54 protein-coding genes, 5 tRNA genes and 3 pseudogenes (1 of these 62 only partly in view) are annotated in these 54,789 nt (G+C 58.1%); 27 read left to right on the forward strand and 35 right to left on the reverse strand.

All coding sequences use genetic code 11. The features are described from left to right. Positions 1 to 92: 92 nt before the first annotated feature. The 4 genes and pseudogenes from leuB to leuC form a co-directional block, all read right to left on the reverse strand. A pseudogene (leuB, locus tag ACIOYV_RS27795) lies at positions 93 to 1,172 on the reverse strand (3-isopropylmalate dehydrogenase); the annotation flags it as partial. 58 nt (positions 1,173 to 1,230) lie between these two features. After that, positions 1,231 to 1,998, reverse strand: a complete 768-nt coding sequence (locus ACIOYV_RS27800; RefSeq protein WP_290028289.1) for a class I SAM-dependent methyltransferase — start codon at positions 1,996 to 1,998, stop codon at positions 1,231 to 1,233. A gap of 140 nt (positions 1,999 to 2,138) precedes the next feature. Continuing rightward, entirely contained in the window at positions 2,139 to 2,783 is a 645-nt protein-coding gene (gene leuD / locus ACIOYV_RS27805) for a 3-isopropylmalate dehydratase small subunit (RefSeq protein WP_054052919.1), read from the reverse strand. 10 nt (positions 2,784 to 2,793) lie between these two features. Beyond that, positions 2,794 to 4,212 carry a 3-isopropylmalate dehydratase large subunit gene (leuC, locus tag ACIOYV_RS27810; protein ID WP_054052917.1) on the reverse strand — a complete coding sequence of 473 codons (1,419 nt, stop codon included), beginning with the start codon at positions 4,210 to 4,212 and terminating at the stop codon, positions 2,794 to 2,796. A gap of 154 nt (positions 4,213 to 4,366) precedes the next feature. On the opposite strand from leuC, the gene ACIOYV_RS27815 reads away from it, so the two are divergent. From ACIOYV_RS27815 to ACIOYV_RS27825, 3 genes are all read left to right on the forward strand, one after another. Next, positions 4,367 to 5,257: a LysR family transcriptional regulator gene (locus tag ACIOYV_RS27815; protein ID WP_054052915.1), complete on the forward strand. Its 891-nt coding sequence runs from the start codon at positions 4,367 to 4,369 to the stop codon at positions 5,255 to 5,257. Positions 5,258 to 5,326: 69 nt separating this feature from the next. Then, a complete protein-coding gene (locus tag ACIOYV_RS27820) occupies positions 5,327 to 8,605 on the forward strand; it encodes a PAS domain S-box protein (RefSeq protein ID WP_054052913.1) in 3,279 nt (1,092 codons plus the stop codon). A gap of 229 nt (positions 8,606 to 8,834) precedes the next feature. Then, positions 8,835 to 10,526 (forward strand): Hsp70 family protein, encoded by a 1,692-nt coding sequence (locus tag ACIOYV_RS27825; RefSeq protein WP_401328896.1) that lies wholly within the window; start codon positions 8,835 to 8,837, stop codon positions 10,524 to 10,526. On the opposite strand, the gene ACIOYV_RS27830 is transcribed toward ACIOYV_RS27825, so the two are convergent. The 12 genes from ACIOYV_RS27830 to gltX form a co-directional block, all read right to left on the reverse strand. Continuing rightward, on the reverse strand, positions 10,523 to 13,207 hold the full coding sequence (locus ACIOYV_RS27830) for a DUF805 domain-containing protein (RefSeq protein WP_401328899.1): 2,685 nt from the start codon (positions 13,205 to 13,207) through the stop codon (positions 10,523 to 10,525). The two genes, ACIOYV_RS27825 and ACIOYV_RS27830, sit on opposite strands and share 4 nt — an antisense overlap. After that, complete coding sequence (locus tag ACIOYV_RS27835) at positions 13,204 to 13,902, reverse strand: DUF1266 domain-containing protein (RefSeq protein ID WP_401328902.1); 699 nt, start codon at positions 13,900 to 13,902, stop codon at positions 13,204 to 13,206. The genes ACIOYV_RS27830 and ACIOYV_RS27835 overlap by 4 nt, the downstream gene beginning before the upstream one ends. Positions 13,903 to 14,091: 189 nt before the next feature. Next, positions 14,092 to 14,538 carry an Hsp20 family protein gene (locus ACIOYV_RS27840; RefSeq protein WP_054054113.1) on the reverse strand — a complete coding sequence of 149 codons (447 nt, stop codon included), beginning with the start codon at positions 14,536 to 14,538 and terminating at the stop codon, positions 14,092 to 14,094. A 120-nt stretch (positions 14,539 to 14,658) separates the two neighbouring features. Next, positions 14,659 to 15,618, reverse strand: a complete 960-nt coding sequence (locus ACIOYV_RS27845; protein WP_054054115.1) for a tRNA-dihydrouridine synthase — start codon at positions 15,616 to 15,618, stop codon at positions 14,659 to 14,661. A 204-nt stretch (positions 15,619 to 15,822) separates the two neighbouring features. Continuing rightward, positions 15,823 to 16,260 (reverse strand): thioesterase family protein, encoded by a 438-nt coding sequence (locus ACIOYV_RS27850; RefSeq protein ID WP_054615520.1) that lies wholly within the window; start codon positions 16,258 to 16,260, stop codon positions 15,823 to 15,825. A 48-nt stretch (positions 16,261 to 16,308) separates the two neighbouring features. Further along, positions 16,309 to 17,142 carry an alpha/beta fold hydrolase gene (locus ACIOYV_RS27855; protein ID WP_054615521.1) on the reverse strand — a complete coding sequence of 278 codons (834 nt, stop codon included), beginning with the start codon at positions 17,140 to 17,142 and terminating at the stop codon, positions 16,309 to 16,311. 32 nt (positions 17,143 to 17,174) lie between these two features. Then, positions 17,175 to 17,714 carry a TetR/AcrR family transcriptional regulator gene (locus ACIOYV_RS27860; protein ID WP_401328907.1) on the reverse strand — a complete coding sequence of 180 codons (540 nt, stop codon included), beginning with the start codon at positions 17,712 to 17,714 and terminating at the stop codon, positions 17,175 to 17,177. A 182-nt stretch (positions 17,715 to 17,896) separates the two neighbouring features. Beyond that, positions 17,897 to 17,972 (reverse strand) — tRNA-Glu (locus tag ACIOYV_RS27865). Between the two features lie 80 nt (positions 17,973 to 18,052). Then, positions 18,053 to 18,128, reverse strand: a tRNA-Ala gene (locus ACIOYV_RS27870). 52 nt (positions 18,129 to 18,180) lie between these two features. Continuing rightward, positions 18,181 to 18,256 (reverse strand) — tRNA-Glu (locus ACIOYV_RS27875). 79 nt (positions 18,257 to 18,335) lie between these two features. After that, positions 18,336 to 18,411 (reverse strand) — tRNA-Ala (locus ACIOYV_RS27880). Between the two features lie 237 nt (positions 18,412 to 18,648). Then, positions 18,649 to 20,130, reverse strand: coding sequence for a glutamate--tRNA ligase (gene gltX, locus ACIOYV_RS27885; RefSeq protein ID WP_054054123.1), 1,482 nt, complete (start codon positions 20,128 to 20,130; stop codon positions 18,649 to 18,651). 220 nt (positions 20,131 to 20,350) lie between these two features. Here gltX and ACIOYV_RS27890 point away from each other — a divergent pair, with 220 nt between their 5' ends. Together ACIOYV_RS27890 and ACIOYV_RS27895 are read left to right on the forward strand one after the other, a co-directional pair. Then, positions 20,351 to 21,400, forward strand: coding sequence for an HlyD family secretion protein (locus ACIOYV_RS27890; protein WP_054054125.1), 1,050 nt, complete (start codon positions 20,351 to 20,353; stop codon positions 21,398 to 21,400). A gap of 49 nt (positions 21,401 to 21,449) precedes the next feature. Beyond that, on the forward strand, positions 21,450 to 22,940 hold the full coding sequence (locus tag ACIOYV_RS27895; RefSeq protein WP_401329064.1) for an MDR family MFS transporter: 1,491 nt from the start codon (positions 21,450 to 21,452) through the stop codon (positions 22,938 to 22,940). A 144-nt stretch (positions 22,941 to 23,084) separates the two neighbouring features. Here the strand turns inward: ACIOYV_RS27895 and uvrB are convergent, their stop codons facing one another. Then, positions 23,085 to 25,100, reverse strand: a complete 2,016-nt coding sequence (gene uvrB, locus ACIOYV_RS27900; RefSeq protein ID WP_054054130.1) for an excinuclease ABC subunit UvrB — start codon at positions 25,098 to 25,100, stop codon at positions 23,085 to 23,087. Here uvrB and ACIOYV_RS27905 point away from each other — a divergent pair. The 3 genes from ACIOYV_RS27905 (at position 25,099) to ACIOYV_RS27915 (ending at position 27,135) form a co-directional block, all read left to right on the forward strand. Beyond that, positions 25,099 to 25,278 carry a hypothetical protein gene (locus ACIOYV_RS27905; RefSeq protein ID WP_054054132.1) on the forward strand — a complete coding sequence of 60 codons (180 nt, stop codon included), beginning with the start codon at positions 25,099 to 25,101 and terminating at the stop codon, positions 25,276 to 25,278. The two genes, uvrB and ACIOYV_RS27905, sit on opposite strands and share 2 nt — an antisense overlap. Before the next feature lie 161 nt (positions 25,279 to 25,439). Beyond that, positions 25,440 to 26,636, forward strand: a complete 1,197-nt coding sequence (locus ACIOYV_RS27910; RefSeq protein ID WP_401328912.1) for an amino acid aminotransferase — start codon at positions 25,440 to 25,442, stop codon at positions 26,634 to 26,636. Between the two features lie 298 nt (positions 26,637 to 26,934). Beyond that, a complete protein-coding gene (locus ACIOYV_RS27915) occupies positions 26,935 to 27,135 on the forward strand; it encodes a hypothetical protein (protein WP_054054136.1) in 201 nt (66 codons plus the stop codon). Here the strand turns inward: ACIOYV_RS27915 and ACIOYV_RS27920 are convergent. Further along, complete coding sequence (locus ACIOYV_RS27920) at positions 27,132 to 27,362, reverse strand: hypothetical protein (RefSeq protein ID WP_054054139.1); 231 nt, start codon at positions 27,360 to 27,362, stop codon at positions 27,132 to 27,134. The genes ACIOYV_RS27915 and ACIOYV_RS27920 overlap by 4 nt on opposite strands. Positions 27,363 to 27,589: 227 nt before the next feature. Between ACIOYV_RS27920 and ACIOYV_RS27925 the strand changes: the two genes are divergently transcribed. After that, positions 27,590 to 27,665 (forward strand) — tRNA-Asn (locus tag ACIOYV_RS27925). Positions 27,666 to 27,831: 166 nt separating this feature from the next. Here the strand turns inward: ACIOYV_RS27925 and ACIOYV_RS27930 are convergent. Further along, a complete protein-coding gene (locus tag ACIOYV_RS27930; protein ID WP_401328916.1) occupies positions 27,832 to 29,349 on the reverse strand; it encodes a nucleobase:cation symporter-2 family protein in 1,518 nt (505 codons plus the stop codon). 249 nt (positions 29,350 to 29,598) lie between these two features. Between ACIOYV_RS27930 and ACIOYV_RS27935 the strand changes: the two genes are divergently transcribed. From ACIOYV_RS27935 to ACIOYV_RS27945, 3 genes are all read left to right on the forward strand, one after another. Next, a complete protein-coding gene (locus ACIOYV_RS27935; RefSeq protein ID WP_054054142.1) occupies positions 29,599 to 29,880 on the forward strand; it encodes a BrnT family toxin in 282 nt (93 codons plus the stop codon). Positions 29,881 to 29,882: 2 nt separating this feature from the next. Next, positions 29,883 to 30,224, forward strand: a complete 342-nt coding sequence (locus tag ACIOYV_RS27940; RefSeq protein ID WP_401328919.1) for a BrnA antitoxin family protein — start codon at positions 29,883 to 29,885, stop codon at positions 30,222 to 30,224. An 80-nt stretch (positions 30,225 to 30,304) separates the two neighbouring features. Beyond that, complete coding sequence (locus ACIOYV_RS27945; RefSeq protein ID WP_401328922.1) at positions 30,305 to 30,730, forward strand: DUF4952 domain-containing protein; 426 nt, start codon at positions 30,305 to 30,307, stop codon at positions 30,728 to 30,730. 39 nt (positions 30,731 to 30,769) lie between these two features. Here the strand turns inward: ACIOYV_RS27945 and ACIOYV_RS27950 are convergent, their stop codons facing one another. Together ACIOYV_RS27950 and ACIOYV_RS27955 are read right to left on the reverse strand one after the other, a co-directional pair. Next, positions 30,770 to 31,606: an arylamine N-acetyltransferase gene (locus ACIOYV_RS27950; RefSeq protein WP_401328925.1), complete on the reverse strand. Its 837-nt coding sequence runs from the start codon at positions 31,604 to 31,606 to the stop codon at positions 30,770 to 30,772. Positions 31,607 to 31,717: 111 nt separating this feature from the next. Next, positions 31,718 to 32,512 carry an exodeoxyribonuclease III gene (locus tag ACIOYV_RS27955; protein WP_401328928.1) on the reverse strand — a complete coding sequence of 265 codons (795 nt, stop codon included), beginning with the start codon at positions 32,510 to 32,512 and terminating at the stop codon, positions 31,718 to 31,720. A gap of 129 nt (positions 32,513 to 32,641) precedes the next feature. Between ACIOYV_RS27955 and ACIOYV_RS27960 the strand changes: the two genes are divergently transcribed. After that, a complete protein-coding gene (locus ACIOYV_RS27960; protein ID WP_401328931.1) occupies positions 32,642 to 33,229 on the forward strand; it encodes a GNAT family N-acetyltransferase in 588 nt (195 codons plus the stop codon). Positions 33,230 to 33,422: 193 nt separating this feature from the next. Next, positions 33,423 to 33,737 carry a hypothetical protein gene (locus ACIOYV_RS27965; protein WP_054615529.1) on the forward strand — a complete coding sequence of 105 codons (315 nt, stop codon included), beginning with the start codon at positions 33,423 to 33,425 and terminating at the stop codon, positions 33,735 to 33,737. 59 nt (positions 33,738 to 33,796) lie between these two features. On the opposite strand, the gene ACIOYV_RS27970 is transcribed toward ACIOYV_RS27965, so the two are convergent. After that, positions 33,797 to 35,365 carry a diguanylate cyclase gene (locus ACIOYV_RS27970; protein WP_401328936.1) on the reverse strand — a complete coding sequence of 523 codons (1,569 nt, stop codon included), beginning with the start codon at positions 35,363 to 35,365 and terminating at the stop codon, positions 33,797 to 33,799. Positions 35,366 to 35,520: 155 nt separating this feature from the next. Between ACIOYV_RS27970 and ACIOYV_RS27975 the strand changes: the two genes are divergently transcribed. Then, positions 35,521 to 36,162, forward strand: coding sequence for an HAD family hydrolase (locus tag ACIOYV_RS27975; protein ID WP_401328939.1), 642 nt, complete (start codon positions 35,521 to 35,523; stop codon positions 36,160 to 36,162). A gap of 117 nt (positions 36,163 to 36,279) precedes the next feature. On the opposite strand, the gene ACIOYV_RS27980 is transcribed toward ACIOYV_RS27975, so the two are convergent. Together ACIOYV_RS27980 and ACIOYV_RS27985 are read right to left on the reverse strand one after the other, a co-directional pair. Then, entirely contained in the window at positions 36,280 to 37,047 is a 768-nt protein-coding gene (locus ACIOYV_RS27980; protein ID WP_401328942.1) for an aldolase, read from the reverse strand. Between the two features lie 14 nt (positions 37,048 to 37,061). Next, the gene (locus tag ACIOYV_RS27985; protein WP_401328945.1) at positions 37,062 to 37,766 is read right to left on the reverse strand and encodes a haloacid dehalogenase type II; all 705 of its coding nucleotides are present in this window, start codon (positions 37,764 to 37,766) and stop codon (positions 37,062 to 37,064) included. 109 nt (positions 37,767 to 37,875) lie between these two features. On the opposite strand from ACIOYV_RS27985, the gene ACIOYV_RS27990 reads away from it, so the two are divergent. Continuing rightward, entirely contained in the window at positions 37,876 to 38,727 is an 852-nt protein-coding gene (locus tag ACIOYV_RS27990; protein WP_401328948.1) for a LysR substrate-binding domain-containing protein, read from the forward strand. Positions 38,728 to 38,749: 22 nt separating this feature from the next. Here ACIOYV_RS27990 and ACIOYV_RS27995 read toward each other — a convergent pair whose 3' ends face one another. The 5 genes from ACIOYV_RS27995 to ACIOYV_RS28015 form a co-directional block, all read right to left on the reverse strand. Continuing rightward, positions 38,750 to 39,280 carry a hypothetical protein gene (locus ACIOYV_RS27995; RefSeq protein ID WP_401328951.1) on the reverse strand — a complete coding sequence of 177 codons (531 nt, stop codon included), beginning with the start codon at positions 39,278 to 39,280 and terminating at the stop codon, positions 38,750 to 38,752. Between the two features lie 39 nt (positions 39,281 to 39,319). Next, entirely contained in the window at positions 39,320 to 39,841 is a 522-nt protein-coding gene (locus ACIOYV_RS28000) for a hypothetical protein (protein WP_401328954.1), read from the reverse strand. 1 nt (position 39,842) lies between these two features. Then, a complete protein-coding gene (locus ACIOYV_RS28005) occupies positions 39,843 to 40,571 on the reverse strand; it encodes an alpha/beta hydrolase (protein WP_401328957.1) in 729 nt (242 codons plus the stop codon). Positions 40,572 to 40,574: 3 nt separating this feature from the next. Further along, on the reverse strand, positions 40,575 to 41,072 hold the full coding sequence (locus ACIOYV_RS28010; protein WP_054054171.1) for a PAAR domain-containing protein: 498 nt from the start codon (positions 41,070 to 41,072) through the stop codon (positions 40,575 to 40,577). Between the two features lie 246 nt (positions 41,073 to 41,318). Further along, positions 41,319 to 41,984: a ribonuclease T2 gene (locus ACIOYV_RS28015; RefSeq protein WP_401328961.1), complete on the reverse strand. Its 666-nt coding sequence runs from the start codon at positions 41,982 to 41,984 to the stop codon at positions 41,319 to 41,321. 158 nt (positions 41,985 to 42,142) lie between these two features. Between ACIOYV_RS28015 and ACIOYV_RS28020 the strand changes: the two genes are divergently transcribed. Next, entirely contained in the window at positions 42,143 to 42,628 is a 486-nt protein-coding gene (locus tag ACIOYV_RS28020) for a hypothetical protein (RefSeq protein ID WP_401328964.1), read from the forward strand. Positions 42,629 to 42,753: 125 nt separating this feature from the next. On the opposite strand, the gene ACIOYV_RS28025 is transcribed toward ACIOYV_RS28020, so the two are convergent. Next, positions 42,754 to 43,062, reverse strand: coding sequence for a cupredoxin family copper-binding protein (locus tag ACIOYV_RS28025; RefSeq protein WP_265044397.1), 309 nt, complete (start codon positions 43,060 to 43,062; stop codon positions 42,754 to 42,756). 15 nt (positions 43,063 to 43,077) lie between these two features. After that, a complete protein-coding gene (locus ACIOYV_RS28030) occupies positions 43,078 to 44,046 on the reverse strand; it encodes a metallophosphoesterase family protein (protein ID WP_401328967.1) in 969 nt (322 codons plus the stop codon). Between the two features lie 154 nt (positions 44,047 to 44,200). Between ACIOYV_RS28030 and ACIOYV_RS28035 the strand changes: the two genes are divergently transcribed. Then, the gene (locus ACIOYV_RS28035) at positions 44,201 to 44,713 is read left to right on the forward strand and encodes a sigma-70 family RNA polymerase sigma factor (RefSeq protein ID WP_401328970.1); all 513 of its coding nucleotides are present in this window, start codon (positions 44,201 to 44,203) and stop codon (positions 44,711 to 44,713) included. Next, a complete protein-coding gene (locus ACIOYV_RS28040; protein WP_401328972.1) occupies positions 44,706 to 45,449 on the forward strand; it encodes an anti-sigma factor family protein in 744 nt (247 codons plus the stop codon). The genes ACIOYV_RS28035 and ACIOYV_RS28040 overlap by 8 nt, the downstream gene beginning before the upstream one ends. 27 nt (positions 45,450 to 45,476) lie before the next feature. On the opposite strand, the gene ACIOYV_RS28045 is transcribed toward ACIOYV_RS28040, so the two are convergent. Beyond that, positions 45,477 to 47,210, reverse strand: a complete 1,734-nt coding sequence (locus ACIOYV_RS28045) for a murein L,D-transpeptidase (protein WP_401328975.1) — start codon at positions 47,208 to 47,210, stop codon at positions 45,477 to 45,479. A 77-nt stretch (positions 47,211 to 47,287) separates the two neighbouring features. Between ACIOYV_RS28045 and ACIOYV_RS28050 the strand changes: the two genes are divergently transcribed. After that, the gene (locus ACIOYV_RS28050; protein ID WP_054054186.1) at positions 47,288 to 47,992 is read left to right on the forward strand and encodes a murein L,D-transpeptidase catalytic domain family protein; all 705 of its coding nucleotides are present in this window, start codon (positions 47,288 to 47,290) and stop codon (positions 47,990 to 47,992) included. 95 nt (positions 47,993 to 48,087) lie between these two features. Here ACIOYV_RS28050 and ACIOYV_RS28055 read toward each other — a convergent pair. Next, positions 48,088 to 48,279, reverse strand: a pseudogene (locus ACIOYV_RS28055) (toxin-antitoxin system HicB family antitoxin); the annotation flags it as partial. 647 nt (positions 48,280 to 48,926) lie between these two features. On the opposite strand from ACIOYV_RS28055, the gene ACIOYV_RS28060 reads away from it, so the two are divergent. The 4 genes from ACIOYV_RS28060 to ACIOYV_RS28075 all read left to right on the forward strand — a co-directional run bounded on the left by ACIOYV_RS28060 (position 48,927) and on the right by ACIOYV_RS28075 (position 51,069). Next, positions 48,927 to 49,226: a DUF3077 domain-containing protein gene (locus ACIOYV_RS28060; protein ID WP_054054191.1), complete on the forward strand. Its 300-nt coding sequence runs from the start codon at positions 48,927 to 48,929 to the stop codon at positions 49,224 to 49,226. 190 nt (positions 49,227 to 49,416) lie between these two features. Continuing rightward, complete coding sequence (locus ACIOYV_RS28065; RefSeq protein WP_401328980.1) at positions 49,417 to 49,635, forward strand: hypothetical protein; 219 nt, start codon at positions 49,417 to 49,419, stop codon at positions 49,633 to 49,635. Between the two features lie 197 nt (positions 49,636 to 49,832). Further along, positions 49,833 to 50,189 carry a hypothetical protein gene (locus ACIOYV_RS28070; protein ID WP_401328983.1) on the forward strand — a complete coding sequence of 119 codons (357 nt, stop codon included), beginning with the start codon at positions 49,833 to 49,835 and terminating at the stop codon, positions 50,187 to 50,189. 619 nt (positions 50,190 to 50,808) lie between these two features. Continuing rightward, entirely contained in the window at positions 50,809 to 51,069 is a 261-nt protein-coding gene (locus ACIOYV_RS28075; protein WP_401328986.1) for a DUF6429 family protein, read from the forward strand. Positions 51,070 to 51,115: 46 nt separating this feature from the next. Here the strand turns inward: ACIOYV_RS28075 and ACIOYV_RS28080 are convergent. Next, positions 51,116 to 51,350 (reverse strand): annotated as a pseudogene (locus ACIOYV_RS28080) (site-specific integrase); the annotation flags it as partial. Between the two features lie 111 nt (positions 51,351 to 51,461). On the opposite strand from ACIOYV_RS28080, the gene dusA reads away from it, so the two are divergent. Continuing rightward, a complete protein-coding gene (gene dusA / locus ACIOYV_RS28085) occupies positions 51,462 to 52,481 on the forward strand; it encodes a tRNA dihydrouridine(20/20a) synthase DusA (RefSeq protein WP_401328988.1) in 1,020 nt (339 codons plus the stop codon). A gap of 23 nt (positions 52,482 to 52,504) precedes the next feature. Here the strand turns inward: dusA and ACIOYV_RS28090 are convergent, their stop codons facing one another. Then, positions 52,505 to 53,338 (reverse strand): undecaprenyl-diphosphate phosphatase, encoded by an 834-nt coding sequence (locus ACIOYV_RS28090; protein ID WP_401328991.1) that lies wholly within the window; start codon positions 53,336 to 53,338, stop codon positions 52,505 to 52,507. A gap of 532 nt (positions 53,339 to 53,870) precedes the next feature. Between ACIOYV_RS28090 and ACIOYV_RS28095 the strand changes: the two genes are divergently transcribed. Next, positions 53,871 to 54,611 carry a winged helix-turn-helix domain-containing protein gene (locus tag ACIOYV_RS28095; RefSeq protein WP_163909278.1) on the forward strand — a complete coding sequence of 247 codons (741 nt, stop codon included), beginning with the start codon at positions 53,871 to 53,873 and terminating at the stop codon, positions 54,609 to 54,611. A 25-nt stretch (positions 54,612 to 54,636) separates the two neighbouring features. Beyond that, positions 54,637 to 54,789: the beginning of an EAL domain-containing protein gene (locus ACIOYV_RS28100; protein ID WP_401328994.1), read on the forward strand. It continues 588 nt past the right edge of the window; only the first 153 of its 741 coding nucleotides appear in the window; its start codon is at positions 54,637 to 54,639; its stop codon lies off the right edge, out of view.

Below are 54,789 nucleotides of genomic sequence, written 5' to 3' on the forward strand. Positions count from 1 at the left end.
GCCTGGGTTCACCCAGCGGCGAGTGTTGTTGTGCAGATCAAAGATACGGTGCGTACCGCAACGTTCAAATCGAGGGATGGGAAAAACCTCGACAGATTCCGCAGCGCGGCGACTACTGCGTCACCCATTTCCTGCGTACCGACTTTAGTGCAACCGGTCGACCAGATGTCGCCGGTGCGCAGGCCCTGGTCCAAAACCAGACTGACGGCCTTCTCGATCGCATCCGCCGCATCCTGCAAGTTGAAGCTGTAACGCAGCATCATCGACACCGACAAAATGGTTGCCAACGGGTTGGCAATGCCTTTGCCCGCGATGTCCGGCGCCGAACCGTGACACGGCTCGTACATGCCCTTGTTGTTGGTGTCCAGGGACGCCGAGGGCAGCATGCCGATGGAACCGGTGAGCATCGATGCCTGGTCCGACAGGATGTCGCCGAACAGGTTGTCGGTGACGATCACGTCGAACTGCTTCGGTGCGCGCACCAGTTGCATCGCGGCGTTGTCGACGTACATGTGGCTCAGTTCGACTTCAGGGTAATCCTTGGCCACTTCTTCGACAATTTCACGCCACAGTTGGCTGGAGGCCAGCACGTTGGCCTTGTCCACCGAGCAGAGCTTTTTGCCACGAACCATGGCCATGTCGAAACCGACACGGGCGATACGGCGGATTTCGCTTTCGCTGTACGGCAGGGTGTCGTAGGACTGACGCTCGCCGTTTTCCAGAGTGCGGGTGCCGCGTGGCGCGCCGAAGTAGATGCCGCCGGTCAATTCACGGACGATCAGGATGTCCAGGCCCGCGACGATTTCAGGCTTCAGGCTCGACGCCTCGGCCAGTTGCGGGTACAGGATCGCCGGGCGCAGGTTGCCGAACAGGCCCAGTTGCGCACGAATCTTCAGCAGGCCGCGCTCAGGGCGGATATCACGCTCGATGGTGTCCCATTTCGGGCCGCCCACGGCGCCCAGCAGTACCGCATCGGCAGCGCGCGCGCGATCCAGGGTTTCGTCAGCCAGCGGCACGCCGTGCTTGTCGATGGCGGCGCCACCGATCACGTCGTGGCTCAGCTCGAAGCCCAGGCTGTACTTGGTGTTGGCCAGTTCCAGCACTTTGACTGCTTCGGCCATGATTTCCGGGCCAATACCGTCACCTGGGAGAATCAGAATCTGCTTGCTCATGCTTTCCTCATGTCATCAGTCGGTGTGCCCTCAGGCACACCCGGAAAAATTCTATCGTTTATCTTTCAGCCATCAGCACCAGCACATCTGTACTGAACGAACCATCGGCCTCAATCTCAAAATATTCGCGTACTTCATTGCCCATCGACTGCTGCAACTCGCGGATCGCCGCGCGCATCACTTGCGGTGTGCGCATGCGTTCGACCCAGCTGTTGTACTCCAGACGCAGCCGCTGACGGGTGGTGCTGCGGGTATGCAGCCCCGCTTCACTGACCTGGCGCAACCACTCGCCGGCAGAATAATCGCGTACATGGCTGGTGTCGCGCAGCACTTCGACGCTTTGCAGGTAGGTGTCGAACAACGGACTGCCGGGCGACAGCACGTCGACGAACGCCGCCACCCCGCCCGGTTTCAGCACTCGGCGCACTTCCCGCAGGGCCAGGCCGAGATCGCTCCAATGGTGCGCCGAATAACGGCTGAACACGAAGTCGAACTCGCCATCGGCGAACGGCAGGCGCTCGGCGGCACCGTTGACCGTGGTGACATTGCTGAAACCACGATCAGTCGCTGCGGCGGCCACCACGTCGAGCATTTGCTGGGACAAGTCGTAGGCCACGACTTCTTTCACCAACGCGGCCACGTGGAAACTCACGTGACCGGCGCCGCAACCGAGGTCCAGCACACGCGCCTCGCCCTGCCCGGCCAGTTCAGCCTGTAGCAGCGCAAATTCAGTGCCTTGAGCGTGAACGGCACTGCTCAGGTAGGCCGAGGCCTGTTCACCGAATTGCTTTTGTACGACTTGGCTGTGCTGGGCGGTGCTGGTCATGGGGGACTTCCTTTTTGGGGTTTAGCCTTGTGGTGTTCGGGCGGGCCTCTTCGCGGGCAAGCCTCGCTCCTACATGGGATCGCGCTGCACTTGTAGGAGCGAGGCTTGCCCGCGAAGGCGTCATCACGCCTTACGCAAAATCAAACGTCGCGAAACAACCAAGGCTGGCTCGCCCGGTGCTTGCTTTCAAACGACGCAATCGCCTCGTGGTCCATCAATGTCAGGCCAATATCGTCCAGGCCATTCACCAGGCAATGCTTGCGGAACTCATCCAGCTCAAAGCTGTAGACCTTGCCATCCGGCCGGGTCACGGTCTGGGCTTCGAGGTCGACGGTCAACTGGTAGCCAGGATTCGCTTCGACCTGCTGGAACAGCTCATCAACCTCAGCGTCGCTCAAGATGATCGGCAGCAAGCCGTTCTTGAAGCTGTTGTTGTAGAAGATGTCGGCATAGCTCGGCGCGATGATGCTGCGGAAACCGTACTCTTCCAGGGCCCACGGCGCGTGCTCACGGCTGGAGCCGCAACCGAAGTTTTCCCGGGCCAGCAATACGCTGGCGCCTTGATAACGCTCGGCGTTGAGCACGAAATCCTTGTTCAGTGGACGCTTGGAGTTGTCCTGGTAGGCATAACCCACGTCCAGGTAACGCCACTCGTCAAACAGGTTCGGGCCAAAACCGGTGCGCTTGATCGACTTCAGAAACTGCTTCGGAATGATCTGGTCGGTGTCGACGTTGGCACGGTCCAATGGCGCGACCAAACCGGTGTGTTGGGTAAAAGCTCTCATGTGCGGCTCCTCAGATCAGTTCGCGGACGTCGATGAAACGACCGTTGACGGCAGCCGCCGCGGCCATGGCCGGGCTTACCAGGTGCGTACGGCCACCGGCGCCCTGACGCCCTTCGAAGTTGCGGTTGGAGGTCGAAGCGCAATGCTCGCCCGATTCCAAACGGTCCGGGTTCATCGCCAGGCACATCGAGCAACCCGGTTCACGCCACTCGAAACCGGCTTCGAGGAAAATCTTGTCCAGGCCTTCAGCCTCGGCTTGCGCCTTCACCAGACCCGAGCCCGGCACCACGATGGCTTGCTTGATCGTCGAAGCGACTTTGCGGCCCTTGGCGATCACTGCTGCAGCGCGCAGGTCTTCGATCCGCGAGTTGGTGCAGGAGCCAATGAACACGCGGTCCAGCTGAATATCGGTGATCGCCTGATTGGCGCTCAAACCCATGTATTTCAAGGCGCGTTCGATGGAACCGCGTTTGACCAGGTCCATTTCCTTCGCCGGGTCCGGCACGTTCTGATCAACCGCCAAGACCATCTCGGGCGAGGTGCCCCAGCTGACTTGTGGCTTGATCTGGGTCGCGTCGAGTTTGACCACGGTGTCGAACACCGCATCGGTGTCGGAAACCAGGTCTTTCCAGGCTTCGACCGCCATGTCCCATTCAGCGCCTTTCGGAGCGAATGGACGGCCCTTGACGTATTCCACGGTTTTTTCGTCCGCAGCCACCAGACCTACGCGAGCGCCGGCCTCGATGGACATGTTGCAGATGGTCATGCGGCCTTCGATGGACAAGTCGCGAATCGCGCTGCCAGCGAACTCGATGGCGTGGCCATTACCGCCAGCGGTGCCGATCTTGCCGATCACCGCGAGCACGATGTCCTTGGCGGTCACGCCGAACGGCAATTTGCCTTCGACCGACACCAGCATGTTTTTCATTTTCTTGGCGACCAGGCACTGCGTGGCGAACACGTGCTCGACCTCGGAAGTGCCGATGCCGTGAGCCAACGCGCCGAATGCGCCGTGAGTCGAGGTGTGCGAGTCGCCGCACACCACGGTCATGCCCGGCAAGGTAGCGCCCTGCTCCGGGCCGATCACGTGAACGATGCCCTGACGCACGTCATTCATTTTGAACTCGGTGATGCCGTATTCGTCGCAATAATCATCGAGGGTCTGAACCTGCAAACGCGAGACCTGATCGGTAATCGCTTCGATGCCGCCCTTGCGATCCGGGGTGGTCGGCACGTTGTGGTCCGGGGTGGCGATGATCGAGTCGACGCGCCAAGGCTTGCGCCCGGCCAGACGCAGGCCTTCGAAAGCTTGGGGCGAAGTCACTTCATGGATGATGTGGCGGTCGATATAGATCAGCGACGACCCATCGTCGCGCCGTTTCACTTCATGGGAATCCCAGAGCTTGTCGTAAAGCGTTTTGCCGGCCATCAGACGGTCCTCATCAGCTTGCTTCTATTTTCTATGCCTTGGGTTGTGCAGCGGTTCAATAACCCCTTGGCTTGTGAGGTCGATCCTAGGGGGTTACATTAAATAACTCAAATTCATATTTTTTATGCTTTGGATAACCAACTGGAATACATGAATGGATCTGGCCAACCTCAACGCCTTTATCGCGATTGCCGAGACCGGGAGTTTCTCCGGCGCAGGCGAACGGCTGCACCTGACCCAACCGGCGATCAGCAAACGCATCGCCGGGCTGGAACAGCAACTGAAGGTGCGCCTGTTTGATCGTCTGGGCCGTGAAGTCGGCCTGACCGAGGCTGGACGTGCCCTGTTGCCGAGGGCTTATCAGATTCTCAACGTGCTGGACGACACCCGCCGCGCCCTGACCAACCTGACCGGTGAAGTAAGCGGTCGCCTGACCCTGGCCACCAGTCACCACATCGGCCTGCACCGCTTGCCGCCCTTATTAAGGGAGTTCACGCGTCGTTACCCACAGGTCGCGCTGGATATTCAGTTCCTCGATTCGGAAGTGGCCTACGAAGAAATCCTGCATGGCCGCGCCGAACTGGCGGTCATCACCCTCGCGCCGGAGCCCCATGCGCTGGTCAAGGCCACGCCGGTGTGGGACGACCCGCTGGATTTCGTGGTGGCCCCGGAGCATTCGCTGATCAGCAACGGCCCGGTCACGCTCGCGGATATCGCCCTGCACCCGGCGGTTTTCCCCGGTGGCAACACGTTCACCCACCACATCGTCCAACGTCTGTTCGAGGCCCAGGGCCTGACGCCGAACATCGCCATGAGCACGAATTATCTGGAAACCATCAAGATGATGGTCTCGATCGGCCTGGCCTGGAGCGTTTTGCCGCGCACCATGCTCGATGATCAGGTGGCGCGGATAGCTTTGCCGGGCATACAACTCACTCGCGAGCTAGGCTATATCCTGCACACAGAAAGGACGCTTTCGAATGCGGCACGTGCCTTTATGGCCCTGCTGGATGCACAAATTGATCTGCCAAGGACCCACGGCTAACTTGTGCTACTCCTATAGAGCTGCAAAACCCCGTGCCTAACGCCCCATTCAGCCCAAGGCCTGCTGCCAATGCCCAAATCTGTTGACCGTATTCCGCCGATGCCGCGTATTCAGGCCATTGACCCGCAGCGGTCGGAGCAGAGCTGGGAAAGCGCGCCGCAGCTGTTGGCCGCGCTGAACGGTGCGCGCCTGGGGGCGTGGTATTGGGACATCGAACGCGGGCAGATCAGTTGGTCCCGGGGCACCCAGGCGCTGTTCGGCTTCGACCCCAAGCAGCCTTTGCCGGCGGACCTCGAATACCTCGACTTGCTGCCCCCGGAAGACCGGGCGAAAACCATTCGCGCGTTCCATCAGGTGATCGCCGGCGCTCCGCTGGAACAAGCGATGCATCACCGCATCCGCTGGCCCGACGGCAGTCTGCACTGGCTGGAGATCAACGGCAGCCTGTTGCCGGATAAACACGGCCGACCACGAATGATCGGAGTGATTCGCGAGATCACCCATCAACGCCAGCGGGAACAAGCCCTGAGCAGCTCGGAAAAGCGCTTCGCTACGCTGTTCCATCTGTGCCCGAACATGGTGCTGCTGACCCGTCAGGAAGACGGCTTGATCAGCGAAGCCAATCAATATTTCGAAAGCCTGTTCGGCTGGCCGGTGCAAAGCGTCATTGGCCGCACCACCCTGGAACTGGGCCTGTGGGTGCATCCCGAGCAACGCGCATTGCTGGTCAAGGCGACCAAGGCCAAGGGCGAATTGATCAACATGGAAGTGCAGTTTCGCGCCAGCAACGGCCAGGTCCACGATGGCATTCTCAGCGCGCAAAAGGTCGAGCTCGAAGGCCAGCCGTATCTCCTGAGCACGTTCCTCGACACCACTGAACGCAAAGCCGCCGAACATGCGCTCAAGGACAGCCAGGAACGCCTCGACCTTGCCCTGGACTCGGCGCAGCTTGGCACATGGGACTGGCACATCCCCAGCGGCATGCTCTACGGCTCGGCGCGGGCTGCGCAGCTGCATGGCATGGAGCCCAAGCCATTCCATGAAGCCTTCGATGAATTCTTCGAAGGCGTGCCCGGCGAAGAACGCAACAGCATGCGCAATGCCTACCGCAGCTTGCGCGAAGGCCCGGCCGGCAATTATCAACTGACCTATCGCGTGCAATTGGCCGATGGCAGCTCGCGCTTCCTGGAAAGCCGTGCGCGGCTCTATCGCGATGAAAACGGCCAGCCGCTGCGCATGGCCGGCACGCTGCTGGATATCACCGATCAGGTCGAGCGCGAGCAGCAACTGGTGGCCTCCGAGGAGAAATTCGCCACGCTGTTCCAGGTCAGTCCGGACCCGATCTGCGTGACTCGCCAGGACAGTGGCCAGTTCATCGAGATCAATTCCAGTTTCACTCAGATTTTCGGCTGGACCACCGACGACGTGATCGGCCGCAGCGCCGATGAAATCGGCCTGTGGGACGCCTCAGCGAAAAGCCTGCAACGGATCGAGCAAGTGATCCGCGAGCAAGGCCTGAGCAACGTTGCGATCCTTGTTCAGCACAAGGACGGGCAAACCCTGACCTGCGTGATTTCCAGCCGGCAGATCAGCGTCGGCGAACAACCGTGCATCGTCACCACCCTGCGCGACATCACCCAACAACAGCGTTCGGAAGCGGCGCTCAAGGCCAGCGAAGAGAAATTCGCCAAGGCGTTCCACTCCAGCCCCGACGCCATCACCATTACCGAACGCGACACCGGGCGCTATCTGGAGGTCAACGACGGTTTCTGCCGCCTGACCGGCTATCGCGCCGATGAAGTGGTGGGCAAAACCGTGTATCAGGTCGGCATCTGGGCGGAAGAAAAACAACGTTCGTCGCTGCTGGCCGAATTGCAGATCAAGGGCCGCGTGCACCACCAGGAGATGCTCGGGCGCAATAAACGCGGGGAACTGCTCACCGTCGAAGTCTCGGTAGAACCGATCACCCTCAACGAAACCGCGTGCCTGCTGCTGACCGCTCGCGACGTCAGTCTGTTGAAAAACGCCGAGGCGCAGATCCGGCACCTCGCCTACCACGACCCGCTGACCAACCTGCCCAACCGCGCGCTGTTGATGGATCGCCTGAGCCAGCAGATTGCCCTGCTCAAGCGCCACAACCTGCGTGGCGCCTTGATGTTTCTTGACCTCGACCACTTCAAGCACATCAACGACTCCCTCGGTCACCCGGTGGGCGATACGGTGCTGAAGATCATCACCGCGCGACTCGAAGCCAGCGTGCGCATGGAAGACACCGTGGCGCGGCTCGGTGGTGACGAGTTCGTGGTGCTGCTCAGCGGCCTGGAAGGTTCGCGCAGCGAAGTCAGCGAGCAGGTTCGGGACCTGGCCGACACCTTGCGCGAATTGCTCTCGGAACCGATGTTCCTCGACGGCCAGCGCCTGCAAGTCACGCCGAGCATTGGCATCGCGCTGATTCCTGATCACGGCTCGACCCCGACCGACCTGCTCAAGCGCGCCGACATTGCCCTGTACCGGGCCAAGGATTCGGGGCGCAATACCACGCAGATGTATCACAACACCATGCAGAAGGCCGCCAGTGAACGCTTGCGCATGGAAACCGACCTGCGCCTGGCCCTTTCCCGCGGCGAATTCAGCGTGCATTACCAACCCCAGGTCGACGCCCAGGACAACCGTATCATCGGCGCCGAAGCACTGGTGCGCTGGAACCACCCGGAACTCGGCGCACAATCGCCCACTGAATTCATCAAGGTCCTGGAAGACAGCGGGCTGATTCTGGAAGTCGGCACCTGGATCCTCGACGAAGCCTGCGATGCCTTTAAACAATTGATCGCCAAGGGCCTGATTGACCCGCTCAATTTCAGCCTGTGCGTTAACATCAGCCCACGCCAATTCCGCCAGAACGACTTCGTCGAACGCATCGAACGCAGCCTCAGCAGCCATGGCTTGCCTTGTTCGTTGCTGAAACTGGAAATCACCGAAGGCATCGTCATCCAGAACCTGGAAGACACCATCAACAAAATGCGTCGCTTGAAAAAACTCGGCGTGAGCTTTGCCATGGACGACTTCGGCACTGGCTACTCCTCGCTGACCTACCTCAAGCGCCTGCCGGTGGACACGCTGAAAATCGACCAGTCGTTCATCCGCGACGCCACCACCGACCCCAACGACGCCGAAATCATCCGCGCCATCGTCGCCATGGCGCGCAGCCTGGCGCTGGAAGTGATTGCCGAAGGGGTTGAAACGCCAGAGCAACTGGAGTTTTTGCAGGGGTTAGGTTGCCATTTGTATCAAGGCTACCTGCACAGCCGGCCATTGCCGGTGGAGGCGTTTCAAACGTTGCTTAAATAAATCCCCCGTAGCAGCTGTCGAGCCCCGGCGAGGCTGCGTTCGGCGGCGAAGCCGTCGTGAAATCAGATGACGCGGTGTATCAGGTAAACCGCGTGCGCTGGGTTTACGACGGCTTCGCCGCCGGACGCAGCCTCGCCGGGGCTCGACAGCTGCTACGGGGCCAGGAATTGCGAGTTTTTGTCTCAGCCTGTAGGGTCGCGTTTTTTGCGTCGCCTCAAAGAGATCAACCATGCAGGATGCAACCCTCCCCCGCCCGGCCTTGCTGGGTATCGACCTTGGGACCACCAATAGCCTGATCGCCGTCTGGCAGGACGGTCGGGCGCAGTTGATTCCCAACGCCCTCGGTGATGTCCTCACCCCCTCCGTAGTCAGTCTCGATGAAGACGACAGCATTCTGGTGGGCAAGGCTGCCCGCGCGCGCCTGACCACGCATCCCGAGCGTACGGTGGCGGCGTTCAAGCGTTTTATGGGCAGCGACAAACAGTTCGAACTGGGCGGGCGACAGTTCAGCCCGGAAGAACTTTCGGCGCTGGTGATCGGTTCGCTCAAGCAGGACGCCGAAGCCTGGCTCGGCCACGCGGTGCACGAGGCGGTGATTTCGGTACCGGCGTATTTCAGTGATGAGCAACGCAAGCGCACGCTGTTTGCTGCCGAGTTGGCTGGCCTGAGCGTGTCGCGGCTGATCAACGAACCGACCGCCGCCGCCATGGCGTACGGGCTGCATGAGCAGAAGTTCGAGCGCACGCTGATATTCGACCTGGGCGGCGGCACCTTCGACGTCACGGTGTTGGAATATGCCCTGCCGTTGATCGAAGTGCATGCCTCCACCGGCGACAACTTCCTCGGTGGCGAAGACTTCACCGCCGCGCTGCTGCAGGCCTGCCTGAAAGACTGGCAACTCACCCCGCAAATGATCGATGGCCAGGGCTTGGCCAGCCTCGGCGATGCCTTGGAACAACTCAAATGCAAACTCGGTGAAGGCACCCAACACCTGAGCTGGAACGGTGCTGGTGCATTGCGCGAATGGTCGCTGGATGAAGCCTCGGCATTGAACATTTGGGAGCCGCTGCTCGCCCGGTTACGCGCGCCCATCGAGCAAGCGCTGCGCGATGCCCGGCTCAAGCCCAGGGACCTCGACAGCCTGGTGATGGTCGGCGGCGCCACGCGCATGCCGGCCGTGCAGCAAATGGTCGCGACGCTGTTCGGGCGCCTGCCCTATCGCCATCTCGACCCGGACACGATTGTCGCGCTGGGCGCCGCCACCCAGGCCGCGTGCAAGGCCCGGGACAGTGCAATCGAAGAACTGATCCTGACCGACGTCTGCCCCTACACCCTGGGCATCTCGACCAATCGCGGTGAAGACGTCAGCGGCGCCTTCTCGCCGATCATCGAGCGCAATACGGTGATCCCGACGTCCAGGGTGAAACGCTTTTACACGACTCATCCCCAGCAAACGCTGATCCGCATTGAGGTCTACCAAGGCGAGCGGCCGTGGGTGCGGGACAATATTTTCATCGATGCCTTCGACGTCGCGCTGAAACCCAGCGAGCAGACCGAAGCGCTGGATGTGCGTTTCAGCTACGACATCAACGGTTTGCTCGAGGTCGACGTCACCCTGCTGGCCAGCGGCGAACGTCACAGCCACAGCATCGACCGCAGCCCCACCGGGCTCGACCCGCAGTCGCGGCAAAACAGCCATGAACGGCTCAGCGCCCTGAAAATCCACCCACGCGACACCCTGCCCAACCGCACGTTGCTGGCGCGCCTGGAGCGAGCCTGGGCGCAAAGCCTGGGTGACGAGCGCGAACAGATTGCTGATTGGCTGGATACCTTCACCACCGTGCTCGGTGGCCAGCAATCGGTGGAGATTGCCAGCCATCGCTCACAGCTCAATAAAGCCCTGGATGAACTGCGCCTTTAGTCGTTAAGCCGCCGCAAAGCCACCTGCAAACCGCCGGACAAGGTGTCTTCACCGCCGCTGTCCGGTGGCACGCCGTAGCGGTTGGGCAGTTTGTCGCCGGGAAAGCCGAACAACAGCAACGGCATGAACGGCAGCACCGGCGACAGGCAGCCAAAAATCAGCAGCGTGGGAATCCCGCGCCCCATGTCATGCAGTCGACGCAGAATCGCACCGAGCAGCAACGCGACGCCCAGCAACAACACGCCAATGCCCGAGAGCGCAGTGCCGCTCATCAACGCCAGATACGGGGTGATCAGCAGACACCCCAGCACTTGCCCGATAAACGCCTTGCGCCCGAGCCGGGAACCCAGACGCCAGAACGCAGTGGCCGGCACAGGCCGAGTGTCGCTGTTGGCCAGCAGCAGGCGTTCGTTCCAGGACAACAGGGCGGTTAGCGCCAGTCGCAGGCCCACGCTGTTCGCGGTGTCATCCTTGCCGTACTGCAAGATGCTCAGCACCTTGTTCCGCGGCACCCCTGCCGCGCCATGACGGACCAGGCTTTTCAGCGTATCGAGGAGTGAATAAACCACCAGTTTCTCGACACCGAAATCCGCCAATACTTTTTCAGGCGGCCACACCGGCTCGCCTTTGATCAAGCCATTGCGGAACCCTTCGAACCATTCATCTTCGCAACTGACGGCGGCGATGGACTGCAACAGCGCGCGGTGCTGCTCGGCATTCAGAGTCGGATCGTGATACAGCACACCCCAGAGCAACATCAGCCCCAATACATCTTCGCCGCAGGCGTCAGGATCGCTTTCAATGCAGGTATAGAGTTGCGCATTACCCGGCAGCGCTGCGGTGTCGAGGGCCTGTTGCACGTTGAACAGCTTTTGCACGAGCAAGCCATGCACCGGATCGCTGGGTTGCAACCAACCCAGTAAACCGCTGCAACTCCCTTGTTCGCGTTGCAAACGCCGCAGTAGTGGTTGGAGCCGACTCAAAGGATGAGCCAGGTTGACGTCCAGCCGCTCCAGACAGGCCGAATCGATCAACGCCAGCCAACGTTCCGGCTGATCGAGCAATGCCAGCAGGAACATCGTTTGAGCGTGCCATTGCCACGTCGACTCGCCTTGGGCAATGGCCGGCAATACCACGCCACGTTGCTCCAACTGGACCAGCAGGCTCAAACCGCGCAAGTCCACGTCCGCTTGTGCGTCTTGCAGATCAAACGCCTGATCGATCCGCACCAGCGCGGACTGATCGTAAGGCCGCAGCCTGCGCAACCAGAGGCGGCCAATGTTGTGTGGCTCGTCCTTTGTCAGTTCTTCGGCCAGTTGCGGCTGAACCGAACGACTGCTGAGGTACGCCTTCATCGCCAACGGGATCGGCGCCTGAGTCAGCCAGCACAGTTGCTGCTCGGCCTGATCCTTGAACCCGCGCAACACCAGGCCTTCGAGGGCATCGACCGGCTGCGGTTCGTCGAGTATCTGTTGCAACAACCCCGCATCGCCACGGTGCAAGGCCCAGGCATGCCGGTACAACTGCTGCAAACGGGAATCCGCAGCCTCGCCTAGCAGCAAGGCCAACAGCGGCAGCTCATCCCCGGTCATGCGCCAATCGACAAAGGCAGCCGGCAAGCCTTGCAGGTTGAGTTGCCCGACTCCACGCCAGCGAGCCAGCGTCTCGGGGCGTTGTGAAGGACTGCCATAGATCTGGCTGCCATCGGCGAGGTCGGCGGGCCAGGCGCGGACATTCTCCAGACGGTCAAATGCCTGGATCAGCAGCGCCAAAAAGTCCGGCTGCCGCTTTGCGCAAAGTTCCAGCAAACGGCTTTCGGCCTTCGGGTGGCGATGCTCCTGCCACAGCCGGATCCAGCAAGGCAGCGCCTGATCCTCCAGACCCAGCAAGCTGTTTTGGCTGGCCAGCAGATACAGCCAGTCGACATCGTCGGGGGCTTGCGTCTGTTGCTCGGCGCACTGTTGCCGCAGACCGGCACCGCCGATACCCGCCTGAGTGAACTGCACCAGCAGACGCTGGATGAATGCGTCATCTGCCGGCAGCGGCAAACAGGTGTGGTGGCTGGCGAAGTCTTCGAACTCATGCAGAGGACGATGCTGGAAGATGTAGTCGAGGCTGCGGGCATACCAGAGGGTTTCGATTTGCACAGGCACGGGCCAATCGCCCATCAGCGCCGTGTCGAACGGATCGGGGCCCTTGATGCGCTGCAGGAACGCTTCGACTTCCTTCGCCTGGTCAAACTCCAGATCCAGCAATTGCTGTTCCCAGGCCATCCGTTGCGCCAACAGATTTGCGCAGCGGTACGACAGTGGACCGGCGTTGGCCAATGGGTGGAACAGCCCCCAACTGAGGTCATCGAGCACGTCCAGCGGCAATTGATCCAGCGCTTTGACAAAAGCTTGCCAGGCATGCGGATTGAAACGCCGCGCCGGGTCCTGGAGCAGCGCGTAAAAATCCACCAGGGTCTGCGGCATCTCAGGGACGCCCGCACCCTCCTCCTCTTCTACGTCGTCCTCTTCCTGCCGGGCGAAACGGTTGGCGCTTTCATAGGCTTCACGCAATGCCTGGAAGCCTTCGGGATCACTTTCCGGATGATGCTGCGGCAGACGCGCGCGGTAGGCATCCCGAATCAGTGCCTGGTCTTTGGTGGGCTCTATGCCCAGACGTATCCAGCAAGTCATGACCAGTCGAACTCCCCTAAAGATGCCGGGCGCTGCGGCGGATCAAGCTCCAGGTGCCAAGGCAAACCGGCCAGGAAAACCGGCATGTTTCGGCTCAGGCCGCGAGCGATGCGCAGACTGCTCGAACACTCCCCTTGGCGGTCCAGTTCGTAAGCAAGCGTGTCGTCACTGCTGCTCAGGCAGCCCCAGAATGCGCGACCGGTCAGGAATCCGTTGAAATAGGCAAACCAGTCGTCGTAGTGATATTGCGCCCTGACGGCCAGACGCCAATGCAACCAGAGGCTCTCGGAAAGATCGATCCACTCGTTGCGCACCGCACACCGCAACAGAAACCCCATGCGCCCCAAGTCCCACGCCTGGATACCACCCGAACCGCAGCCCTCAAAGGTACGGCTGGCAAACTCATGCAAGATGCGCTCACGGGGTTCCAGCGTCTCGAGCAACGCTTGCCACTCACCGGGCAAACAGCGTTGCCAGGAGCGATACGCCTGTTCGAGGTGGGTGGCGTGACCGTTATCGGTCATTCTTTCGAGCATGCCCAACAGCTGTGGCCGGTCATTGATGCCCCAGCTGCATTGCAGGTCGATAAATTCCGGATCGGAATAGAACGCGGGCTCGTCGTATTCGGCACGAGGATTGAGGGCAACCATTGGCGCGGAAAGACCGCATAGCCAACGCTGTTGTATCTCTTCCATGAAAAAAAGCTCCGGGCCGACCAGGCAGAATGGGAGTCGGCAAAACTGCGCGGATTGTAGAGAAACCGGCTCAAGGCAGCAAAGTATGCATTTCGTTTTTTGCTGGAAAATAAAAAGGCCCCGACACGTCGGGGCCTTCATTTAGCGGGTTACAGCGAGATCACGCGAATCTATTTCTGCGCATGACACTCAGTGCTGCAGCGCCGGCTTCTGCGTCCCATTGATCGGGATGCGCTTGGCTTTCGCTTCTTCTGGGACAACCCGCAGCAGGTCGATGCTCAACAGACCGTTGCTCAGGTCGGCAGCCTTGATTTCGATATGGTCCGCCAGACGGAACGACAGCTTGAACGCACGCTGGGCGATGCCTTGATGCAGGTAGGTCACGCTGTCATTGGCGTCACGCTTGCCGCCGCTGATGGTCAGCACACCCTTCTCGACTTGCAGCTCCAGGTCTTCTTCCTGGAAACCGGCGGCCGCGACAACGATGCGGTATTGGTCATCACCGTGCTTTTCAACGTTGTACGGTGGGTAGGTGCTGCCAGGCTCGTTGCGCAGGGCGGTTTCGAACAGGTCGTTGAAACGGTCGAAGCCTACCGAGGAACGGAACAGTGGCGCGAGGGAAAATGCAGTACTCATGGTTCAAATCTCCTGAAAACAATCAGCAAGGTTTTTTGTCTCCGCGACCCGAATTCGGCATCGCGTAACCCTTAGATAGGGACCGCTGATTGCATTTCAAGAGATTATTTACAGATTTTTTTAGGCTGCTTCGGCGACTTGCAGGCCGAGTAAACGCGAGACCTGATCGAGCTCGGTTTCACGCCGCAGGACGGTGAACAGCTCAACCGCCTCGGGATAATTGCGGGTTAGCATCGCCAGCCACTGCTTCAAGCGGCCCGGCGATTGACGGGCCGTCATCTGCGCCTTGGCTTGCAGCCAGAAGTCCTGGATCAGCGGCAGCAATTCGGCCCAAGTCATCTCGACCACTTCTTCACCGGCGCGCGCCGCGGCGATTTGCCGGGCCAGGTCCGGGCGCGACACCAGGCCGCGACCGAGCATGATGTCTTCCACGCCGCTGATTTCGCGGCAACGGCGCCAGTCTTCAACGCTCCAGATATCGCCGTTGGCGAACACCGGGACTTTGACCACGTCTTGCACGCGAGGAATCCATTCCCAGTGTGCCGGAGGTTTGTAGCCATCGGTCTTGGTCCGCGCGTGAACCACAATGTGCGCGGCGCCGCCTTCGGCCAGGGCTGTGGCGCAGACCAACGCGCCGTCCGGGCTGTCGAAACCCAGGCGCATCTTGGCCGTGACCGGGATATGCGCCGGCACCGCGCGACGCACGGTTTCGACGATCTGGTTGAGCAGTTCAGGTTCTTTGAGCAGGACCGCGCCGCCACGGGACTTGTTGACGGTCTTGGCCGGACAGCCGAAATTCAGGTCGATGACTTCGGAACCCAGCTCGCAGGCCAGCGCGGCGTTTTCCGCCAGGCACACCGGATCGGAACCGAGCAGTTGCACGCGCAATGGCACGCCGGACGCGGTGCGAGCGCCGGTCAGCAGTTCCGGGCCGAACTTGTGGTAATAGGCAGGCGTGAGCAGTTGATCGTTGATCCGAATGAATTCGGTCACGCACCAATCGATACCGCCGACGCGGGTCAGCACGTCCCGCAGGATGTTGTCGACCAACCCCTCCATGGGCGCCAAAGCAATTTGCATGGAAAACACACTCAACGAAAAACGTGCGGCAGTTTACTGGTTTCAGGGCGCAGAAGGTATTTCGTCAGACGGGGCGGTGGCGATTGTGCTGACGCCTTCGCGGGCAAGCCTCGCTCCTACAGGTTTTGCGGCGTATGCAAATTGGGCGCACGCCGCAAAACCTGTAGGAGCGAGGCTTGCCCGCGAAGAGGCCCGCCAGACAACCTAGGAAGGAACCTGCAACGCCGGGCCATAGCCCTCGATAAACTCCGCCGGCATGCGCTTGGGCTTGCCGGTGGAGAGTTCGATGCAGACGAAAGTGGTCTGGGCACGCAGCAATGTGGTGTTGTCGCTGGGGCGCTTGAGCTGGAAGTGACGGGTCATTTTCAGGCGCTGGTCCCAATCGACGATCCAGGTCGCCAATTGCAACTCATCGCCTTCATAAGCGGCGGCGAGGTAATCGATCTCATGCCGAACCACAGCCATCGCCCGATCCAGCCGCCGGTACTCGACCAGGTCCAGGCCAAGGCGTTGCGAGTGGCGCCAGGCACAGCGCTCGAGCCAGGTCACGTACACCGCGTTATTCGCGTGGCCCAGCCCGTCGATGTCCTCGGCGCCGACTTGCAGATCAATGATAAATGGCGTTGCCCGATCCCAGCCCATGCCCCACTCCCGGTCAGATAATTTCGACCGGGGCAGTGTAACGGATGCTCAGGCCGATTGCCGCGCCTGAAGGCTGCGGCCGGACAGCAGTGATAACACCCCATCAATCACCCGAGGGTCTGCCATCACCCGGTGATGACCGCCCTCTTCCAGGCGCAGCAGGCGACTGTCGAACCAGGCTTCGTGAATCAGTTGGGATTCCTTGGCGCTGACATAGCGATCGTCTTCGGCGTGGACGATCAGCCCCGGCATATCGAGCTGATAGTGCGCAACATCCAGGGTCGCAGCGCGCATTCCGACATCTTTCTCGACCTGACGGATAAACGCTGAACGTGCCTTGGGCGGCAGCTTGACCATTCGGGCGAAACCGCGCAGCACGCCAAGAATCCGCGCCGGCGCACCAATCGTGACCAGGGTTTCGGTGCGCAGACCCAACTGCACCGCGAGCATCGCACTGGCGCCGCCCATGGAGTGGCCGATCACCGCTTGCAGGGGCGGCAACTCAGCGGCGGCTTCGAGCATGGCCCGGGCGAACAACACCACATTGGCCTCGCGCCCCGGCGAACGACCGTGGGCCGGACCATCCAGGGCCACTACGGTGTAGCCCGCATCCACCAGCGCTGTAATCAGGTTGGCGAACTGGGTAGGCCGACCTTCCCAGCCGTGCATCAGCAAGACCGTCGGGCCTTGCCCCCAGCGCAACGCCGAAAGGCCGAAGCGCAGGGTGATCCGCTCGGATTTCGCCAGCAGCGGCAATTCCCAGTCACTGGGGGCAAACGAGCGCGGAGTCATAAATGCCAGGCGCATTTTGCTCGCAACCAGTTGAGGTGCGAACCAGCCCAAGGTGCCATTAACGCCACGAACCCACTTTAACGTGCTCATCGCTCCACTCCTCAGGCTATTTCGCCTTCAGGTCATAGCACCGCTGATTTGGCGGCGCGCAGCAATCGATCGGACAATTCGCCTGGCCCCAGCGCCCGCGCCAGAGCCAAACCACCGACCATCAAGGCCATGTCGGCCAAGGCTTTGTCGGTGTCTTCCGGACTGGCCGCCAATTGCGCGACCATCAGTTCTACGTGCTCATTCAATGCCACTCGAAATTCGTCCGGCAGTCGCCCCAGTTCACCGACCGAAGCCGGGATCGGGCATGCCGAGCTGGAGGAATCACGGTGTTTGCGCGACAGGTAGAACGCGGCCACCAAGGCGCGGCGTTCTTCGCCGGTCAACTCGACGTCCATGTCGGCAATCAGCTCTCGACGGTGGCCGAGCAACTGCTTGAACGCTTCCAGCATCATCGCGTCCTTGCTTTCAAAGTGCGCGTAGAAGCCGCCGACCGTCAGGCCAGCCGCGCCCATCACTTCGCCCACGCTCGGCTCGGCCGGGCCGCGCTGGATCAGCGCTGCGCTGGCGGCCTTGAGGATGCGTTCGCGGGTTTGAGCTTTTTTATCGTTCATCGTTGCCTCCGAATATTACGACTAGAATATTATTCGCATAATAAATTTGCGCAAGTCATGGGTGTGACCGCTGGTCTGAAGAACAGTTTTGAAGAAAAAGGAGAATTGGCCAAACGCCAGACAAACAAAAGGGCCATTCAATAATTGAATGACCCTTATAAATCCCGCAGAGCGGGTAATCGTGGCGTCCCCTAGGGGACTCGAACCCCTGTTACCGCCGTGAAAGGGCGGTGTCCTAGGCCACTAGACGAAGGGGACACAAACCCTTCTATACAGCTGATCAGTGCAGAGCGCTGATCGATTCAAGGCCGGTGTGGCCAGACCTTGAACTGTAAAATTGGTGGAGCTAAACGGGATCGAACCGTTGACCTCTTGCATGCCATGCAAGCGCTCTCCCAGCTGAGCTATAGCCCCGATTTATCGCCTGGCGGCGGAGCAGCATCTTGCGACACTACTTCTGTAAAACTGGCGTCCCCTAGGGGACTCGAACCCCTGTTACCGCCGTGAAAGGGCGGTGTCCTAGGCCACTAGACGAAGGGGACGCAAACCCTTCTATACAACTGATCAACGCTGAGAGTTGATCGCTTCAAGGCCGGTGTGGCCAGACCTTGAAGTGTAAATTGGTGGAGCTAGACGGGATCGAACCGTCGACCTCTTGCATGCCATGCAAGCGCTCTCCCAGCTGAGCTATAGCCCCTCATCGCTGAGGACGGGGCGAATCTTAATGGCGCATCGAAAGGCTGTCAAACTTATTTTTAAAATATTTCAAAGTTTTTTGCCGACATAACAATCACTTACCGCCCTTCCCCCGTAAATTCGGGATATCTCCTGCTGTAGGAGCCAGGCTTGCCGGCGAATGAGACGCCGCGGTGTGTCTGTTACACCGCGCCATCGTTCTTCGCGAGCAAGCAACGCTCCTACAAAATCGCGTTGATCAGGCGATATTGCCCAACAGTTTTTCCCACTCCTTGTTTTCCTTCTTCGACACGCCACCGAGCAAGTCGAGGGCCTGGCGCAGACGGAAACGCGTCAGGTCCGGGCCGAGGATTTCCATCGCGTCGAGCACCGACACCGAACTGGCCTGCCCGGTGATCGCAGCGAACATCAGCGGCATCGCATCCCGCAGCTTCAGCTCCAGGGATTCGACCACGGCCTGAATCGTCGCGGTGATGCTGTCCTTCTCCCACTGACGCAAGCTTTCGAGCTTCCACAGGATCAACTGCATCAACTGACGAACCTGATCACCCGAGAGCTTCTTGGATTCGAACAACTTCGCGTCCGGGTTCACGCCACCGGCGAAGAAGAAACCGGCCAGCGGTGCAACCTGGCTGAAGGTTTCAACCCGGCCCTGCACGTGCGGCGCGATCTTCATCATGTATTCAGGATTCAGCGCCCAAGTCTGCAAGCGGCTGGCGAACTCTTCCACCGGCAAGTCACGCAACCATTGGCCGTTGAGCCAGGACAGTTTCTCGATATCGAAAATCGGCCCGCCGAGGGACACACGGCTCAGGTCGAAGTTGTCGACCATTTCCTGCAACGAGAACTTCTCGCGCTCGTCCGGCATCGACCAGCCCATGCGACCCAGATAGTTGAGCATCGCTTCCGGCATGAAGCCCATGCGCTCGTAGAACGTCACCGAGGTCGGGTTCTTGCGCTTGGACAGCTTGCTCTTGTCCGGGTTACGCAGCAGCGGCATGTAGCACAGCTCCGGTTGTTCCCAGCCGAAGTACTCGTACAGCAGAATCAGTTTCGGTGCCGAAGGCAGCCACTCTTCACCGCGCAGCACGTGGGTGATGCCCATCAAATGGTCATCGACTACGTTGGCCAGGAAGTACGTCGGCAGGCCGTCGGTCTTCATCAACACTTGCATGTCCATGCGATCCCACGGGATCTCGACGTCGCCACGCAGCATGTCCGGCACCACGCAAACACCTTCGCTCGGCACTTTCATGCGGATTACGTGGGGTTCGCCAGCGGCCAGACGACGGGCGACTTCTTCCGCAGACAGCAACAGCGCACGGCCGTCGTAACGCGGGGTTTCGCCGCGAGCCATTTGCTCGGCGCGCATCTGGTCCAGTTCTTCGGCGGTGCAGAAGCACGGGAAGGCGTGGCCCATTTCAACCAGTTGCTGGCAGTACTTCTGATAAATATCGCCACGCTCGCTCTGACGGTAAGGACCGTGCGGGCCGCCGACGTCCGGGCCTTCGCTCCAGTCGATACCCAACCAGCGCAGGGCGTCGAAAATCTGCTGTTCGGACTCGCGGGTCGAACGCAATTGATCGGTGTCTTCGATCCGCAGGATGAACTCACCGCCATGCTGCTTGGCAAAGCAGTAGTTGAACAATGCGATGTAAGCGGTACCTACGTGGGGGTCCCCGGTAGGCGATGGCGCGATGCGCGTGCGGACGGTGGTCATGGCAAGTCTCGAAATAAAGGTCAAACAAAGGGCGAATGGTAACAGGCGATACCCGCCCGGCTCCAGTCAGCAGGGCATTTAAGCCAAGGTTGCGTCTACAACGCCCATAAGCCGTGGTGAATGACCGAATATCAGCCGATGGCATTTACCGTTTATCGGCTGTATGCCAGATTCGCCTGCTGATAACTTTCCTTACAATTTCTCGACTACAGTCTGCCCCATGCCTGCCCAACTCAAGCGTCGCCTGTTCTTCTTCCTGCTGATCGTCCTGTTGATCGCCGGGGGCTTCTTTGCCCATTGGTTCTTCAAGGGGCGCTTTTATGAAAGCACCGACAACGCGTATGTCCAGGGCGAGATCACCCGCGTCTCCAGCCAGTTGGGCGCACGCATCGATGAAGTCCTGGTGCAGGACAACCAGCACGTCGAGAAAGGCCAGTTGCTGATCAAGCTTGAAGGCGATGATTTCCACCTCGCCGTCGACCGCGCCAACGCCGCCCTGGCCATGCGCGAAGCCGAGCAAGTGCAGGCCCGAAGCAAACTGACCCAACAATCCAGCCTGATCGCCGCCAGCGATGCGCAAGTCGCGTCCAGCCAGGCCAGCCTGGGTCGTTCGCAAATCGACCTGTCCCGCGCCCAGACCTTGCGCAAACCCGGCTACGTCTCGGAAGAACGAGTGACCACCCTCTCCGCCGATAACCACATCGCCCGTTCGCAAGTGACCAAAGCCCAAGCCGACGCGCAAAGTCAGCGCCAGCAAGTCAACGCCCTGAGCGCCGAAATCAAGCGCCTCGACGCGATGATTTCCAACGCCAAGACCGAGCTGGCCCAGGCGCAATTGAACCTGACCCGCAGCGAGATCCATGCACCGATCAGCGGCCTGATCGGTCAACGCGCCGCGCGCAACGGCCAGTACGTGCAGGCTGGCGCTTATCTGCTGTCGATCGTGCCCGACCAGGACATCTGGATTCAGGCCAACTTCAAGGAAACCCAGATCGGCCACATGCAGCCCGGCCAGAAAGCCGAGCTGACCTTCGACGCTTACGGCGACACGCCGATTGAAGCGCGGGTCAACAGTCTGTTCGCCGCATCGGGCGCGCAGTTCAGCTTGTTGCCGCCGGACAATGCCACGGGCAATTTCACCAAAGTCGTACAACGGATTCCGGTAAAACTGACGTTCGCCGCGGACAATCCGCTGCACGGCAAGATCCGCCCGGGCATGTCGGTCACCGTCAAAGTAAACATCAAAGACGCCCCTGACGATGGCCGGTGATCAACTGATCCGCCCGGCCGGGGAACCGACCCGGCGGGACTGGATCGCGGTGATGAGTGTGATGCTCGGCGCCTTCATGGCTGTGCTCGACATCCAGATCACCAACTCTTCGCTCAAGGATATTCAGGGCGCTTTGTCGGCGACCCTGGAAGAAGGCTCGTGGATTTCCACTTCGTACCTGGTGGCGGAAATCATCATGATCCCGCTGACGGCGTGGCTGGTGCAGTTGCTGTCGGCGCGGCGTCTCGCGGTGTGGGTATCGCTGGGTTTCCTCGCTGCCTCGCTGCTGTGCTCGATGGCCTGGAGCCTCGAAAGCATGATTGTCTTTCGCGCCTTGCAGGGTTTTACCGGTGGTGCGCTGATCCCGCTGGCGTTCACCCTGACGCTGATCAAACTCCCGGAACATCACCGCGCCAAAGGCATGGCCATGTTCGCCATGACCGCGACCTTCGCCCCTTCTATCGGCCCGACCATTGGCGGCTGGCTCACGGAAAACTGGGGCTGGGAATACATTTTCTACATCAACATCCCGCCCGGCCTGCTGATGATCGCCGGCCTGATGTATGGCCTGGAGAAGAAAGAAGCCCACTGGGAACTGCTCAAAAGCACTGACTACATGGGCATTCTTACCCTCGGCGTTGGCCTCGGTTGCTTGCAGGTGTTTCTTGAGGAAGGTCATCGCAAGGATTGGCTGGAGTCGACCCTGATCGTGAGCCTGGGCAGCATTGCGCTGTGCAGCTTGATCACCTTTGTGATCGTGCAGTTTTCCAAACCCAACCCGCTGATCAACCTGCGCATCCTCGGTAATCGCAACTTTGGTTTATCGAGTATTTCCAGCCTGGGGATGGGAGTCGGGTTGTACGGCTCGATCTATTTGTTGCCGTTGTATCTGGCGCAGATCCAGAACTACAACGCGCTGCAGATCGGCGAAGTGATCATGTGGATGGGGGTTCCGCAGCTGTTTTTGATTCCGCTGGTGCCGAAGCTGATGAAGTTCATCCCGCCGAAATGGTTGTGCACCATCGGTTTCGGGTTGTTCGGGTTGGCGAGTTTTTCCTCGGGCGTGTTGAATCCGGATTTCGCCGGGCCGCAGTTCAATCAGATCCAGATCATCCGCGCGCTGGGCCAGCCGCTGATCATGGTCACCATCTCGTTGATCGCCACGGCGTACATCCTGCCCCAGGACGCCGGATCGGCATCGAGCCTTTTCAACATTCTGCGAAACCTCGGCGGCGCAATCGGCATCGCCCTCCTCGCCACCCTGCTGGATGCGCGGACCAAGACGTACTTTGATTATTTGCGCGAGTCGATTGTGCCGAGCAATCCGCAGGTGGCGGAGCGCATGGCCTCGATGGCGGACCGGTTTGGCAGTGACACTGCGGCATTAGGCAAGATGAGTGAAATCGTGCATCAGCAGGCGTCGATCATGGCCTACAACGATGCGTTTCACTTTGTCGGGATTGCGTTGGGGATCAGTATGCTGGCGGTGTTGCTGACCAAGGCGTTGCCGGCGGGGTTGAAGGCTGGCGAGGCGCATTAGCGGTTGATTGCGGCGGGCTTTCGGACGCCTTCGCGGGCAAGCCTCGCTCCTACAGGTTTTGCGGCGTGTGCATATTGGGCGCACGACACAAATCCGTAGGAGCGAGGCTTGCCCGCGAAGAGGCCATAACAGCCTCTGCAAATATCAGACTGAGATCAACCGCTCCCGCAACTTGCCAATCTCATCGCGCATCTGCGCCGCCGCTTCGAACTCCAGATCACGCGCCAGCGCGTACATCTTCTCTTCCAGCGCCTTGATCCGCTTGGCGACTTCGCCCGGCGAACGCAATTCGGCTTCGTACTTGGCGCTCTCTTCGGCGGCCTTGGCCATGCCTTTGCGCTTCTTGCTGCGCGAGCCCGGCACGGTGGCGCCTTCCATGATATCGGCGACGTCCTTAAACACACCTTTAGGCGTGATGCCATTGGCCAGGTTGAACGCAATCTGCTTGTCGCGACGGCGCTCGGTCTCGCCAATCGCCCGCTCCATGGAGCCGGTAATCCGGTCGGCATACAGAATCGCCCGACCGTTGAGGTTACGCGCCGCCCGGCCGATGGTCTGGATCAGCGAGCGCTCGGAACGCAGGAAGCCTTCCTTGTCCGCATCGAGAATCGCCACCAGCGACACTTCCGGCATGTCCAGGCCTTCACGCAGCAGGTTGATCCCCACCAGCACGTCGAAGGTGCCGAGGCGCAAGTCGCGGATGATTTCGACCCGTTCGACCGTATCGATGTCCGAGTGCAAGTAACGCACCCGCACGCCGTGATCAGCGAGGTAATCGGTCAAGTCTTCGGACATGCGCTTGGTCAGCGTAGTGACCAGCACCCGCTCTTCCAGCGCCACGCGCTTGCCGATTTCCGAGAGCAGATCATCGACCTGGGTCAGCGCCGGGCGGATTTCGATTTGCGGGTCCACCAGGCCGGTCGGACGCACCAGTTGCTCGACCACGCGACCGGCGTGTTCCGCTTCGTAGTTGCCCGGCGTGGCCGAGACAAAAATCGTCTGCGGGCTGATGTTTTCGAATTCGTCGAAACGCATCGGCCGGTTATCCAGTGCCGACGGCAGGCGGAAACCGTATTCCACCAACGTCTCTTTACGCGAGCGGTCGCCTTTATACATGGCGCCGACCTGCGGCACGCTGACGTGGGATTCGTCGATCACCAGCAAGGCGTCGGCCGGCAGGTAGTCGAACAACGTTGGCGGCGCCTGACCGGACTCACGGCCCGACAGGTAGCGCGAGTAGTTTTCGATGCCGTTGCAGTAACCCAACTCCAGGATCATCTCCAGGTCAAACCGGGTGCGCTGCTCCAGACGTTGGGCTTCCACCAATTTGTTGTTGGTGCGCAGGTAGTCCAGGCGTTCCTGAAGCTCGACCTTGATCCCTTCGATGGCGCCCAGCAGGGTTTCCCGTGGCGTCACGTAGTGGCTTTTCGGATAAAACGTGAACCGCGGCAACTGCCGGGTGACTTCGCCGGTCAGTGGATCGAACGCGGAAATTTTCTCCACTTCGTCATCGAAGAGCTCGATGCGGATCGCTTCAAAATCGGATTCCGCCGGGTGGATATCGATCACGTCGCCGCGCACACGGAAGGTCGCCCGGGCGAAATCCATGTCGTTGCGGGTGTATTGCAAATCGGCGAGACGTCGCAGCAAGGCGCGTTGATCGAGCTTGTCGCCGCGATCCACGTGCAAGACCATTTTCAGATAGGTTTCCGGGCTGCCCAGACCGTAGATGCACGACACCGTGGTGACGATGATCGCGTCTTTGCGCTCCAGCAGCGCTTTGGTCGCGGAGAGTCGCATCTGCTCGATGTGGTCGTTGATCGAGGCATCCTTCTCGATGAAGGTGTCCGACGACGGCACATAGGCTTCGGGCTGGTAGTAGTCGTAATAGGAAACGAAGTATTCGACGGCGTTGTTCGGGAAGAATGCCTTGAACTCGCCGTACAACTGCGCGGCCAGGGTTTTGTTCGGCGCCAGCACCAGGGTCGGACGTTGCACCTGGGCGATTACGTTGGCGATGCTGAAGGTCTTGCCCGAACCGGTCACACCGAGCAACGTCTGGTGCGCCAGCCCGGCTTCGATGCCCTCGACCATCAGGCGGATGGCTTCCGGCTGATCGCCGGCGGGCTCGAAGCGGGTGACTAGCTGGAATTCAGACATGAAATACCTCTGGGTTCGCGCCTTGCACGGTCAAACCGACAGGAGCGAGAAAGGCCGCAAACGACTCACGTCGCCCGAGGAAAAAAACTGGATTGTGCTCAATGTGGAGCCGATTGCCCGCGCTTTCAAGGCAAACGTCCTACATCCCTCGAAGTCTTTGACGATGCCAATCGACTAACGGTCGAAAAATAATCGAAAAAACTTGCTGTAAAAGCCGAATCGTCTGTCGCCATCAATCGCAGATGGCCTCTATACTAGCTCCCCGTTTGTGCACCGCTCTAGTGCATTCGGCTGGAGCGCGACACGTCCCTCCACACTCCATTCAGAGCCGCCGCAAAAATGAGCCTGTTCTCCGCTGTCGAAATGGCACCACGCGATCCAATCCTGGGCCTCAACGAAGCATTCAACGCCGATACCCGTACCAACAAGGTCAACCTGGGGGTCGGTGTTTATTGCAACGAGGAGGGGCGAATTCCACTCCTGCGCGCCGTTGTCGAAGCCGAGACGATTCGCGTCGCTCAACACGCTTCCCGTGGCTACTTGCCGATCGATGGCATCGCCGCCTACGACCAGGCCGTGCAAAAACTGCTGTTTGGCAATGACTCGCCGCTGATCGCTTCCGGTCGCGTCCTCACTACCCAAGCCGTTGGCGGTACGGGCGCACTGAAAATCGGTGCCGACTTCCTCAAGCAACTGCTGCCGAACGCTGTCGTGGCGATCAGCGACCCAAGCTGGGAAAACCACCGCGCACTGTTCGAAACCGCCGGTTTCCCGGTACAGAACTATCGCTACTACGACGCCGCGACCCACGACGTTAACCGCGCCGGCCTGCTCGAAGACCTGAACGCGCTGCCAAACGGCTCGATCGTTGTACTGCACGCTTGCTGCCACAACCCGACCGGCGTGGACCTGAGCCCGGCGGACTGGAACAACGTGCTGGACGCGGTGAAAGCCAAGGGTCATGTACCGTTCCTCGACATGGCCTACCAGGGCTTTGGCGACGGCATCGACGAAGACGCAGCCGCTGTGCGTCTGTTCGCCGAATCGGGCCTGACCTTCTTTGTTTCCAGCTCGTTCTCCAAATCGTTCTCGTTGTACGGCGAGCGCGTTGGCGCCCTGTCGGTCGTCAGCGAATCGAAAGAAGAAAGCGCGCGCGTGCTGTCGCAAGTCAAACGCGTGATCCGCACCAACTACTCCAACCCGCCGACCCACGGTGCAAGCATCGTCGCCGCCGTGCTGAACAGCCCGGTACTGCGCGCGCAGTGGGAAGAAGAACTGGCCGAAATGCGCCTGCGGATTCGTGGCATGCGCATCCAGATGGTTGAAGCGCTGGCGAAGCAAGCCCCACAACGGGATTTCAGCTTTGTCGGTCGTCAACGCGGCATGTTCTCCTACTCCGGCCTGACCGTCGAGCAAGTGACCCGCCTGCGCAGCGAGTTCGGTATCTACGCCCTGGACACCGGCCGCATCTGCGTGGCCGCGCTGAACCAGAGCAACATCGACGCCGTGACCAAGGCCATCGTTCAGGTGATCTGAGTCTCGCGCGGTACGAAAAACGGGAAGCCTTTGGGCTTCCCGTTTTTTATTTGTCGCAGATAAGTGTCAAAGCGATGTCTGCGCCCTCTAAACTGCACACAGATCCAATGTGGGAATGGGCTTGATGTGGCGAGGGGGCTTGCCCCCGCTCGGCAGCGAAGCAGTCGTAAAATCATTGCATGCGGTGCAACTGAAAGACTTTAGGGTCGCTAGCGACCCAACGGGGGCAAGCCCCCTCGCCACACAAGCCTCGCTCCTACAAGTATGTGTACACCCGAGAATATCTACGAGAACCCACATGAAAAACGATGACCTACGCGCTGACCGGGACGAGCTGGACCATTTCGTGCCCCGCACCCCGGCCAAACGCGGCAACAACCTGGTGCTGCAAGTGGCTGCCGGCGTATTTCTTGGTGGCCTGGCCTTGTGGCTGGTGCAACTGGCCGCCACCTCGCTGTATGCCAAGCTGATGCTCGGCACCTTCACCTTCGGCGGTTAAGCCAGTTCGGTTGCGCGCTGGCTGGCGGCGTCGTCGTAAGCCACGTAAAGCGATTCGGCCACTTGGCTTTTGATCGCCTTGGCGCTTTCCAGGCCAAGGACAAAGCCTTCAGCCTTGCCACCGGCGCGGTTCAATTCGTCAGCGGTGCTGGCCTGAGTGATGGCGTCCAACAGTTTTTCGGCGTGAGGGCCGACACCCTTGGGCAGACTGATCTGGGCGATGCTCATGCGAACACCCCGTTTGTTTGCGATGCGAGTGCTGGATGATTCATGGCGCTTACCTTTTCGGCGAATGGCCGGTAGCGCGTGTCACCACTTCCGGGCAGCTATGGTAGACCTCTCCCACGATTCTGGTAACCGCCAATCAGCGCTAAAACACCACTCGTGCCATTGAATCGATGAAGTTAGCAATGGATGCTTGACTTCTCTTTTTGAATCAGTAACATACACGCCATTCCGCGATAGCTCAGTTGGTAGAGCAAGTGACTGTTAATCACTGGGTCCCTGGTTCGAGTCCAGGTCGTGGAGCCAGACAGCAACATCGAAAAGCCCCTGAATCGAAAGGTTCAGGGGCTTTTTTGTGTGTCTGTGAAAAGTCAAAAGATCGCAGCCTTCGGCGGCGCCCACAGGCGCGTAGGAGCTGCCGAAGGCTGCGATCTTTTGATCTACAGCCCTTTTTATTTAGCAAATACAGCCGTCAGACATGCTCCCCACTTTTCGAATGCGTCGACCGTGGCTCTGCATGCCCATGGTCGGCCTCGATGACCGGGATTTCCTTGCCGTCGCAGTCATGCAGTTTGCCTTCGCTGAAGTAATCCCCCTCGCGCAACGCCGCCAGGTCCTGGTAGCGCAGGACGCGTTCGGTGCCGGCCGCAAACACTGACTGTTGGTCCGAGTTGCCGGTGGTGAAGTGGTTGAAGGTCAGGTTCAGCACGATGGCCATGATCGCCGACGAGCTGATGCCCGAATGGAAGATCGTCGCAAACCAGCTCGGGAAGTGGTCGTAGAAGTTCGGTGCGGCGATGGGGATCATGCCGAAGCCGATGGAGGTGGCGACGATGATCAGGTTGACGTTGTTGCGGTAGTCGACCTTGGACAGCGTACGAATGCCACTGGCCGCCACGGTGCCGAACAGTACGATGCCGGCGCCACCGAGTACCGACGTCGGCACAGCGGCGATGACCCGGCCCATGAACGGCAACAGGCCGAGGATCACAAGGAAGATGCCGCCAGTGGCGACCACGAAGCGGCTCTTGATGCCGGTCACCGCCACCAGCCCGACGTTTTGGGCGAAAGCACTTTGGGTGAAGGAGCCGAAGATCGGCGCGATCATGCTCGACAGCATGTCAGCGCGCAGACCATTGCCCAGGCGTTTTGAGTCGACTTTGGTGCCGATGATCTCGCCCACCGCAAGGATGTCTGCGGAGGTTTCCACCAGGGTCACCATGATCACGATGCACATCGACAGGATCGCGGCGAAGTGGAAGGTCGGCATGCCGAAGTGGAACGGTGTCGGGAAGCCGAACATCGGGCCTTGGGTGACGGACGAGAAGTCTGCCATGCCGAGGAATACCGCGATCACCGTGCCGATGACCATGGCCAGCAGGATCGACAGACGCGAGATGGTCGCACTGCCGACCTTGCTCAACAGCAGCACCAATACCAGGGTCACTGCCGCCAGACCGATGTTCGCCATGCTGCCGAAGTCCGGGGCGTGGCTGTTGCCGCCCATGGCCCAACGTGCGGCCACCGGCATCAGCGTAAGGCCGATGGTGGTGATCACAATGCCCGTGACCAGCGGCGGGAAGAACCTGGTAATTCGCGAGAACACCGGCGTGATCAGCAAACCGATCAGCGAGGCAGCTATCACCGCGCCGAGGATCGACTGGAAGCCACCCTCCCCGCCGCTGCTGACAATTGCCACCATGGTCGCGACGCCAGAGAACGACACGCCCTGCACCAGCGGCAACTGACAACCGAAAAACGGTAATCCGAGGGTCTGCAGCAATGTCGCCAGGCCCCCCGCAAACAATGAAGCAGCAATCAACAAACCGATGTCCGCCGGTGAGAGCCCGGCCGCCTGGCCGATGATCAAGGGTACCGCGACGATGCCGCCGTACATGGTCAGAACGTGTTGCAGGCCGTAAGCCATATTCGCGCCGATCCCAAGGTTTTCATCCTCGGGCCGTTGGTGTGAAACATGGGGCGTTTTCATGGTTGGGGGGTTCCCTGGTTTTTGTTATGCGCACACTGTATGCAAGACTCAGGACAAATGTCTATAGAGTTGTATACAACTGACCAGTCAAATTATGGACATCTGTTCATCCTGCTCGTTGAACAGTGCACTTGAGCCAGCAAAAACCTTGCAATACATCCATCCCTGCACAACCCCCCGCTAGTCTTTTGCCTTCATGGCGACCGCCGGCACGGATGCCCTCTTTTTTATACATATAAAGTATGCATAATGAAGCCATTCGAAATTCAGTACGACAAAGCAAAGAATGCAGCCAATAAACTCAAGCATAGGGGAGTCAGCCTGGCCGAGACCGAAACCGTATTCAATGACGAGCGAGCCTTGACCTTGCAAGACTGCGATCACGATGAACAACGCTGGATCATCCTGGGACAGGATGCCAAAGGACGTGTGCTGGTGGTTGCCTACACCTGGCGTGACCCGAATTTCGTTCGAATTATTTCCGCGCGCACCGCTACCAAAAACGAGCGCCACCAATACAGGGAGGCATGACCATGAAAGACGAGTACGACTTCAGTAACGCCAAGCGCGGGGCGATTGCTTCCAGCAAAGGCAAGACCCGCATCACCATCATGCTGGATGATGCCGTGATCGAGGCGGCTCGTACGCTCGCGGAGAACGAGGGCTTTGGGTATCAGACGGTGATCAACAATACGTTGCGTCAGGTATTGCTCAGCGATAAGGGACAAGCCCCGAAGGCCGCGCCACACAGCGGTGCCAGCGGCGGCCATCTCAAAAAAGGCGTAACGGCGACCGACCTGAAATGTCTGGAGAAAAAACTCGCTGACGCCCTCAGCGAAATCCATCGGGTGATGGAGCCGGATGTCCGGCCGTAGATAACAACCTCACCGCCCGGCATTGGTGTCTGGGCGGTATCCAAAGGAAATGGTGTGGTGATTTACAGGCAGGGAAAGAATTGAAACGTCCATCACTGTTAAGGCTTTTGGCTGCCCTGTTAATGCTCTTCGCCAGCGGCGCCAAGGCCGAGCTCGCGTGTGACGACTTCTTGGCAAAGCTCAGCGACAAGCCCGGGTTTATCGAGTTTCAGGGCTGTCAGCAGTCAATCGATCGTCAGGGACAGCCGTTCTCGGCCAGCTACCGTGTATCGGGGGAAAACGCCTCTAAAGCTGAAAAATACCTCAAGCAACAATTTGGCCAGCCCGCCCTCGAGCGAGTGTGTTGCATATGGGAATCGACAGCACATTTCTATCGAGACAAGCAGACCGACATTGGTTATTCCATCACGATGGGCTCAGGAGAGACGCTGATCCATGATCGGAAATCATGGCCAGCCATCGACTACTTTTACATCGGCGTCGATGCGTATGCAGAGGATCCCTGAAGCGCCTGGCGACGACCAACCGACGCAAAGCAGACTCGATCAGGCTAGTTCTTTCGGCTCAATCAAACGCGCAAGCACCAGCCGCAACCGGTCATTGATCGGCACCTGAATCCCGAACTCGCTTTGCAGCAACCCGGTTAATTCATCTATATCCGTCACTTGGCGCCGCTCGCTCTCGCTGCCTATCCGGTGGAGCGCAAAGCTGCCGTTGTTCAGCGTCTTGCGCCACCCTTCCCCGGTACGCGCCACCATCAACTGTTTGACGAAAGACGATTCAGGATGCGTCGAGACATACCAATTGCCGACGGTGTAATCGATGTCTTCCTGGCGTTGCAGGTCAAAGATATACATCGCCCGCCATTCATCAGCGACCTTTGCGCGAAGGGTGTAGCCGTCGACATGTTGTTCGATGCGATAGGGTTCGTGGGGGGTGAGTTGTTCGTCGGTGCTATCGAGTTTCAGCGGTGCGGTAGGCACCATGCCGCCAAAGCCGACGTCGGTGATGTAGCGCACGCCGTCCAGGATCACCAGGCTCAAGCGGTGGGTACGCGCCGTCCATGCACCTTCGGGCTGGCCCATCACCACACGGCCGCTGATGCCGCGCGCGTCGAAGCCCAGTTCCTGCAGCAGCGAGAGGAACAAGTTGTTCAGTTCATAGCAGTAGCCACCACGGCCCTGATGCAGGACTTTCTGCTCAATCGAAGGTAAATCGATGAGTACCGGTTCGCCGGATAACGTCGTGAGATTCTCAAACGGGAAAGCACCAGTGTGGCGCAGCTGAAGTTGACGCAAGGTTTCCAGAGTGGGCGCGGGGGGTGCGTTGAAACCCAGGCGTTGCAAATACAGGTTCAGATTCTTCAGGCGTGACTCGCTCATTGCTCAGTCCTTATGTGCGGGGCCGCGGATCACTCCGCCGATGGGCGCCATATATAAGGGAAAAAGCCCTGTGACCGACAATTGATTTCGCCAATCGCCGTCGACGTAATATCAACGCCGCTTACGCGTGCCCAACCGGATCCAGGTCGGCGCATGGTCGCTGGCATGAGGCTCGTTGCGCACCCAGGCATCGACACCGGCCTCTTGCAGGTACGGACTCAGCGCCGGATTCAACAGCAGATGATCGATGCGCAACCCGGAGTTTTTCTGCCAGTGCTGTCGGAAATAATCCCAGAACGTGTAGAGACGATCCTCGGGATAGAGATGACGCAGGGAATCGGTCCAGCCCTGATCCAGCAATCGTTGATAACACTCACGGCTCTCGGGTTGCAGCAACGCGTCCTTGAGCCAGGAGCGCGTGTTGTAGATGTCGAGGTCGGTGGGCACCACGTTGTAGTCGCCGGCCAGGACCACCGGATGCTCGCTGACTTGAAGGGCCTGTGCATAACTGATCAATCGTTCGAACCAGGCCAATTTGTAATCGAACTTCGGCCCCGGTTGCGGGTTACCGTTGGGCAAATACAGACACCCCACCAAAACCCCGTGCACCGCAGCTTCGAGGTAGCGGCTCTGGGTGTCGCTGTCGTCGCCGGGCAAGCCGCTACGACTCTCCAGCGGCTGCGCGTCCCGGGCCAGAATTGCGACACCGTTCCAGGAGGACTGGCCCTGCCAGATCGCACCGTAACCGGCCGCTTCCAGCTCGGCGGCGGGGAACGCACTGTCGACGGACTTGAGTTCTTGCAGGCAAACAATGTCCGGTTGTTCTCGCGCCAGCCAGGCCAGCAGGTTGGGCAGTCGGGCCCGCAGGCCGTTGACGTTGAACGTCGCGATTCGCAAATTCTTCATCGGCCGAGGCTCCTGGCAGCGAGGTGTCCAGGTTGTGACAGCAGCCCGTTCTGGTGGTTGCGCCCGGGAAGTAATCTGCGGCGTAATAGGCGTCCAACGCCCTAGCCGATTTGCCGAGAATAGCGACTCATGGAAACCAGCCTCGAAGGCCACAGAATCCTCCTGCGCCCCCTGCAATACACCGATGCCGACGCCTTGGTCGAGGCAGCCGGGGACGGTGAACTGTGGAACCTGACGGTGACCGTCGTGCCCTCCCCGACCACCGTCGACAGCTACCTGAAAAGAGCCCTTGATGGGCGCGACGCTGGCACTGTCCTGCCATTCGTCATCGTGCTCAAGGACACCGGCAAGGTCATCGGCTCGACACGCTTCTGGAAAGTCGACCGACTCAATCGCAAGCTCGAAATCGGCAGCAGTTGGATCGGCGCCAGTTGGCAGAAAACCTTCGTCAACACCGAAGCCAAATACCTGATGCTGCGCCACGCCTTTGAAGTGCTCGATTGCGTGCGCGTGCAATTCACCACCGATGAAAACAACCAGAAGTCACGCAACGCGATCCTCAGGCTCGGCGCGCAGCAGGAAGGCATCGTGCGCCACGAACGGATCATGCCGGATGGACGCAAGCGCAACTCGGTGCGGTTCAGCATCATCGATGATGAGTGGCCACAGGTTCGGCAGCATCTGGAAAAGAAACTCGCCGAATACAGCCCTCACTGACACCACAATTTAATGTGGGAGCGGGCTTGCTCGCGAAAGCGGTATGCCATTCGCCATCAATGTTGGATGTGCCGACGCTTTCGCGAGCAAGCCCGCTCCCACAGTGGAAGGTCGCCATTCGTCATCTTGCCGGCACCAACCGCGCCCACCCGAACACCAATATCAGGTAGCGACTCAATTCTGGAGACGTACCATGATCACGACCAAAATCACCTCCTTGCTGCTGGCTGGTTTGCTGTGCGCCGCGCCGCTGGCCAGCTATGCAGCCAACGATGCCCCTGACGCCACCGGCACCAAATCCGGCGGAGTCAGCGGCTCGACACTGCCACCCAACAGCACGCCCGGCGCACCGTCCGGTGGTAAAGAAACCAATAACGGCACCAACTCATCGAGCACAGGCTCGGGCGTCAATGGCAGCAACGGCGGGACCAGCGGTTCTGGCGCGGGCGGTGGCACCGGAGCGCCCGGTGGCGGGACGGGCGGAGCTGGCGGTGGCACGGGCAGTTGAACGCGAAAAGGCAGCTTCTAATCTTGAAGGTCGGGAACAGGACCTGTCTTTTTACCTATTCAGCGATCCGAACGCATCAATGCCTCGACGCCACCCTCCAGCGACAGCACCGCCGAACGATTTCGTCCGGAGTGCTTGGCCTGATACAGCGCGGCGTCTGCGCGCTGGATGAAAACTTCGATGCTGTCGCGTCCGGTCGGCACAAATGCATAGCAACCCAGGCTAACGGTCACGTACCCGGTGGGCGAACCGCTGTGGGTGATGTTTTTGTCCATGACACTGCGGCGAATTTGCTCGGCGATGACCAGTGCACCGTGAATGTCGGTGTCCGGCAGCAACACTGCAAACTCTTCACCGCCATAGCGCACCGCGAGATCGGCCTTGCGATGACAGCAACTCTTCAGCGCCCGGGCCACTTCGGCCAGGCAATGGTCCCCCGCCACATGACCGTAAGTGTCGTTGTAGCGTTTGAAGAAATCGATATCGAGCATCACCAGGCTCAGCGGGCTCGCCTGTCGGGAACCGCGACCGAACTCGATGTCCAGCGCCCGCTCGAACAGCCGTCGGTTGGCCAAACCGGTCAGGCTGTCATGGGTGGCGATCAGCTCCAGCGCTTCCTGGGCCTGGCGCAGATCGGCTTCGATCCGCCCACCGTCGCGCACCTGATGAATGAACACCCAGCCGAACAGCCCCACACCCAATATCACCAGGGCGACGATGACGCTCGATTGAAACGCCGTCGCGTACCAGTCCTGGAGAATCGCGTCCTTTGACGAGGCCGCCGACACCACCAATGGATACGCTTCCAGTTGACGGTAGCCATACAGACGCACCGTACCATCGACCACCGAATTGATCATCGCATTGCCGGAATTCGCGCTCGGCAAGTGCCTTTGAAAAATCGCACCTTGGGCCAGCGACGTGCCGATCTGCGAATCCACGAACGGTCGCCGCGCCAGCAACGTGCCGTCCGTGAGCGCCAGAAACATCGTGCCCTGCTCATCGATGCTGAAGCTTTTGAAGAACTGATCGAAGTAAGCCATCTTGATCCCGGCCAGCAACACGCCCTGGAAGTTGCCATCCTTGTCGTTGACGCGCTTGGTCACCGGAATGATCCACTCACCGTTCTCGCGACTGCGGATAGCCGGGCCGATGTGCGCCAGGGACGAAACGTTTTGCTGGTGGAATTTGAAGTACTCGCGGTCCGATACACCCGAGCCACGCGGCAAGTCCTGGAACGAGTTCACGATCCATTGCCCCTGTTTGTCGAACAGGAAAATCCCATGCAATTGATGCAAGGCTTGCACCCGCTGCACAAAGGTTTTGTGCAGACGCGGCAATTGGGTCGCGTCGTAACCGTCGGCCTGAATCCAGTCGGCCAGGCTGGTCAGCACCAGATCAGCCTTCATGAACGTGTCTTCGGCCTGCTGCGCCATGGCCCGGGTCAGGTTCGACGACGCGACTTCTGCCAACGCCAGGTCATGGCGTCGCGATTGCTCCAGTTGCAGGTACAGCAAACCACACAGGCACAAGCACACCGCCGCGATAAAAAACGCTGCGGCCTTGAGCAAAGGCAAGCGTTTCAGGGCGCCGGGGGCGTGGTGCGAGTCGTGAATGGGAATAGGCAAAGGTGTTTCCTGAAGGGCACGGCACGGGCGAAGGCCCAAAGCCCTTATTTTTTGTGAGCTTAGTCTACGGGGTTGTCGGGAGCCAATGGGAAACCCGCTCTGCTAGGATCAAAGGCCTCAGGACCTGTCCCGCAGGTTTACCCATGGAGGAAAACATGAGTGCTCAGTCTCACCCGGTCGCCATCAATACCGCCGTTTTCGATCTCGGCAATGTACTTATCCGCTGGAACCCCAGAAACCTTTACAAAAAATTGTTCGGTGACGACGTAGGGGCGATGGAAACCTTCCTCTCGGAGGTTTGCAACACGGCCTGGAACGAACAACAGGACAAGGGCCGGACCTGGCAGGAAGCCATCGAGGAAGCCATCGCCCGGCATCCTGGCCAGGAAGCGCTGATCCGCGCCTACCGCGAACGCTGGGAAGAAACCCTCGACGGTGCCATCGAAGACACCGTGACCATTCTTGATGAACTGCACGCCAACGGCATCCGGCTGCTGGCGCTGACCAACTGGTCCGCCGAAACATTTCCGATCGCCCTTGAGCGTTTTGAGTTCTTGCAGCGTTTCGAAGGGATTCTGGTGTCGGGCGCCGAGGGCGTGATCAAGCCTTCGCCGGAGATTTTCCAGTTGTTGGCGTCACGTTATGACGTTGATTGCAGTCGTGCGGTGTTTATTGATGATCACCGGCCGAACATCGATGGGGCGCAGCGCGAGGGGTTTCATGCGATCCAGTTCTTCGACGCGGCGCAACTGCGGAGGGATTTGGTAGCGTTGGGGTTGCCGGTTCAAGCAGGCTGAGATTGGGGGGACCGCATTCGCGAGCAGGCTCGCTCCCACATTGGATCGGTGTCGTCCACAAATCTCCCTGTGGGAGCGAGCCTGCTCGCGAAGAGGCCCGCCCAGTCACCGCAAAACCTACCGGGCCAACCGCCGCATCGCGCTCTGCAAATGCGCCCGCGCACTCTCGGCATCCCCCAATCGCATCTGCTCATACGCCCGCTGGGCAATTTCGTGCGGCACCGGTTTGAGCTCACGCCCACTCGCCATCGCCAGCAATTGCACCTGAGCAGCACGCTCCAGGTAATACAAATCATCCCAGGCCTCAGCGATGGTGGGCCCGGCAACGATCACACCGTGATTCTTCAGGAACAGGATATCAGCATCGCCCATCACGCTGGCAATCCGGTCACCTTCGGACTCATCGAGGGCCAGGCCGTTGTAGTCTTCGTCCACTGCCGTGCGCCCATAAAACTTCAACGCAGTCTGCCCCAGCCACAGCAGCGGTGGACCTTGCAGCAAACACAGCGCCGTGGCATTCGGCATGTGGGTGTGAAACGCCACTCTCACCCGCGGCAGTTGTTTATGCAGCCGCGCATGGATGTAGAACGCGGTCGCCTCGGGCTGCCCGTCACCCGCCACAACATTGCCGTGGAAGTCGCACACCAGCAGGTTCTCGGCGCTGACCTCGGCAAACGCATAGCCGTAAGGGTTCACAAAAAACAGGTCATCGCGCCCCGGCACCATCGCCGAAAAATGGTTGCAGATGCCCTCCTCCAAACCGTGCAGCGCCGCCAGTTGAAAACACGCCGCCAATTCCGTGCGAGCAATGATTGCAGCCTTCGAATCCAGATTCAGCTCGGCGTAACGTACCGGACGGGAACTGCCTGCAAGGGTGTGTGCCATAACGACTCCGTGAGTTACCAGCCAAGTGAAGTGAATAACGGCACGACCTGATCCAGCGTGCTCAAGATCGCATCGGGTCGATAGTCCGGCAGCAAATGCCGACCGGTGCCGCGGTCGATCCAGACGCAGCGGAACTGCATGTCCCGCGCGGCGGTGTGGTCCAGCATCGGACTGGCGCAGATGTGCACCACCTGATCACGGCGCACGCCCAGCTGTTCATGAGCGTAGTCAAACAGCCTTGGATTGGGTTTGTAAGCGCCAGCCTGTTGCGCCGTGATAACCCGATCAATATGCCCACCGAGTTGCGCAACGTTGCCGGCGATGATGTCGTCATCGGTATTGGACACGATGCACAGCTTGAAACCCATTGCCTTGAGCCGTGCCAGGGTCTCGATCACTTCGGGAAACGGTGGCATTCGCGGAATCGCCCCGGCCAAGCGCTGACTGTCTTCGGGAAGACTCGCCAACCCCAGCTCTTCCAGGGCGAGTTGCAAACCCTGGGTGCTCAACTGGCGAAACGACCGGTGCGGCGGCATCTGCTCCAGCCGATGTTCATGGCGGTCGTACACCGCGATCAGGCGATCTACATCGACCGAGTGATCGCCCTTGTCACGCAAAATCTCGGCGACCACGGCTTTCAGGCCTTCGTCCCATTGAATCAACGTGCCGTAGCAGTCGAAGGTCAGCCACTCGGGGCGCGGGGTGTGCTGGAGCGTCATGGGAAAGATCCTCTGAGATGAGAGCTTCAGCTTATGAGCGCTTGGTGATAGTGTGAAATTAAATCTATACCGCTAACTCAGTTGAAAATCGAATATCAGGAGATCCGCCATGCTCGATCTCGAACTGCTCAAAAGCTTCGTCTGCGTGGTCGACGAAGGCAGCTTCACTCGTGCCGCCGAGCGCGTGCACCGGACCCAATCCACGGTCAGCCAACAGTTGCGCAAACTGGAAGAGCTGATCGGCCACCCGCTGTTGATTCGCGACCGCACTGGGCAGAACGTCAGCGTCACCGAACATGGCGAACGGTTGATTGGTTACGCCCGGCGCTTGCTGGCGCTGTCTTCGGAGGCGGTACAAGCGCTGGCCAGCGACGTCGATCTGGAGATCCTGCGCCTCGGTGTGCCGGAAGACTTCGACGCCCGACGCATGGCCACGCTACTCGCCGGGTTCAACCAGGCGAAACCGCATGCACGACTGGAAACGATCAGCGGCATGAGCCTCGACCTCAAGCAGAAACTCGACGCCGGTGACATCGACATCGCCCTAATCAAACGCGAACCAGACAGCGGTCCCTGCTGGGCGTCCTGGCCGGAAGTGTTGGTGTGGGTGAAAGGTGCCGGGGTGGATTCAGCTAATGGAGTGTTGCCGTTGGCGTTGTTTCCGCAGGGCTGTATTTACCGACAACGGGCGATTCGCTTGCTGGATAAGGCTCAGCGGTCGTGGCGCGTGGCGTTCGGCAGCCATAGCTTGACCGGGATTCAAGCGGCGGTGGCGTCGGGATTGGGGATTTCCGTATTGCCGGAGTCGGCGGTGCTGCCGGAGCATACGGTGTGTACGGATTTGCCTGAGTTGCCGTCTTCGGAGTTGGCGTTGGTGAGTCGCGAGGGCACGTTGACCGGGTTACAGCGCGGGTTGGTGGAGTTTTTGAAGGAGGCGTTGAGCGGGGAGGCGCGGGGTTGAAGATTGCACCTCCGGGTTTTCGTCATTTGGATCTTGGCTTGTTGATTTCGCGAAGGAGATCGGCGGTTGGGATGTGCATGGTATTCGAATAGTACGGTTTGTAACCGTATGCGGTGATGACGACTTTGCATGGAATATCTGTTTTAGTCGCCAGAATCGAGTTCAACTCATCCACCGAAAGATTTCTCCGAGACGTGCCTTTATTGCGTGTTTCGCTCAAAAAGGCACGGGTGACATAACTGAATGCGCCCTGAACATGACCGGAAGCGCTCTTCTCTATCAAACCATACGCGGAGCGTTCTATCGTGTTGCCAACTGAAAAATCACTGTCATTTTCCAACGCGCAGATAAGATTAGTTGAAGCCTGCCCCAGCCCTTCTCCTCGCCCATAAAGGTCCTGAAGATTAATATTGGAACTGAAACTGATATCGTACAGTTGAAGTCCTCCCTCCCGTTTGACTGACAAAAACTCTACAGTAGCAGATGACTTATTATGCTCTTTAGCGCAAGACGAGCACATCATAGCTAAAAGCAGACATATTAAGATCTTCATTCTTGGCAAGCCCTACAATCACGAATAAACGCAACTGACTCATGGTTTATTGACCTCGCGCAGCAGATCAGCCACGGGAACATTCATAACATTTGAGTAATAAGGCTTATAGCCATAAGCTGTGAGTACAGCTTTGCAAGGAACACTACTCTTATTCGAAAGAATTGAATTTATTTCCTTTATAGATAAGTCATCATCTCCAGTGCCATTTTTTATAGTCCTCTTAAAAAAAGCACTCGTAACATAACGATAACTCTGCCCATCCGTTTTGACCTGATCCGTCTCAATCACCCCATACGCTGAAAGCTGCCGAAAACGCTCCACGGAAATATCCTGGTCATCGCCAAGTGCACATTCAAGTATGGCAGATGCGACGCCCTCACTTTCACCCTTGCCAAACAGATCCAAAAAGTTAATGTCTGACCTGTAGTGAATATCATATAGAGAGGATTGATCTTCTCGTTCAATGGACACATAGCTCAGATTGGCAGCTGGCATTCCATGATCCTTGGCACAAGAAGAAACCAGGACAAGCAGTAATAGAATGAAAGAATTTTTCATATTATGAAAACTCCTTCATTATCGACTCAAATAGCAAGTCGCTAGCAGATTTCGCTCCCGAGATTGGCTTAACAAACAACGCATTAGCATTATAATGATTTGCATCTATATTGGCATTTATGGAAGGGCCGCAATCAATAATCCATTTTTCACCAAAGTCCGCTACCCCATCTGAGTCATCCGGTGTCGAAGGCGTCGCCTTTACATTAATCCAGTTCTCAGCAACGGGAGAGGGTTTATCCATATAGATATCAGAGCCAAACCAGACTAAAGCACCCTCACCAACAGGATCCAGGGTGATCAACATTTTTATTTTATAACCCCAATCCGACATTATTTTCGTCAGATGGGCACCGTTCCAACCACCCAGACTATGCCCGACAATATATACCGGGCAGCTCTTGTACGGAATTAAAGCCAACACATTTTTCTGAATATCTTTTTTGCCTCTGACATCATTGTAGCCAACCCAGTCAGACTTATACTTCCCCTCGTCTTTCAAGGTATTAGTACGCTTATCGAACGATGTCCGTGCCTGGAGAACATTTCGGAAAGGACCTGAGAAATAGTAACTTTCCTTATCCCCAGCCCCGCCCACAAAAATAACAATTGCCTTGGTACTCTCAATCGGCACAGTCTTTTCACTGACATCCTTCTTGTCCGTCAGCGTATGTTCACTTTGCTGCTTATACGTATTGCCTTTAGCGCACGTAACCGTTTCACCCGCCATGCCTCACTCCTCCAAAAACAGCTTGATGCTTTCAGGAAGGTGCGAACTGATCGTGTGGGTGAACCCCGACGCGTCAGACACTCCATGCTCTTGGCGGCCATCCGCACGCTGAATCATGTAGGGATGATTCGGCATCGGCTCGCCGGTCGTCGCGTTCACCAGTTTCAACTTGTCGGTGAAGTTGACCGGCATCGGCAATAGACCGGTGAACGGAGCACTGACCACGGTATCGCCAATAATCACTGTGCCTGAACCACCAATGACCACATTGCCGTGGCCACCTACGCTGTCGAGGGTGGCGGCGTTCAAGCCATTGATAAATACCGTGGCGGACACGCCGCCGGTGATCGGACTGCCGCAAGCCGATTTGTCGGTCATGCGCGCAGCGGCCAGGCCATCGAAGTTCACATTGGGCGAACCGCTGGCGATGGGATTGGTGCCGTGTCCCGGTAGCGGGCAAGCGGTGGGGTCGGTGAGGCGGGCAGCGGGTTTTCCGCTCATGCACAAGCTCCTTGCAGGCTTTTCTGACAATCCATTGAATTAGCGCGCAAGGATGAGGGATGTGGGGGATTTGTTCAAATGCCGGCTTCAAAAAAACCGGCATTATCAAGAACTAAGAATCACCACTTTCCTGTGGGAGCGAGCTTGCTCGCGATGAGGTCAGACCCGCCAACATGGGTGCTGAATGTAGGTCCGCTTTCGCGAGCAAGCTCGCTCCCACAGGTTTTGCGTTTTAATTAGGCGATATCAGCGCGACGGCGGAACCCGGATATCTCCCGCGCGGCATTGGGTCTTCACGCCCTTCCCGCACGCGCCGAACTCCAGATCCTTGCCCATGCACACCCGCACTTCCGACAACTCCGGGCCACTGCACAACACAGCAATACCGTCCGCCGGAATCCCAGGGTTGCTCTCGCGGAACAGGTCGCTGATTTTCTGCGCCGTGAAGTAATGCGTGCCGCTGAAAGGTTGAAGTTGCTCGGGGACTTTCACGGCAGCAACCGCTTTGTCCGCCGCATCCAGATAACCCGTCGCACCGAGACCGCTGCAAGTGCCGTGTTTGGGCCATTCATGTTCAAGCAACTTCGGCGTAGGGAACAGCGTCAGCCCTTGGGTGCGTTCGGCCGGTGACAACGCCACCATCGGCGGGCACGACTCCGGCCAGCCGCCCTTCGCGAATTGCGGCCAGAGGCCGTGGAGCACAAAGCCGTAGCCTTTGCCGGAGCACTGCACGTCGTCTTTGTGGGTCAGGCAGAAGGTCGGCGACCAGGACAGCGTCAGCAGGTAGTAATCGAATACTCCTGCCACTGACTCGACAGGCGCTTTGCCTTGGTGTGTTTGCCGAGCACTGCTCAGCCCGATGTTGCCGAACGTTATCGCGAGGATCGCGAGGGCTGCGTAAAGCTTTTTCATATACCCACTCCTTGGGAATGATGATTGGTTGAGTCCTAGGCCGACGATCGGCCAGGGGTTGTTTTGTCATCCGGGTGTTTCAATCGCATGACGCAAGGCAAAACGTGCATTACCTTGATAACGCTATGATCACTCTTACATCACGACAGGGAATTGACATGAGTAGGGCAGACGAGCTCGCCGCAAAACTGAGAGAGACCCGGCATTCCGGCTTCGACGCAACCAGCGGCACCGATCAGGCGATCGACAGTTGGCCGGGCGAAGTGTACGCAATGTATCACCAGATCGAAGCGTGGCTGAAGCCGCTGCTTGAGGCTGGCCTGAGCATCCGGCGTAATCCCACGCATGTTTTCGAGCGCCATCCTGAAGGCGCGACTTACGCCTACTCCATCGACCAATTGGTGATTGAAGGCAACCACCACAGCCTCACTTTCGTACCGATCGTGCGCTTCACAGCCGACGGCGCAGGCCGGGTCGAGATTCATCTCAAGGGCAAAGAGATTCCCTTGCTGCGAACCGTCAACGAGCACGGTGAAAGCCAGTGGTGGTTACAGTCGATCGAGCAATCCGGGCAGCAACCGGATGCGGTGGCTTTGACTGAGGTGAATCTGCTGTCGGTGATCCAGGAAGGGCTGGATCTTTAAGCTTCACACTTTCCCTGTGGGAGCGAGCTTGCTCGCGATAGCGGTCTTACATTCAACATCCATATTGACTGGTCTGGCCTTATCGCGAGCAAGCTCGCTCCCACAATGTTCAGTGGTACTCCCTATCACTGGCTAACCACAATCTTCCCGATCATCTGCGGATGCAGCGAGCAGAAATATTCAAACTCCCCCGGCGTGTTGAACACGTAGGAAAAGCTGTCATTGGTGTCCAGCGCCCCCGAGCGGAACACCTTGTGGGTTTCCGCCACCGTGTGCGGGATTTCGTCATCGTTCACCCACGTCACCTTGGTCCCGACCGCTACGGTCATGTCCTTGGGTCCGAACATGAATTCCTTGATATCGATTTTCACATCCTGAGCCCACACCGGCATCGACAGCATCAGACACACCATCGTCAGCAATAGCTTTTTCATCCTCGCGCCCTCCCCTTAAACCAATGTCGAATCGATCAGCGCCAGCGGATGCTCGCCCTGTGTCGCGCGCACATCAGTGACGCCCAGGTAATTGCGCAGTTGATCCGCCGCGACCGTCATCGGCCCCGGTGACGGCGCCGTGCCCGGTGCGGGTTGTGGATAAGCCGTGCCGCGAGCGGTGTGGAAGGTGATGTTGCCTTCGACCTTCTGGATAACCTGGTGGATATGCCCGTTCAGCACCGTCACCGATCCATACTTGCGCAGCATGGCAATCGCCTGGTCGCCGTCCTCGGTGCCCCAGCCCCATGGCTGATAAATCGTCCACAACGGAATGTGGGTGAACACCACGATCGGCGTGCTGGTGCTCACGGCGCGCAAGTCGTCGGCCAGCCAGGCGAGTTGATCAGCGCCCAGGTTCGCTTCGCGTCCGGCCTGGAAGTTGAAGACATTCACCAGCGCGATGAAATGCACACCGTGATCATCGAAGCTGTACCAGCCGTTGCCTTTGGTGCCCTTGCCGTAGCGTTCGAGATAGAGCTTGCCGCCGCCCTCGTCGAGCGTGTCGTGCTCGCCCGGCACGTAGTGCACGGTGGACGGCAGGCCCTTGAGCAATTGCGCAGCGGTGTCGAACTCTTCGGCTTTGGACAGGTGGGTGATGTCGCCGGTGTGCAGGATCAGCGCCGGCCGTTTCGGCAACGCGATGACCTTGTCGATGGCCACTTGCAAAGTCTTCACCGGCTCCGGGTTGGCCTCTTTGTTGAAGCCGATGTGCGAGTCGCTGATCTGCACAAAGTGAAACGTGCTGGCCAGTGCCATGGGGTCGGTGACGTTGCCGAAACTGTCCAGCGCAAAGGCCCGGGGAACGCCGCCGCTCAAAGCCCAGATCACCCCGGCCCCGGCCCATGCGGAACACTTGAGCAGCGTCCTGCGGTCGGGGTTCAGCGGACCGTCGGTACGGCGTTGATGTTTTGATTGAATGTCCATCGGTATGCCCTCGTTGGCGGACTACAGTGAAGTAGCTGACACGAGGTACAACCGGGTAGGACAAGTCTTTATTCCGCGTCGAAAAATAAATTTTTTCCCGGGAATAAAACACCGTGAATCACAGTTACAGGAGTGGGACGGTGCGGAAAACACTATGAAGCGATTTGAGGAACTGTTTGCGCCCCACATGGACGCGGCCTATAACCTCGCGCGCTGGCTCACCGGTAACGACAGCGCCGCGCGCGATGTCGTGCAGGAAAGTGCGCTGCGCGCCTTTCGGTTTTTGCACCGCTTCGCCGATGGCAATCCAAAGGCCTGGTTCCTGACCATCGTGCGTAACGAAAGCTACACCTGGCTCAAGGCATCGGCCGGCCACCGCTGGGTCGCTATCAACGATGAACTCATCGACGACGAACCGGCGCTGAGCCACAGCCAAACCCCGGAACTGCTGGCCATTCACACGGAAAACGCGGTGCTGATCCAGCAAGCCCTGAGCGCCCTGCCGCCAGCGTTTCGCGAGGTAATAATTCTGAAGGAGCTCGAAGACCTGCCCTACAAGGACATCGCCCTGGTGGTCGACATTCCCATCGGCACCGTCATGTCGAGACTGGCCCGGGCTCGTGCCATGCTCAAGCTCGAATTACAGAAGATCCACGATCATGAATGAACTCGACTGCACGGCTTGCCAGACGCTGGTTCATGGCTATCTGGACAAGGAGCTAGACAGCGTGACGGCGGCGAAAGTAGCCGGGCATTTGGCCGAGTGTGCCGAGTGCGCGCGGCTGCATGATGAGACGCGGTTGCTGATAAACAGCGTGAAACGGCACGCGCCGTATTACGCGGCGCCAGCGTCGTTGACCGCCAATGTGCTGGCTTCCATTGCGCCACAGCGGAGTGCGTTCGAACGCTGGCGGACATGGTTCGCACCAGCCTTTTCAGCGGCGGCACTGGCCTTGGCGGTGGTGCTATTTGTGGCAACGCCTGGCAGTGAACAACCGCTGATGGATGAGGCGGTGTCGAGCCATGTGCGCTCATTGATGGGCGAGCATTTGAATGATGTGGTGTCGTCTGACCGCCACACAGTGAAGCCCTGGTTCACCGGCAAACTCGACTTCTCGCCACCGGTATTCGATTACGCGGCGCAAGGGTTTCCGTTGTTGGGTGGGCGGCTGGATTATCTGCAACACCAGACCACGGCGGCGCTGAGTTATGCGCGGGCCAAGCACATCATCAACGTGTTTATCCTGCCGACGACCGAAGCGGATAAACCGCCGCAAACACGGTTGATTCGAGGTTTTAACGTGGTGTCGTGGGAGGAAAACCACATGCGCTTTGTGATGGTTTCGGATGTGGAGAAAAGTGAGCTTGAGACGCTGGGCCAGTTGCTCAGGAATGGTGCCTGATACAAATCCCCAGCGCCTACGCAAGAGTTACGGTCTGACTTGCCCCACCGCCGCCTGCAAATCCAGCGCCGGCAACTTCGCCGGCGAATTCAGCGCTTTCAACACTGGATTATCGTAGCCATACACATCCGGCTTGAACGCCACTCGCCCGTTGCTGCCCATGTCCACCGTCCAATACGCCAACAACACCGGCACTTTCACCGGCAAGCGAATGTTCTCGGTCTTGCCATTGGCCAGTTGTTTTTGAATCCCGGCGCTGTTCCAGCGCACCGGATCGTTGAACAGCAACTCGACCAACTGCAATGGGTTCTCCACCCGAATACAGCCCGAACTGGTAGCGCGGACGTTCTTCGCGAACAACTCCCGGTGCGGTGTGTCGTGCAGGTAAATCGCATAGTCATTCGGGAAGCGGATGACCACCTGGCCCAACGAGTTTTCCGGCCCGGCATCCTGGCGCAAAGTAATGCCCTGCGGGTGGCTCCAGTCGATGGTCGCCGGATCCAGCACATTACCTTCCCGATCCAGCGGACGAATCCGGTTGGCGCTGAGGTAATTTGGGTTACTCAGGATCTTCGGCAATACATCTTCTTTCAAAATCGTTGGCGGCACGGTCCAGGTAGGGTTGAACGTGACGTAAGTAATCTCGGCCTGAAAGATCGGCGTGCTGCGAAACGGTTTACCGACCTGCACCCGGGAACGCCAGACGGGTTGGCCATCGCGATACAGCGCGACCTTGTACCCGGCGATATCGACAATAACGAACGTGCCCTCCAGCTTATAAAGCAGCCAACGCGCGCGCTCCATGTTGACCCGCACCTGATCGATGCGCGCCTGCACCGGCACGTTCAACGCCGCAAGGGTCGCCGCACCAGCCACGCCGTCTGCGCCCAGGTATTGCTCGGTCTGGTACTTCTTCACGGCAGCGATCACGGCATCGTCGTATTCATTGTTTTTGCTGTGTTTCGAATCCAGGTAACCGCCCGCCGCCAACCGCGCGCGCAACTGCGCCACAGCGGGGCCGTCCATTCCTGGCTTGAGCGATTGCCCTTCGGTGATTTTCGGCCAGCCGCCGCGGTCGCGAATCGTGCGCAACTGCGCCAAGGCTTCACGCAAACCGACGTACACCGCCTCTTGCGGCGGCGCTTGCGCAAAGGCGCGGGCGACATCATGCGTGTCGAGTGCGATGAAGAAGTTATTCACGTCATCCCGAGGGTCGGCGCCGGTAATGTCGAAATTCCAATGCATGTCCAGCCGCGCAGGATCGACCTTGCCCCGGCGCAATTGCAGCAATGCCGTGAGGTAAGTGCGGGTGGCCGCGAGGTCGAAGGCAGCTTGCTGGGCCGGCGTCGGCGCCGTGTTCTGCATCGACGCCTGGGCCATGGCCAAATCATCGCCACGAAAATCCGCAGGCTCCAGGCCATCAATTTGCGTGTCGTTGAGGCTTTTCAGCAACTGGGCGACATCATCAGGATTGGTCCAGGCCGCACGGAATTGGCGATGGGTATAGAAATCGAGCACCACGCGATTAACGTCGATGCGCTGATGACGCGGCCGGGTTTGCAACGGCGGGAATGCCGAGATCATCGGCTCCAGCACTGCATGAATCTCCTGGGCGACGTTATCGTCGGGTATCGCCTCGATCATGCTGATCGACGGATTTTCCGGCGCGATCGGCGAAGTTTCAGCGACGGCCGTGCCGCTGATCAGAAAGCCCATAAAAAAGACATGGCTTATGACGAATAACCTTGATAGTTGCCTCATGGATAATCCTTAATCTCGTGCGTTCAGCACTTGTCGTTTGCCCTGCTAAACTCGAAATAACTTAATGAGACATCTCTATGGCGCTAAACCGCTTTGGCTTTCTATGCTCGGCCCTGCTGCTGACGGTAACGTCAATACCGCTAGCCTACGCCGATTCTCTCGCCGCCGCCCTCGCCAAAGCGGCCCCCGGTGCTAACGCCAACGTCATTGGTCTGGCCGTTCGCGCCTCACAATGTCGAATCGCCCAAGGCTCGGCCCCAGTACAACGGCTCGCCGTCATCGATTACTCACTGCCTTCGACCGAACAGCGCCTGTGGGTGTTCGATTTAAAGAAGCGCAAATTGCTGTTTCATGAACTCGTCGCCCATGGCCGCAACAGCGGCGAAAACATGGCCGTCAACTTCTCCAACCAAAACGAAAGCTTCGCCACCAGCCTTGGCTTATACCGCACCCAATCCAGTTATGTCGGGCAAAACGGCTATTCGCTGCGCATGGAAGGGCTGGAGCCCGGGTTTAACGACAACGCGTTTGATCGAGCCATCGTGATTCACGGCGCGCCCTACGTCAGCCCGAAACTGGCAAAGATTAATGGGCGGATTGGTCGCAGCCTGGGATGCCCGGCGGTACGGCCAGCGATCGCACATCGGTTGATTGATTCGATGAAGGATGGGCAGTTGTTGTTTTCGTATTATCCGGATCAGCGGTGGTTGAAGACTTCTTCGTTTGTGAATTGTGGGAGTGGGACGATGGCGGGGGTTTCTGGGGTGAAGACTACTCGGTAGGCGGGTGGACCATGCGTATCGGGGGATTGACGGTGTAGTTTGCATCGATCAATCCCCAATACCGAGGACGACTTCGGTGGCTACCAATTTTACAGCTCGCGTCCGAGCCTGGCGCTCACCTCCAAATAATCAGTAACAGCCTCTTCAAAAGCCTCTCGAAGCTTTCGTGCTGACTCTCCATGAAAACCGACGATATCTTTGATATTCGCTACGTGGCCTACAAACACGCCGTCTTCATCACTGTATTCAAATCGGGCGGTATAGCCTCGGTAACTCATTAGGCTCACGGGGTGGCTCCTGCTAGTTCACGCATAGCCCCGCTGATAGGGCTTTGCTCCGGGATTTCTGCGACGGCTGTCACTACCGCTTTCAGCCCAAAGTGCACCCACTCCCCTTCCCTGCTCCTTGCATCAGCGGAATCAAGGATTCGGTTCGGGTTCACTTCAATACGGCTGTGAATAGCTTCCAGAATATCCAGTGACTCTCGATGAAGTTGTAGGCAAAATCCGAGAGTTGCGTGAGAGAGTACGTTTACTGTGCTTTCGGACTGGCGAGCTCATTGTTGGTCTTATCGTCGACGGATACCCTCCTGACGTCGCTGCACATCAGCGACCGGGCTTGGTAACCCGACGAGTTACGCAACGGCGGTCCAATCACAATTCCTGGCGGCTTACGCCTACGAATTTGTGTTATGGCGGCTGTGCGTGGGACGCCCTCGGGCGTGCCGGTTTCCTTGACTCCCGGTTTACCAACCTGCGCATAGCTGCCACCCTTTCGCTTGGTAACGAAAGTGGCAGCTCCTTATGTCAAGGAGTTCGACAATGCACAGCGCAAATCCGTATCAACTCAGCTCTACCCTTCAACGCAATTCCGCGTCGCGTAACGCCCCTTCGCTAGACATCTCCTGCCGCCTCGCCTGCGCCGGAGGTGACATATGACCGATCCCACAGAAATTAAAACCCTCGGCTTTACCCCCTGCATTTACTGCCCAGATTCAGAACTGGCAATGTTCCACGTCAGTGCGGATGTACCGGTCAGCGAAGCATTGTTAAAAGCGTCTGACTTGCTGTCCTTGGCCAAGGCGCTTGCGCAGGACGCCGCGTTCGAAAGAGACACCGACCGTCACGCCTGGGCCGCGCACTATCTGACGGCGATGGGTAAGGCGATCATTGATGATGTGATGAAAGCTGTTTCACCGCGACCTAATCTTTCGGTAAAGAAAACAGCTAAATAGCGAAGAACCATTCTTATATTCGCCCCGAGTAATCGGGGCGTTCGATGCTGATTGTACGAAGGTCTGCAAAAAGGAAATCCTGCCCTTCAGGCCCTCCTGAGTTGTATTCATCATTTTCCTCGAGACGAAAAAAAACCGCGCACGGCGGGATTTAATGCTTAAGCTATCAGTTCCACGCATGGAGGCACTTATGAAATATGCAACGATCCTTTTGACTACCGTTTTACTCGGCGGCTGCTCCTCATACAGTGAACGCGGCACCGGCGAAGGCGGAAGGGAAATCAACAACAAGGGTTACACCGTTCGCTGCGATGCGACACCGGCCAACCAACCCGGCTGCTACACCCCGCCGCCATCGTGGTCCTGGTGGCCGTCCAACAACATCAAATTTAAATTGGGTGCGAACTGAATCGGAAAAAACGGGGGCCGGTTTATTTGCTTGGGGCTGAAACAGTTCGTCAAAATATAATCATAGGCGGTGGTGCTGTGCAGACCGTGGGCACTCGTGTGTACGTTCGCTATCATTATTGCGGGAAGCATAGCCGGTAGCATCGCTGGCTCTATGGCAGCCGATAGGCTCGACGAGGAGTTTGAGGAGTTTTCACGATGGAACATTTTATAACTCCAAAGGAGCGATCTTATATACGGTGGGCACTATCGGATGCATTCGTTGATAATGACGTTGACTATGCAGCTATTGCCAGAGAGGTCCAGAATTTTGACCAAGAGAAAATAAAAGAAATTCTTTTTTCCGAAGTCGCTCCCGTCTGCCACGCCAACCTGGAGAGCACTCTTCCATCTATTTGGAGTTGTTTTAACCAAGAAGAGCTGGAGAAAGATATTGAGAAGATGCTTTACCTACGAAAGCAAAGTTCAATCCGGCAGCTGCTGGACAGCCTAATTATCAAATGGCTTCGCTACCGTTATAAATATATCTGGGTTGAAATTTCAAAAAAACCATAAAGACAAAAGTTCACTTAGGGATATCTAAACGGACTCAATCGCACACCCAACTACCCGCGAGCGCCGAGTACCAATCGTCGCTCTTGTGGATATCGGTCTGATTTTTTAAATCGCTTAAAACGCCAAGCTTATAATCAAAAAATCAAAAACAAAATAATCCTTTCGGTGACGCTGACTCCCATTTTATGATCACCAGCTCGCCACTAACCTCCGCTTTGCCTTGACGCTGGTCAATATTGCTGCAGCGGATATCCAGCGCCTCAAAGTGGAAGCCCTCGAAACACTCGCTGGATGGCCAGATGATCGTATTCGATCCATAAACTCCACATTTAAAGTCACGACTTGATCCTCAATGCTGCTCTCACTATTCTTTTCCAGAGCCAGCACCTCATGATGCGTCCCAACTGAGCAAGCTTGAGCGGTACATCGAGGAAGGCTACCAAGAGCCGTAAGCGCGGCTGCGCCACGCAACTGAGCACCTGCCGACGGCTTCTCCGGTTGAGGTTTACAAAGCTTTACTGCCCAGAAACTGATTGCCGGTATCGCGTAGTTAAACGCGCTAATCTTGATGGCTAGTGGAGTTTACGGCGAGTGTAAGAATACGAGCGGAGCAACGATCATGGAATACGACGATAAACTGATTGAAGATGCCGTGCTTGCCCTTTTGGCAACCTTCAGTTTTGATAACGGCAATGCTTGGAAAGGGTTCGACTTCGAGACCATGAGCCGATTATATGAACATGGCCTTATCAGCAATCCGGTGAACAAGAACAAATCAATTTGGTTGACCGCTGAAGGGCTGGAGCGAGGTCGGCAGATAGCCGACCGATTGTTTGGGGTAAAAACTCAAGTGGAGCCTGCATCCGACTCGGATACTTGATTTCATACCTCCGCCATACGGTAGGTCGGGTTTATGGATCGCTCACGATTTTCTCGTACTCATCTAGGTACTGCTCGATAATCTTCTTGATCGTCCCACCCTTGAGGTTCGCGCGCTCGATGCCACCAGGCCCCGCCAGCGCCTTCTCCCGACGCTTGACCCAAGCCTGGGCGACCTGCTTGTGATCGAAGGTCCGGCTTTCCTGATAAACTGCCGTCCCGTTTGATCCGTATCTGCGCCGTGTAAGTCGTCGAATTGTCCTTGCGCTTGCGAACTGTGATCGTGCCCGTTTTGAGTTGCTACATTGCTGAATTCGATTGCTACGTTGTAGCAGCCGACTTCAAACAACGATGAAAACCGGGTAAAAACCGCTGCATAAAAGATCAGTATTAATGAATCACGAAAAGCCTGAAGCCCCCGTAAATACTAGCTATACCCGACCAGAGCTATCGCGGCGGTTCAGCGTCGCCCCCATGATGGATTGGACCGACCGCCACTGTCGCTTCTTCCTACGCCTCCTATCCAAACACGCCCTCCTCTACACCGAGATGGTCACCACTGGCGCACTGCTCAACGGTGATCACGAGCGTTTCCTGCGCCACAACGAAGCCGAACACCCGCTAGCCCTGCAGCTCGGTGGCAGTGTTCCGCTGGACCTGGCCGCTTGCGCCCGTATGGCGCAGGAGCACGGTTACGATGAGGTGAACCTCAACGTCGGCTGCCCGAGCGATCGTGTTCAGAACAATATGATCGGCGCGGTGTTGATGGGGCATCCGCAGTTGGTGGCGGATTGTGTGAAGGCGATGCGCGATGCGGTGTCGATTCCGGTGACGGTGAAGCATCGGATCGGGATTAACGGGCGGGACAGTTACGAGCAGTTGTGTGATTTCGTCGGTACGGTTCGGGATGCGGGGTGCACGAGTTTTACGGTGCATGCGCGGATTGCGATTCTGGAGGGGTTGTCGCCGAAGGAGAATCGGGACATTCCGCCGTTGCGGTATGACGTGGCGGCGCAGTTGAAGAAGGATTTTCCGGAGATGGAGATTATTCTCAACGGCGGGATCAAGACGCTGGAGGCTTGCCACGAGCATTTGCAGACGTTCGACGGTGTGATGCTGGGTCGCGAGGCGTATCACAATCCTTATGTGATGGCTGAGGTGGATCAGCAGTTGTTTGGCAGCACGGCGCCGGTGATTACTCGGGCCGAGGCGCTGGCGCAGTTGCGACCTTATATTGCGGCGCACATTGATGCCGGCGGTTCGATGCACCATATCACCCGGCATGTGCTGGGGCTGGGCACCGGGTTTCCGGGGGCGCGCAAGTTTCGGCAGTTGTTGTCGGTGGATATCCACAAGGCGAAAGAGCCTTTGGTGCTGCTGGATCAGGCGGCGGAGTTGCTTGAGGGGCGCTAACCCCTCTCTTCTATTAAGCTCGGTCAGGCCGCTGTGGCTGCCGTCCAGTTCACCCAGCCGAATAGCCAGGTCGCCAGAATCAATAAGCCGAAGCCAATCCGGTACCAGGCGAAGACCGCGTAGCTGTGGCTGGCGATGAACTTGAGCAAGCCACGCACGGCGATCATCGCGAAGATGAACGCGGTGACAAAACCCAAGGCAAATACCGGCAGGTCGCTGGCCTGGAACAGGTCGCGGTACTTGTAGCCGGAATACACGGCGGCGCCGACCATCGTGGGCATCGCCAGAAAGAACGAGTACTCGGTCGCGGCCTTGCGCGACAGTCCAAACAGCAATCCGCCGATGATGGTCGAGCCTGATCGGGACGTCCCCGGGATCATCGCCAGGCACTGCGCGAAACCTACCTTCAACGCATCCGGCCAGCGCATGTCATCCACATGCTCGACGTGCACCACGTGCTCGCGCTGCTCCGCCCACAACATGACGACTCCACCCACTACCAGAGCGACAGCGACGGTAATTGGATTGAACAGGTACTCATGAATGTTATCGGCAAACAGTACACCCAGGATAACCGCTGGAAGAAAACCGATTAACAGGTTCAACGTAAAACGTTGCGCCTTGAGTTGGGTTGGCAGGCCTTTGACAATCTCGAATATTTTTGGACGAAACTCCCAGACCACAGCCAGAATGGCGCCCAGCTGAATAATGATATTAAACGCCATGGCGCGTTCACCACCAAAGCCCAACAGGTCTGCAACAATAATCTGGTGGCCCGTACTGGAAATAGGCAAGAACTCTGTCAGCCCTTCTACTGCGCCCAATACCAGTACTTGTATAAACGTCCAAAACTCCATCAATCCTCCGCCAGGCTATTCTTGTTGAACGCCCATTAACCGTATCTAGTTATTAAATAACTACGCAGCAGACTCGCACTTAACGCCTACTCAATAATTAAAAGCTTGGGCGAATAGTAGGTCTTATCAAACCACCGCCTCAAGTATTGTTAGTAATCGTCCGGCTAACGGACTATCGAAACCGTCGGTATAGAGAGAAGAATCCCACCCCGAGCAAAACGTGATGCAGCACACATATTCATCTTATTTAAGGACTAATTCCCCGTAATCACCACTCAAGACCGTGATGGCCTTTTAGAGGCAAAAACGAATCGCCATCGGCTAAAAATAGTGGCACTATTGCATATGGCCATCACGCTGAGACGCCATTTCGTTAGTTCAGCTGATCGCAAGAAGCAATTAAAAGATTGTTTATGTTAGAAAACTCGCTCGCAACGCCTGAAAATGCGTTTTGAATGTTACCAATTGTCAGTCACAGATGAGAACCGGTGCTTTAACATCCTGATGTCAGCACCCATTCGAGTCAAAAAGCATGATGCTTACAGGGAAATTAGCGACTAGAAGCCAGCGCGCGACAAATGAGGAACCCGGTGTTCTCACCTTGGGTCGTACCCGCAGCGTGGCTGAAAATTTTAGAGCGTTAGTCGCAAGGCACGTGCAATCCGATATAGCTCTTGATGCTAGCGCTTACACTAATTTACATAAGAAGAATGAACACCCGGATTTGTATCGGGCTATCTTCATCATTATTGACAGCCCTCATGCACTCGATGAGAGCCTGGCATTGGTGGAAAATCTTCGTTCTACCAACTTGAACCCACTCATATGTGCCGTTATCACGGGACGCGGCACCTATAACAAGATGAAGTTTTATCTTGCGGGCGCCGACTGCTGTATCAAGATCAATACATTGTCCGACGAAAGCACTGCGTTTCTGTCCGAATTCTTCAACAGTGAAGAGTGGCAACGGGACGTCAATCTGGTGTTGGACCCCACGCGTATATGCCTGATGGGCACACGCAAGAAGCTGGAGATTTCGTTTGCAGAAATGAAAATCCTGGAGGCATTTGCGCAAACCAGTAACCACATATTAAGTCACGATGAAATCGCCCGAATCATGGGGCTGAACACTAATTTTTACGACCCCAGGGCTTTGGAGAAGTCCATCAGTCGTCTTCGCGGAAAAATCAAAGGGATGTATGGCACCAATGCGATTCAAAGCATTCGCGGGTATGGATACCGTTTGATGAGGGGTCTGATCTCGACCGCCTGATTTACCTATGGAAAGGAGTTGTTGCATGAATGCGACTGGAGGTATTTCCCCCGCAAAGGCCCCGTATCGCTATCTCACCCGGCAACTGATCCTGTCACGTGATGATCGCCCGTTTGCCAGTGAGATAAGCACCGGCCCTCTTCCCGCTACGTCGTCGTGGACGACGCAGGCGGGCCAA

The sequence above is a fragment of the Pseudomonas sp. NPDC087342 genome (genome assembly GCF_044744265.1).
Classification (GTDB): Bacteria; Pseudomonadota; Gammaproteobacteria; order Pseudomonadales; family Pseudomonadaceae; genus Aquipseudomonas; species Aquipseudomonas nunensis.

What these genes read in the sequence shown, in the direction of transcription:
- ACIOYV_RS27935 (WP_054054142.1), top strand. Translation starts at nt 29,599, where the DNA reads ATGAAGCCATTCGAAATTCAGTACGACAAAGCAAAGAATGCAGCCAAT.
- ACIOYV_RS27995 (WP_401328951.1), bottom strand. Translation starts at nt 39,280, where the DNA reads ATGAAGATCTTAATATGTCTGCTTTTAGCTATGATGTGCTCGTCTTGC.
- ACIOYV_RS27965 (WP_054615529.1), top strand. Translation starts at nt 33,423, where the DNA reads ATGATCACGACCAAAATCACCTCCTTGCTGCTGGCTGGTTTGCTGTGC.
- ACIOYV_RS28005 (WP_401328957.1), bottom strand. Translation starts at nt 40,571, where the DNA reads ATGGCGGGTGAAACGGTTACGTGCGCTAAAGGCAATACGTATAAGCAG.
- ACIOYV_RS27835 (WP_401328902.1), bottom strand. Translation starts at nt 13,902, where the DNA reads ATGGAAGAGATACAACAGCGTTGGCTATGCGGTCTTTCCGCGCCAATG.
- ACIOYV_RS28030 (WP_401328967.1), bottom strand. Translation starts at nt 44,046, where the DNA reads ATGGACATTCAATCAAAACATCAACGCCGTACCGACGGTCCGCTGAAC.
- ACIOYV_RS27820 (WP_054052913.1), top strand. Translation starts at nt 5,327, where the DNA reads ATGCCCAAATCTGTTGACCGTATTCCGCCGATGCCGCGTATTCAGGCC.
- ACIOYV_RS28015 (WP_401328961.1), bottom strand. Translation starts at nt 41,984, where the DNA reads ATGAAAAAGCTTTACGCAGCCCTCGCGATCCTCGCGATAACGTTCGGC.
- ACIOYV_RS27955 (WP_401328928.1), bottom strand. Translation starts at nt 32,512, where the DNA reads ATGAAGAATTTGCGAATCGCGACGTTCAACGTCAACGGCCTGCGGGCC.
- ACIOYV_RS28045 (WP_401328975.1), bottom strand. Translation starts at nt 47,210, where the DNA reads ATGAGGCAACTATCAAGGTTATTCGTCATAAGCCATGTCTTTTTTATG.
- ACIOYV_RS27915 (WP_054054136.1), top strand. Translation starts at nt 26,935, where the DNA reads ATGAAAAACGATGACCTACGCGCTGACCGGGACGAGCTGGACCATTTC.
- ACIOYV_RS28010 (WP_054054171.1), bottom strand. Translation starts at nt 41,072, where the DNA reads ATGAGCGGAAAACCCGCTGCCCGCCTCACCGACCCCACCGCTTGCCCG.
- ACIOYV_RS27950 (WP_401328925.1), bottom strand. Translation starts at nt 31,606, where the DNA reads ATGAGCGAGTCACGCCTGAAGAATCTGAACCTGTATTTGCAACGCCTG.
- ACIOYV_RS27840 (WP_054054113.1), bottom strand. Translation starts at nt 14,538, where the DNA reads ATGAGTACTGCATTTTCCCTCGCGCCACTGTTCCGTTCCTCGGTAGGC.
- ACIOYV_RS28035 (WP_401328970.1), top strand. Translation starts at nt 44,201, where the DNA reads ATGAAGCGATTTGAGGAACTGTTTGCGCCCCACATGGACGCGGCCTAT.
- ACIOYV_RS27845 (WP_054054115.1), bottom strand. Translation starts at nt 15,618, where the DNA reads ATGCAAATTGCTTTGGCGCCCATGGAGGGGTTGGTCGACAACATCCTG.
- ACIOYV_RS28090 (WP_401328991.1), bottom strand. Translation starts at nt 53,338, where the DNA reads ATGGAGTTTTGGACGTTTATACAAGTACTGGTATTGGGCGCAGTAGAA.
- leuC (WP_054052917.1), bottom strand. Translation starts at nt 4,212, where the DNA reads ATGGCCGGCAAAACGCTTTACGACAAGCTCTGGGATTCCCATGAAGTG.
- ACIOYV_RS28065 (WP_401328980.1), top strand. Translation starts at nt 49,417, where the DNA reads ATGAAATATGCAACGATCCTTTTGACTACCGTTTTACTCGGCGGCTGC.
- ACIOYV_RS27825 (WP_401328896.1), top strand. Translation starts at nt 8,835, where the DNA reads ATGCAGGATGCAACCCTCCCCCGCCCGGCCTTGCTGGGTATCGACCTT.
- ACIOYV_RS28075 (WP_401328986.1), top strand. Translation starts at nt 50,809, where the DNA reads ATGGAATACGACGATAAACTGATTGAAGATGCCGTGCTTGCCCTTTTG.
- ACIOYV_RS27980 (WP_401328942.1), bottom strand. Translation starts at nt 37,047, where the DNA reads ATGGCACACACCCTTGCAGGCAGTTCCCGTCCGGTACGTTACGCCGAG.
- gltX (WP_054054123.1), bottom strand. Translation starts at nt 20,130, where the DNA reads ATGACCACCGTCCGCACGCGCATCGCGCCATCGCCTACCGGGGACCCC.
- ACIOYV_RS27815 (WP_054052915.1), top strand. Translation starts at nt 4,367, where the DNA reads ATGGATCTGGCCAACCTCAACGCCTTTATCGCGATTGCCGAGACCGGG.
- ACIOYV_RS27960 (WP_401328931.1), top strand. Translation starts at nt 32,642, where the DNA reads ATGGAAACCAGCCTCGAAGGCCACAGAATCCTCCTGCGCCCCCTGCAA.
- ACIOYV_RS27860 (WP_401328907.1), bottom strand. Translation starts at nt 17,714, where the DNA reads ATGAACGATAAAAAAGCTCAAACCCGCGAACGCATCCTCAAGGCCGCC.
- ACIOYV_RS28000 (WP_401328954.1), bottom strand. Translation starts at nt 39,841, where the DNA reads ATGAAAAATTCTTTCATTCTATTACTGCTTGTCCTGGTTTCTTCTTGT.
- ACIOYV_RS27920 (WP_054054139.1), bottom strand. Translation starts at nt 27,362, where the DNA reads ATGAGCATCGCCCAGATCAGTCTGCCCAAGGGTGTCGGCCCTCACGCC.
- ACIOYV_RS27855 (WP_054615521.1), bottom strand. Translation starts at nt 17,142, where the DNA reads ATGAGCACGTTAAAGTGGGTTCGTGGCGTTAATGGCACCTTGGGCTGG.
- ACIOYV_RS28050 (WP_054054186.1), top strand. Translation starts at nt 47,288, where the DNA reads ATGGCGCTAAACCGCTTTGGCTTTCTATGCTCGGCCCTGCTGCTGACG.
- ACIOYV_RS27890 (WP_054054125.1), top strand. Translation starts at nt 20,351, where the DNA reads ATGCCTGCCCAACTCAAGCGTCGCCTGTTCTTCTTCCTGCTGATCGTC.
- ACIOYV_RS27800 (WP_290028289.1), bottom strand. Translation starts at nt 1,998, where the DNA reads ATGACCAGCACCGCCCAGCACAGCCAAGTCGTACAAAAGCAATTCGGT.
- dusA (WP_401328988.1), top strand. Translation starts at nt 51,462, where the DNA reads ATGAATCACGAAAAGCCTGAAGCCCCCGTAAATACTAGCTATACCCGA.
- leuD (WP_054052919.1), bottom strand. Translation starts at nt 2,783, where the DNA reads ATGAGAGCTTTTACCCAACACACCGGTTTGGTCGCGCCATTGGACCGT.
- ACIOYV_RS27985 (WP_401328945.1), bottom strand. Translation starts at nt 37,766, where the DNA reads ATGACGCTCCAGCACACCCCGCGCCCCGAGTGGCTGACCTTCGACTGC.
- ACIOYV_RS27910 (WP_401328912.1), top strand. Translation starts at nt 25,440, where the DNA reads ATGAGCCTGTTCTCCGCTGTCGAAATGGCACCACGCGATCCAATCCTG.
- uvrB (WP_054054130.1), bottom strand. Translation starts at nt 25,100, where the DNA reads ATGTCTGAATTCCAGCTAGTCACCCGCTTCGAGCCCGCCGGCGATCAG.
- ACIOYV_RS28025 (WP_265044397.1), bottom strand. Translation starts at nt 43,062, where the DNA reads ATGAAAAAGCTATTGCTGACGATGGTGTGTCTGATGCTGTCGATGCCG.
- ACIOYV_RS28040 (WP_401328972.1), top strand. Translation starts at nt 44,706, where the DNA reads ATGAATGAACTCGACTGCACGGCTTGCCAGACGCTGGTTCATGGCTAT.
- ACIOYV_RS28095 (WP_163909278.1), top strand. Translation starts at nt 53,871, where the DNA reads ATGATGCTTACAGGGAAATTAGCGACTAGAAGCCAGCGCGCGACAAAT.
- ACIOYV_RS28020 (WP_401328964.1), top strand. Translation starts at nt 42,143, where the DNA reads ATGAGTAGGGCAGACGAGCTCGCCGCAAAACTGAGAGAGACCCGGCAT.
- ACIOYV_RS27990 (WP_401328948.1), top strand. Translation starts at nt 37,876, where the DNA reads ATGCTCGATCTCGAACTGCTCAAAAGCTTCGTCTGCGTGGTCGACGAA.
- ACIOYV_RS27940 (WP_401328919.1), top strand. Translation starts at nt 29,883, where the DNA reads ATGAAAGACGAGTACGACTTCAGTAACGCCAAGCGCGGGGCGATTGCT.
- ACIOYV_RS27850 (WP_054615520.1), bottom strand. Translation starts at nt 16,260, where the DNA reads ATGGGCTGGGATCGGGCAACGCCATTTATCATTGATCTGCAAGTCGGC.
- ACIOYV_RS27830 (WP_401328899.1), bottom strand. Translation starts at nt 13,207, where the DNA reads ATGACTTGCTGGATACGTCTGGGCATAGAGCCCACCAAAGACCAGGCA.
- ACIOYV_RS28060 (WP_054054191.1), top strand. Translation starts at nt 48,927, where the DNA reads ATGACCGATCCCACAGAAATTAAAACCCTCGGCTTTACCCCCTGCATT.
- ACIOYV_RS27930 (WP_401328916.1), bottom strand. Translation starts at nt 29,349, where the DNA reads ATGAAAACGCCCCATGTTTCACACCAACGGCCCGAGGATGAAAACCTT.
- ACIOYV_RS27905 (WP_054054132.1), top strand. Translation starts at nt 25,099, where the DNA reads ATGAAATACCTCTGGGTTCGCGCCTTGCACGGTCAAACCGACAGGAGC.
- ACIOYV_RS27975 (WP_401328939.1), top strand. Translation starts at nt 35,521, where the DNA reads ATGAGTGCTCAGTCTCACCCGGTCGCCATCAATACCGCCGTTTTCGAT.
- ACIOYV_RS28070 (WP_401328983.1), top strand. Translation starts at nt 49,833, where the DNA reads ATGGAACATTTTATAACTCCAAAGGAGCGATCTTATATACGGTGGGCA.